The organism is Halalkalibacter oceani (genome assembly GCF_040544555.1).
In the GTDB taxonomy this organism is placed as follows: domain Bacteria; phylum Bacillota; class Bacilli; order Bacillales; family Bacillaceae_D; genus Halalkalibacter; species Halalkalibacter oceani.
Window position 1 is genome coordinate 1 of the sequence record NZ_JBEPKD010000023.1, and the last position, 57671, is coordinate 57671.

A 57671-nucleotide genomic window follows, 5' to 3' on the forward strand; every position below is an offset into this window, starting at 1 on the left:
CACGATTAAACGGCTTAAGTCCAATTGAATTCCGGACTCAAGCCGCCTAACGTCTTTTTCTTATTTCCACTGTCTACTTGACAGGGGGCAGTTCAAAAGCTAGTTTTGTCTCAAGCTCTTTTTTAGTGTATAACGTATTCCAACATCCAGCGGCAAATCATTCAATCCATGTGACGATTTCATCAAGCTGTTTGCGCGTTTTCAGGCGTGGCTCCTTGGCGCGGTAGCCAAAGGCGACCATCGCTGAAATTGCCAAGTGTCCGTCCTCAAGTAAATGTTCCTCCTCGAGTAAAGCTTGGACTTTGTCAAAGTCAAACCCTTCAATCGGACAGGAGTCAATGCCGATAAAGGCGGCCGCTGTCATCATATTGGCAAGGGCGATATAAGTTTGCTTCCCGGCCCAGTCAAGCATCGTCCGCTCGTTTTCAAGCAGCTTGAGATCATGCTCCTGAAAGGCTTTATAGCGGACTTTCGCCTTTTCAAACAGTTCCGGCGGCAGCTTTTTCACATGCAGCATATGGTTCTTCACATAGTCGGAGTCGTATTTAGTATCCTTCGCTGTTCTGGCGAGAATGAGCACAAAATGACTGGCGGTCGGCAGCTGCCCCTGCGCTCCCCATGTGATCTCCTTCAATTTATTGCGTAAGGTCTCGTTCTGAACGACGACAAATTTCCAAGGCTCGTAGCCGACTGAGCTTGGTGATAGTCGGGCCGCTTCTAATATGAAATGAAAATCATCCTCCGCTACCTTTTTAGTCGGGTCGAATTCCTTCGTCGCGTGCCGTTCTTGAAAGGCATGAAGGAGATCGGCTTTTCGCTTCGTTTTATCTTCCATCAAGATCTCTCCTTTTTTTGTTGATTCCAGTTAAGAGTGTAATCGATCCTCCTTCATCATTTCCACTAATTTGCTTTCTTATGAATGATTAAAAAAGGACAAGTTTTTATGAATCATTATAGAAATAGACAATTAGTAATCTGATTTTTAGTTTTTTTCTATAAATTCTATGTTAGATAAACTATCAAACTAGTCATAATTTGTCGAAAAAGCCCCTATAATGACATCTATAAGAACAAGAGAGGATTGGTGAGAGGAATATGCGAAAGAAATATGGCTTTCTCGTTTCAGTTTTCATTTTATTCATTCTATTAGCAGCTTGTGGAGGTGGAGGGAGCGAAACCTCTCAAGGAGATGCGGGAGGTGCTGAAGAGGGAACAGAATCCAATGAGCCGATCGTCATCCGTTATGCTCATAATCAGCATGAATCAACGCCGCAGCATGAGGGGACCGTTTTATTTAAAGAAAAGATTGAGGAACTGTCAGAAGGAAGAATTGAAGTCCAAATTTATCCAAACAATCAATTAGGCAGTTTGCGGGAAACGATTGAATCTGTCCAAGCCGGACAAATTGAGCTTGCCCAGCAGCCGATTGGGATGATTAGTAATTTTGTTCCGGAAATGACGTTGAATGACCTTCCATACTTATTCCCTTCCGAAGAAGTATTATGGGCCGTGTTGGATGGTGAAGGCGGCGAAATGTATGATTCTTACTTGGAAAATCAGGGCTTTGTCGGACTTGGTTATATGAGCGGCGGGCCGAAGCAGTTTTCAGCTCATAAACCACTTCGTACGACTGACGATTTTGCCGGTACTTCGATCCGGGCTATGGAAGCTCCGATTGTCATTTCGACGATGGAGGCCCTTGGCGCCAACCCGGTCCCGATCGCCTTTAGTGAATTGTACAATTCCTTGCAGCAGGGAGTCGTGGACGGGCAGGAGAATCCGAATCAGTCATTTGTGATGCTGAACTTGCATGAAGTACAGGATGTCGTGACGATGACGAATCATTCGTGGATGATTTACAACAATATTATGAATAAAGATTTCTATGAGTCGTTACCTGCCGATTTACAAGAGCTTGTGCGTGAGGCAATGGAATATGCCAACGATGAGCAGCGGTTGCTGATGCAGGCAGAAGAAGAATCATATATTAGCGAGCTTGAAGAATTGGGGACAGAAGTCGTTCAGCTTACAGATGAAGAAGTAGAGGCGCTGCGCCAGGCAACATTGCCGGTTTATGACGAGTTTACGGATGTCATCGGGGAAGATCTGATGCAGAGCATTCTGGATGAAATTGAGCGCTTGGACAACAAGTAATATCAACGGGTGATGGGGGGAGCCAAAGGTCGGAATTCGGCTTTTGCGCTGCCCCCAAGCTGTTTTCAGACTTAAGAATCTGGAGTGGAGGGAGTGAGTATCAGTGCAGTTGTTAAACAGGCTGTTAAATCGATTTGAAGAAGTAGTGATCGGCAGCGCGATTCTGATTGTTTCGCTGTTGATTCTCGTCAATGTGGTGCTGCGTTATTTGTTCGGCACCGGCATTAATTGGACAGAGGAAATGGTGCGGTTTTTAATGATCCTGGTGACCTTTGTCGGGGCGAGCATTTGTGTCCGTCAAGGGTCTCATATTTCCGTCGATTTTCTTTTTAATTTGTTAAAGGGCAAAGCGAAAAAATGGCTGACGCTATGTATCTATCTGATTTGTGTGATCTTTACGGCTTCCATGGCCTGGTATTCGTTAGAAATTATTCAACAAAATATGCGCTTTATTCAGAAGGCGCCGGCCTTGCAAATTCCGATGTACATTCCTTATTTGATTTTACCTTTGGGCCTTTTTCTTTGTACGATCCGTTACATCCAGGAGATATACTACATTTTTCGGCCGGGGAATAAGCCGAGTAAGGAGGAAGCTCTATGATTCTCGCATTATTTGTATTGTTACTCGTCTGTTTGTTCATCGGTGTGCCGATTTTTATCAGTTTAGCTTTTCCGAGTATGATTGCCATCATGTTTTTCACCGATAATTCTCCTTCGATTATCGCCCAGCGCTTATTCGGCGGGCTGGATCAGTTTGGTTTAATGGCGATGCCGCTCTTTATTTTCGCGGCACAAGTCATGCTTGACGGCGGGATGGCAAGGAAGCTTTTGGACTGGTCAAAGGCGCTTGTTTCCTGGATGCCGGGGGGCACCGCTTTCACAACTCACTTTTCTTCGCTCTTCTTTGGTGCTCTTTCCGGCTCCAGTCCGGCGACTGTCGCGGCAATAGGCGGTATTATGTACCCTGAGCTGGAAAAGGAAAAATATGACCGTGGTTTCTCGGTAGGACTGATTAGCAGCAGCAGCTCGGTTGCGATTATCATTCCGCCGAGCGTTACGATGATTTTATACGGCGTCGCCACGGGTGTTTCGATAGGGTCGCTGTTTATTGCCGGGATTGGGGCCGGGATTCTTTATACGATCGTGCTTGGCATTTACGTTTGGTACCGTGTGAAAAAAGATAAGCAGGTCGTTGCCGAGCAGGTTCCTTTTAATCCGAAGCAGTTTATCAGCGTGACAATTAAAGCGATCTGGGCTCTCGGTATTCCGTTTATCATTTTGGGCGGAATCTATATGGGGATCTTTTCACCGACTGAGGCAGCGGGCATTTCCGTTGTTTACTCGATCTTTGTCTCGATGTTTATTTATAAGGAAATGAATGTGAAACAGCTGTACAAATCAAGTGTGAAAGCAGCTGTACTGACAGCGCAAGTGATGATTTTGACAGGGGCTGCCGCGGCGTTCGGCTGGATCTTGTCCTCGGCGCAGCTTCCGCAGATGCTGGCGAATCTCGTCCTGGAAATGAACACATCTCCGGTGATGTTTCTCCTGCTCGTCAATGTTGTGTTTCTCATTGCGGGAATGTTTATGGACGGCTCGGGGGCAATTATGATTTTGGCTCCGCTTGTCTATCCAATCGGCCTGGCGCTAGGCATTGATCCGGTTCATCTTGGCGTAATCGTCGTGACCAATTTAGCGATTGGTATGTTCACTCCTCCGTTAGGCTTGAATTTGTTTGTCGCCAACGGAATAACGGGCGTTCCTTTTTCCAAAATGATCCCTTCGACGCTGCCGTTTTTGGCTGCCAGCCTGATTGCACTCGCGCTCATCACCTATGTCGAAGATGTCTCGATGTTTCTCCCGCGTCTGATCTATCCGTAAAAATTCAACAGAAGGAGTGTTCGTATGATCTTAATTAAACATGGCTATGTGGTCACCATGAACAAGGAGCGGGCGATTTATCAGGATGGAGCGCTTGTGTTGCAGGGTGACCGGATTGTGAAAGTCGGCAAAACGGCAGAGCTGGAGCAGGAAAGGGAATACGATCGCGTCATTGATGCAAAAGGAAAGCTGATTATGCCCGGGCTGATTAACGGGCATACGCATATTTTCCAAACGCTCTTTCGTGGGCTGGGGGATGATCGCCCGCTGTCAGAGTGGCTCGGGGAATGCGTGTTTCCGCTCTCCATGCATGTCGGTTATGAGGAGAGCCATGCTGCGATGAAGCTTTCCGCGGTGGAGATGATTCAAACAGGAACGACGACGTTTGTGGACAGTCACTTTATTCATCACGATAAGAAAGCGATCGATGGGATTGCGAATGCGGCGCTGGAATCAGGCATGCGGGCTGTGTTAGGAAGAACGGCGATCGATCAGGGGCCGGCGCCGGAGCGGTTACACGAAACAGTTGAAGAGGCGGCAAAAGAAGCGGTTCGTGTCATCGAGCTTTATCATGATCATCCGTCGGGCCGGATGAAGGTGCGGGTGGAGCCGTTAAATGAAACAGTAGCAAGTCCTGAAATGATTAAAGCGATGTTCGAGGTGAGCAAGCACTATCGGGTTGGGATGAATATGCATCTCGCCGAAACCGTCCAACGGGTCAAAAGCGTCCAGGACCGCTATCAAATGCGGTCGGTTGAATATTTGCATGATCTTGGCGTACTCGGTCCACATCTGCTGCTCGCCCATTGTGTCTGGATTAATCAAAAAGAGATTCACCTCCTCGCTGAAACAGAGACGAATGTTGCTCATAATGCGGTTTCCAATCAATATTTGGCTGACGGCGTTGCCCCTGTTCCGGCGATGCTCGCTAACCGGGTTACTGTCACGATTGGCCCGGACGGCGCGGCGAGCAATAATAATTTAGATATGTTTGAAGTGATGAAATCAGCCGCCCTTCTTCATAAAGTGAATACGTTAAGCACGACAGCGTTAACCGCCGATAAAGTGCTGGAAATGGCGACGATCGACGCGGCGAAGGCAATCGGCCTTGAAGATGAGATCGGTTCACTTGAAGCGGGGAAGAAGGCAGATCTTATTATGGTGAGCCTGGATGAACCAGAAATGATTCCGGCCTTTTCACCGCTGTCCCATCTCGTTTATTCAGCGAAAGGAAATGTTGTCACAGATGTGATCATCAACGGAGACATCGTTTATGAAAACCGCTTATTTACCATCCTCGATAAGGAAAAAATTATCAATAAAGGAAATGAGGTCATTTTCAGCTTGCTCGATCGCAGCAATGCCTGGGAGTTAACGAAAAAACCCGACTGGCCGGTTTATTAAAAAGCGGGGCGGCAATCAGAAGAGGACGATTTCCTCGTAAAGTCATGTTTTTTCTATGAATTTTTTCACATGAACGTCTTCGACTCTAGTAAACTAAAAGAAATACTAGGAAAAAAAGGATGGCTTACGATGACAACGACCATTAAGGACTTAATGAAGAGCGGAGGACTCCGTGAATGCAAAATCATTGCCGGTCACTCTGGAGTTGAGAGGGAAGTCAAGTATGTGACGATCATGGAGGTTCCCGATATTTTAAATTGGTTAAAAGGCGGGGAGCTTTTGTTAACGAGCCTTTATCCAATCAAAGATAGCGTAGAAAAGCAGAAGGAATTGATTGAGCAGCTCGCTTCAATCGGCACGGCGGCCGTCGCGATAAAGCCGTACCGGTTTGTGGATGACATTCAAGTCATCCTCGTCGAGGCGGAGAAATACGGCATGCCGATTATTGAAATTCCGAAGCATATCAGCTACTTGGATATTCTCTGGCCGGCGGTGAATGAGATATTCGAGAGCAAGGTCATTTTGCAGGAAGATTATGAGCAGGCTGAGCAATTGCTTCAGGAAATTTCGATTGAAGAATATGGGCTTTCTTATTTTATTGATTCCTTGTCGGGGTTAACAAGAAATCCGATTACTGTCGAGAATCAGCCGCTTTATATTGAAACTCCCTTACCGGCGAAAGAGATTGCGCCACTTCTTCCACAACAGATAGAGGAATTGGCGCTGATGAAGCGCTCGCTCCGGATGACGCGAGTGATGAACAACGAAGAGATTGAATGCATCGTCGCGCCGATTGTCGTCGACAAGGAGTGTTTAGGCCACATCACGTGCTGGGGAGTGAATGAGGGGCATCTAAAAGTCGATTTCGCTTTAATGAACAAAGCATCGACGCTTTTATCGATTGAATTTTTAAAGCAAAAAGTGAAGCATGATGTGCAAAAGCAGTACGTGAATAATTTTTTAGTGGAGCTTCTTACGCAGGAGGGGCATAACCAGAAATTTGTGGAGAAATATGCAGCCGAGTTTGCCTTCTCCGCCGACTCCCTGTATGCAGTCGTGTACATCGCCACCGCAGATCAACAGAATGGGGAGCAGCTGGATGAGCTGCTCGCGGCCGTGCATCCGTTTTATAAAGGGAGCATCGTTGGGGAAGTGTCCCGTCAGAGTATTTTGTTATTGCCGATTCAGCATTCCGATTTTGTCAGCCTGCGTGCGGACATCCTCGACTTATATCAACAGTTGGAGCGCCATCCGGAGTTAATGGAAATGGTCTCGCATATCGGCGTCGGCAGCTGCGCAAAAGGAATCACGGAATTGCAGAACAGCTATGTCGAAGCCAAACTCGCCTGCGACCTCGGCCCGAAAGTCCGTCATAAAAAAATGGAAGATCGTAAACTGACATTCTACGATGAGCTTGGAATTTTTAAAGTGATTAATTCACTGTCGAATGAAACAACAATGAAAACATACTGTGAAGAAACAATTGAGCCGATTTTGGCGTTCGATGAACAACGTCAGACGAATTTCTTTGAAACGGTCATAGCGTACTTCGAGGAAAACGAACATTTGCAGCGAACGGCAGAGCGGATGAATGTGCACGTCAATACGCTGAAATACAGATTAACGAAGATCGAAAAGCTGACAGGACTCAATCTGAAGACATCCGAGGGCAAACAAATGCTTTATCTCGGTTTAAATATTTATTATCTTCTTCATGCCGGATAAAAATAGTTTTCAAAAAATACGTTTTATAAGAAGGAAAATCGGGAAAGCTAAAGAAGAGTAGTCTTTATAAGCTTTTCCGAGCTTGTTGTCCGATCATGTAAGGAGCGCTTCGAGCAGCAGGGAACGAAATTTCGCTGTTGACAAATCTCTTATTTCTTGTCATAATGATCGTAATTCAACAGTGGTACCTTTAAGTCAGTCCGCGAGACTGACAAGGGCAGCGGAAATGATGAGTTAGGAGACGTGTGGGTACGTCTATCCTTCTGTTCATTATAATAAAGCAGGCATCCTGTTAGAAATAACAGGGTGCCTGCTTTTTGTTTTTCTTAATCGTACTATTTAATAGAAGGAAAAAAGCGGTAAGAAACGAAAAAAGATATGGTATTAATTTTTTAGGAGATCAGGTGAACGTATGAAGAGCAAGGATCAGCAACGGCTGCGTTTCGTTGTCGTGATTTGTTGTGCAATCGCTATGTACGGGCTGGCTTTTTCGCTTTCCCTTTATCGGAATCACACAGGGGATGAACTACTCATTCACGATGTAAGCCGTCTATTCCCGGAACGGGTCGAAGATATTATTAAAGGGAGAGAAGAAGAGGCGTTGGTCAAAGCGGTTCGGCAGGCGAAGGAGGATCATTTGAAGATTTCGATTGCCGGGGCGAGGCACAGTCAAGGGGGACATGCCTTTTATCGAGACTCCCTCCTGCTTGATATGACGGATTTTGATGAGATTCTTTCGATAGATCCGGAGCGGAAATTGATGACGGTCCAAAGCGGGGTAACGTGGGCGGAAGTACAAAACGCTTTAAACCGGTACGGGCTGGCGGTTAAAGTAATGCAGTCATCCAATATTTTTACCATCGGCGGATCATTGAGCTCAAATGTGCATGGACGTGATCCGCGCTACGGCCCGCTGATTGATACGGTGGAATCCTTCCGTCTCTTGACTGCTGAAGGAGAGATCAAAAATGTCAGTCGAAGCGAAAACAAGGAACTGTTTGAGCTTGTGATCGGCGGCTTCGGCTTATTCGGCGTCATACTTGATGTCACACTCGAAGTAACGGACAATGAGCTGTATGCTGGCACGACAGAAAAGCTGGATTATGAGGAATATCCGGCCTATATCGAGAAGCATATTAAAGACGCCGAGGATGTCGGTCTTCACTTTGCCCGCCTGTCAGCTACGCCTGGTTCGTTATTTGAAGACATGTATGTCACGACGTACCGCACCCTGGCGCCTGATGATGAGCGTTACCCTGACTCAACGCAGCTTGAGGAGCTCTCTTTACTGCAGGAAGAGACACATGTTCGAAGAGACAAATTCTTTTTAGGGTTGGCCCGGAACTTTGACTGGGGGAAACGGCTTGTCTGGGACTTGCAGCAAAGGCTGTATGCCAACGAGGACGCTGTCGAAATTGTGAGCCGGAATAATGCGATGCGTCCGCCGGTGGCGTTTTTGGAGTATGATTCTGACAATAATACGGATATTTTGCAGGAATACTTTGTTCCAACAGCCCAGTTTCCTCGTTTTGTCGGGGAATTAAAAGAAATCATCGAAGAGGAAGAGCTTAATGTGTTAAATGTTACGGTCAGGTATACTCCGAAACATGCAGAAGGTTTTCTTCGTTATTCGAATGAAGACACGTTGGCGCTCGTTCTTCTCATCAATCATTCCCTGTCTGATGAAGGGATTGAACAGGTGAGAGCAGCGACGCAGCGTGTTGTCGAGGCCGTTCTTGCTTGTCAGGGCACTTATTATTTAACGTATCAGTCCTTCCCGACACAGGAGCAGATAAGAGCCGCTTATCCTGAAATCGATGCTTTTTTTGCGGAAAAGCGAAAGTATGATCCTGAGGAACGGTTCATGAATCATTTTTATGAGGAGTATCGTCGGGATGAATCTTAAATGGATCGTCATTTCACAAAGCTGGGTGCTGTTTGCGACGGGGCTGGTGTTTCCGTTTTATGTGATTTTTCTGCGTGAGGTGGGTGGGAATTTCTCCGAATTTGGTTTGGCATACGGCTTGTTTACACTTAGCTCCGCCCTAGTCCACCGCTGGATCGGCACGACATCTGACAAGCGGGGGAGAAAAGGGTTTCTCTTACTTAGCACATGGACGACAGCGGTCATTTTTCTGCTTTTTCCAATTGTCACCGCGATTTGGCAGGTATATGTGCTGCAAGTGCTGCTCGGAATTGTGGGTGCAATGCAAAAAACGAGTGAAAAGGCGATGATCGCCGATGCGACCGATGGCGGCAGGCGTGGCGAGAAGATCGGCTCTTATCATTTTTGGGTATCGCTTTACTCCGGCTTCGCCGTGATTGCCGGTGGTTATCTCATTGACTGGTTAACCGTCGATTTGATTTTTTATATCGGCTCCATGCTGCTCTTCATCAGTGGAATGTTCATTTTGAAGATTGAGGAATAGAGTGGGGAAAGAGCAGCGGCTCCGTCCTGCGCAAAATGAGAGTCAAAGAAACCCGCTTTGACTCTCATTTTTTAAAACCGGCGCAGACTCCGTACGCTGCTTCAGAAAGCGACAGCTTGTCGCTTTCTTTTAGTATCCAACAAACATTTGTGTCCAGTAGTGGCGCATGGAGCCGCCTTCTGCGTAGCCGACGCCGAGATGGGTGTAGTTCGGATTTAAAATGTTCTGGCGGTGGCCCTCGCTGTTCATCCATGCTTCTACGACTTCACTCGGTGTCGTTTGGCCGGCGGCGATATTTTCTCCGGCGAAGCTGTAGTTGATGCCAAACTGGCTCATCATCTCAAAAGGCGAGCCATAGGTTGGTGACGTATGTGAAAAATATTGACGGTCGCGCATGTCCTCGGATTTGAGGCGGGCGACTTTTTGCGTTTCCTCATCAAAAGCCAGTGGATCAAGACCATGCTTGGCCCGTTCCTCATTCGTTCGTTCAAGCACTTCGTGTTCAAATGGATGGACATCCTGATCGTCATCGTCCGTGACCGGTTCCGGAGGGAAGGTGATGGCCCGGAAACTCTCATCTAACGCTCTCGCGATGAAAGTGGCAAACTCATCTCTTCTCATGCTGTTGTCCGGTCTGAATGTTCTGTCGCTGTATCCGTTGGTGATTTGGTTGGCGATAAGTGTCTGAATCTCAGAATAGAAGAGATGAGTTTCTCCTACGTCTGAAAATTGATTGTCAGCTGTACCGGACAGCTCAAAGGCACGTTGCAAAATGGCTGCCATCTGTCCTCTAGTTAAGTCGTCGCGCGGTGAATATCTCCCGTTAAAGCCTTGGATAATGCCGGCTTCCGCTACTGCTGCAATTTCGTCGTAGGCGTAAAATTGCGGGCTGACATCAGAGAAAGGTGAGGATGAGGCTTCATCAATTTCCAATTCGAGTGCTCGGGCTATCATGATCGCCGCATCAGCTCTTGTCACCGTTTGCGCCGGCCTGAACGTTTGATCGTCATAGCCGCGGATAATCTCAAGATCGGCGAGGTAATGTATCGCATCGATTCCCCAGTGGGTGGCCGGGACATCCGAAAAGGGAGTATCGGCTGCAGCAGGGGCAGCAATCAGCAGGACGGCGAGAACGATGCTGATACCAAGTTGTATACATCTCACAACAAATTCCTCCTTTTTCCTAAATAGATAGAATAAGCTTAATTATAGCATGGAATAAATGATCATTTTTCAGATTACAAAGATGACGTTGAAATGTAATAGAAGCGTGTGAGGAGGCTTGTGGCAACGAGATAAGGAAGGCAAAGAAATGTTTTGCAGATTGATAGAAGGGTATAAGAAAAACTGTGCCAATTCGCTCTCATGCCAGCAAAGAACCGCCTACGAGTGATAAGAAGAGGAGCAGAATAATGAAAATGAAACAAAAACCATTGAATGAGCAGGAATTGCTGCTCATCCTCCGAGGTGTTTATTCGAAAGCAGCATATGAAGTTGAGACGATGAACAGAGCAGAAGCTGTAGGGGATATTGCAGCACGGTTACAGCAGTATGTCATGCCGCAGGCTGCGCGTGTGCAGAAGGAAAAGAGAAGCAAGTAAAGGTGATACGGGACAGCGTGGATGGTAATAGTAACTGGGCAGGGAAGCGGAAATATGACAGATATATGAACAATGAATCAGCTGACAAAATTCTACAAAATCCATTAGCCTGCTGCGTTAAGATAATGAAGGTGTTCAAAGCTTCCAAGAGTTTACCTCCTTTGATGTGCACGATGATTTAGTTAGGTGAAGGAGAGAGAACAATGTTCTGTAAAAAGGCCATCTTACTATCGGCTATTACCTTAAAGAAAAGAGAAATGTATATAAAAGCAAGATACTTCGGCATGACTGACTCCAGAGTTGTTTCCTGCAGCCAGCAGCTGGACTCCCTGCTGAACCGTTACCAGGCAATCCATGACTAACAGGAAAATGAACCGGCTTTGCCAGAGGCTGGACGAAAGGTGAAAAAACAACCTTTTGTCCAGCCTTTTTCTGTAGATTCTTTAAAGTTTACGAAGGGTCTTCTCCTAATGGCAGTATATTTTTTGTAGCTCTTCTTACAGGAAAGAAAGGGACTGAGCATAAAGTATCAATTCCCTACAAAAATTTCAAAGTTTCGTAATCTACCTTTTAATTACATAGGAAACCTTGTAAAATTATAGGCGTATATGTTGGAGATTCTCGACAAATGTGTAAGTCATCTATAGTTTGGAGTGAAGAGGTTGAAGAAAATAAATCAAAAACTGGCAGCTTATGTCGTTGGGATTGCGTTAGTCGTCAGCCCGTTTCAGGCCGAAGCATACAGCGGGTTTGGCAATAAGCAATCGTCAACGAAGGACGAAATTTCAACAGGGGTATCGTTAATCCGCGAGCATTATCTTACTTCCGGCGGAACACCCCGCGCGGTGCAAGTACTCGATGTCGCATACCGCAATCCGGCGGTTGATCTTGAGCTTTATCAGCTTTCACCGTTAGGACGGGTACAGACGACTCCGCAGCAGGCGATTGCCAATACATATGAAGGGCATTATGTAGTCGGCGCGGTCAATGCTTCGTTTTATAATTTAGCGAATGGAATTCCTGTTAATATGCTCATCAAGCAAAATGAAATTATTAATTACGGAATCCTCTCCAATGATGATGGGCCGGTTAATGCGCCTTTTGCTTTCGGTGTGAACCGTAACGGAGCGTTGACGATCGCTGATTACGAGCCGCAAATGAGCTTTGAGATCAATGGCCAGACGATCCCGCTGACATCTGTCAACGGGCAGCGGGAAAATGGACAGGCTGTCCTGTTTACAGGCGGTCATCAGGCGGCAACGACCGGGGCGAGTCAGTATGCGACCGAAATCGTTGTGACCAACACGTCGAAAAGCGCCAAAAATTTTGCCTTTGGTGACCGTATTACAGGCACGGTTTCCGAGATTCGCAGATTGGGAGAAGGGGCGAACACCCCGATTCCTGAAGAAGGGTTTGTCATCTCGGCGAATGGGGGAGCCCTTGCCCAATCACTGGCCGGGGTAGCGGTCGGTGATTCCATTACCGTTGAGGCGCAAATCAATGACACATGGAAAGACGCTGAATTCATGATGGCTACAGGGCCGACTCTTGTGCGCAACGGCCAGGTTTCGATTTCGATGAATGAGTCCGGTTCATTTGCGACTTCCCGGCATCCGCGGTCGGCAGTCGGAATTTCCGGAGATGGGACAAAGCTGTTCCTTGTGACGATTGATGGTCGGCAATCAGGCTACAGTCAGGGAGCTACGTTGCGTGAGCTTGCTGAGTATATGCGCTCATTAGGCGCTTATCAGGCTATCAATCTTGATGGCGGAGGCTCGACGACAATGGTGGCGCGTCTGCCATACTATGAGCAGGCGATTACCGTGAACCGGCCTTCAGAATCAAGCCTAAGAGCGGTGCCGAATACCCTTCAGGTCATTTCGAGCGAACCGCCTAAAAGGGTGACGGAGCCGATGCTTGTCGTCGATCCATTTGAGAATCTGAATAACTGGACAGCGAGCAGTGCGCGGGCTGAAGCTTCGATTTCATTGTCGGGTCCATACGATCCGGTTCGGGTCGGCTCAAAATCATTGAAACTCACTTATGATTACTCGAAAGGTGAGAGCGGAATTGCCGCGGCCTATGCGAAAGCAAGAACAGCGATTCCTTTACAGGGACGTCCGCTGGAACTCGGCATGTGGGCTTCCGGTGATGGGGCGGAGCACTGGCTGCGGGCGACGGTTATTGACGGTAATGGACAAAGACATACAATCAATTTCACCGAGGAAAACCAATTTAATTGGACAGGCTGGCGTTATGTGCGGGCGCAGCTGCCTGCTGATGCCCCTCAGCCATTTAAGGTGGAACAAGTTTATACGGCACAAGGAAGCGCAGAGAAGCAAGGGAAGGGCGCCGTCTTCTTTGACCAGCTGGAAGCGATCTATCAATCTTCCTATCAAGTCGAACGGTTTAAGGATGTTTCCTCTTCCTTCTGGGCGCGTCAGTCGATTTTAGCGCTGAATGACCGCAATGTGATTAGCGGCTATAGTGACGGATCATTCCGACCGGGTGAAGCGATCTCGCGTGAGCAGACGGCGATCATGATTGCACGGGCTCTTAACTTGTCCGCGGGGAATCACCGTCCGGCCTTTAATGATGTCACGTCCCAGTCGTTTTACTATGATGCGATTGCCGCGGTTGACCGGGCAGGCATTATGAGCGGAAAATCAGCATCAAGCTTTGACCCGAAAGCAACGTTGACGAGAGCGGAGATGGCGACAATTCTTCAGCGTGCGTACAGCATTACAGGGCAATCGTCCGAGCCGTTCCCTGATGTGGCAAGCACGCATTGGGCCTATGAGGCGATTGATGCGTTAAAAGCGAAAGGAATTGCTCAAGGCCAACCCGGCGGTGGATTTGGTCCTGCCTTACCAACGACAAGAGCTGAATTCTCAGTCTTCCTTGATCGGGTTAGTCAGTAAATTAACAGCAATCTCCAACTATTTTTATCTATCAGTATAATGATAGAATGAGAAAGATTCATAAAAGTCATTATTCTGTGGGAAGGGCTGCTTTGCAGCCCTTAAGAAAGGAGCTTTTTTTTGAAACACTTTCTTGCTATTTTATTCGTTTTAAGTACGGTTTTCTTTCAGGCAGGTGCAAGTGTAGAGGCGGCGGATGATTTAACAGGTCATTCACTCGAAACTGAAATGCGTGAGGCCGTTGCCCGTGGAATTATGGCGGGGTACGGGAATGGACGCTACGGGCCGGATGACGCGGTTACTCGTGCCCAATTCGCGACGTTCCTGGCCAGGGCGCTTGAGCTTCCATCCGGGACAGCCTCTTTCAGTGACGTACCGGCTTCTCATCCGTTAGCGGGAGGAATTGGACGGGCTTCAAAAGCGGGGATCGTTGGCGGGTATCCGGGAAATGTTTTTCGTCCTGAGGAAAATATTTCGCGTGAACAGATGGCCGTGATGATTGATCGGGCGCTGGAATATAAACAGGTGCAGCGTACACCAATCGCCTTAACCTTTACAGACACGGAGCAAATCCATCCGACGTTCCGGACGGCGGTTGCTCATAATGCTTATTTCGGCATTATTCAAGGAATGCCGCAAGGGAACCAGCGCTTTCGTTTTGGTCCAAAAGATGACGCGACCCGCGCTCATGCGGCTGCGTTCATGATTCGGATGCTGAAAGTGGCGGAAACCGGCACAGGAAATACGGAGCTTTACCATGTCGGCACGGTCGATTCCGGCGGTCAAGTACGCCTTCAGCCTCAGCCGTATTTGAGCTATCGTGATGCAGAGCAGGCCGGAGCTGAAGTTATTGTGAAAGGTGAGAAAATTTTAAAAATGCAGGGCGGAATGGTGGCAGCCTCGCCATCAGCCGGAGAATCAACGACGAGAATTTTTGCTTCCAATAAGACGACGCAGCTCACTTATGTCATGGGTGGCGCTGAACTAGAATATATCGGCTCTGATGAAGAGTGGGTTGAAGTACGCTATGCGGATAGCACCGGCTTTGTCCGCCAAAGGGACGCGAAGCTGATTCCGACCGGGATGTTGCAGGGACGCTCTTATTATCAGTCGGTCAACGGCGTCCTGCGGCATTATGTCTATAATCCGCTGACGAATGCGACAGGAATGTATTATTACGGAGACGCACCATCGTTTATGCGGGAAAATGAGCGTTATTACAGCCGCAATGGACGTGATTTCTATAATACGTCCGGTCAAAAGGTTGGCGAAGCTTATCAATACTTTAACTATTTGCCATTGCGTACGAAAACAAATTACACAGCTGAGGACTTGAACCGCTATATTCGTTCCGTAACGACGGAGATTAACGGAAAAGTCGTCGCTCAGGAAAGTCCGCTGCGCAATTTGGGGCACGTTTTTAAGCAGGCTGAAGAGCGATATGGCATCAATGCTCTTTATTTATTCGCCAAGGCGATCCATGAGAGCAGCTACGGGCTAAGTGAAATTGCCAATCAGCGTAAAAATCTATTTGGCTATCAGGCGTATGACCGTGATCCGCTCGGCAACGCCAAACCGTTTGCCAGCTTTGAAGAGTCAATCATGTTTGTCGCTGAAGCGATGGATGAACGCTATTTGACGCCTGACGGGGTGAATTATCGCGGCGCGGTTCTTGGAAATAAAAGCTATGGAATGAATGTCAATTATGCCTCAGATCCATTTTGGGGACAGAAGATCGCAGGCCATATGTATCGAGCCGACACGTATCTCGGTAAAAAAGATTATGGCTACTATACGATCGCCAGAACAACGGAAGCATTGAATGTCAGACCGGAACCAAATACGAGACTGGCTTCACAATATCAATATCCGGGGGCAAACTATTTTGTCGCCTTGCTTGAAAGCACGAATCAATCTGACGGCACATGGCACAGAATCTATTCGGATCATAAGGATCATGAATTTGGCTATGTCCATGGGAATTATGTGCAGCCGGTTTCAATTATGAAGCGTTAAATATGATTTGAGGGTCAGCTTTACTAGTAAGTTAGCAGAACCCTGCGTCAGGTTTCCGATGGCGCAGGGTTTCGCCAGCTTTTCACTCCGATACATGTTTAATGGAAAGGGGAGTAAGTATTGATGAGTGGAAAAAGGATTTTCATCGCAGTCTTCATCATCGCTTGTACACTTTTTTTAGGGGCAACCTATGCGGCAGCAGCTTCGGAAGGGACTGTTACGAGCGGTTCAACGCTAAATGTTCGCGCGGAGCCTTCCACGACAAGTGAACGTATTGGTTCTCTTCAGCCAGGGGCGACGGTGACGATCATCCGCACGTCGGGAGATTGGCATCAAATCCAGCTGCAAGGCCGTAACGGATATGTACATAAGGATTACATCACGGTTAAATCATCGGCTTCAGCGAATAATATCTCCATTTATGTGAATAATCAAAAACTGGAGCCGACGATTTCAAAGGTTCCTATGGAGAATAATCATGTACTCGTCCCGTTTCGGGTGATTGGCGAAGCTTTGGGGATTGATGTCAAATGGCAGCAGCAAACAAAGCAGGTCACCGCCCGCGAAGGGGGAACCGAAGTTATTTTAACGGTGAACAAGGAAGAGGCAAAGGTGAACGGGCAAACGCTGCAAGTTAAGCCCGCCCCTAAAATCATTGAAAACAGCACAGTGATTCCGTTGCGCTTCTTTGCGGAAGCATTTGGGAAAGACGTTTCCTGGAATCAGGCGACAAAGGAAGTCCGGGTCAATAGCAGCACGGCTGCTCCGCCGGTTCAGCAGCCGCCTGAGACAGATGTAAAAGGAGCTTACTCCGGGCAAGTGAGCCGCGCGGATTCCCTTCAAGTACGAACAGGTCCGGGAACTCAGTATGAATCGATCGGCCAGCTTTCAAAAGGAGCCCGTGTTGAGGTTTCCGGCTTTTCCGACCGTTGGGCGAAAATCAGCTTCAATGGCCGGGAGGCCTATGTTCATTCCTATTATCTTGACTTGTATGCCGGTAATCAGCAACAGAAAATGCTCGGCCAGCCGACGATTTCTGAAGTAAGCAATACAACAACTGTCACCTGGCCGAAAATCGGGGGGACGGTCGCCAGCTCCCATAGTCAGTCAGGCAATAAAGTAACAATTCAAACTGACGCTATGGAAGTGGAACAGCTGTCACGCGCAGTGAAAGGCGTAGCCGATTTCGCCATCTCCAACCAGTCCAATGGCAAAACGATTACCTTTACGGTCAGCGACGGCTATCAGGCGGCTGTCAGCCACACGACTGGCGAACTGATTATCAATGTGACGCCGAAAGTAGCTGGAAAGCCATTGTCCGGTAAGAAAATTGTCATCGATCCGGGACATGGAGGCAGTGATCCGGGTGCGACGGCCAATGGCCTTCAGGAAAAAGAGCTTGTCCTCGATGTTGGCCTCCGTACGGAGAAGCTGCTTCGGGAAGCGGGCGCCAATGTTATCATGACCCGTGATGCCGATGTGTATCCATCCTTGTCCGACCGCGTAAAGGTCGCCCATGATGTCAATGCGGAGGTTTTCATCAGCATTCACGCCAATGCGGCCGGTTCTGAAGCGGCAAAGGGAACGGAAACGTATTGGTATGCGACTTATTCCGCTGCGAACAGCGAAAAGCTCGCCAATTCGATCCATAAGCGGCTGATCGCCCACCTTGGGACGACGGACCGTGGCGTGAAGCAAGGGAATTTCCAGGTGATTCGTGAAACGAGAATGCCAAGTGTTCTGCTTGAGCTCGGTTTTATCACCAATCCATCTGAAGCGGAATTGCTGAAAAAGGATTCCTTCCGTCAAAGCTCAGCGCAGGCGATTTATGAAGGATTGTTAGATTACTATAAATAAGAAAAAAAGATGATTTCCGTATCGCGCGGAAATCATCTTTTTTCATGCCCCTTCAAAGAGAGAGGCTTATTTAGTTGGCGAGTAGGCCTTCCATTTGGACAGGTTCAGTTCTTCTTTTGTTACCATCTCTTTCGGGAAAATAAACGTCCACGGCTTGCTCGTATTGGCTTTTACCGTGAAATCATCAAGCTTGAACCCGCCTTTGGCGACTACTTCGCCGCTTGCGTCTTCGACATGAAGAGGCAGCTGCTCAAGGTTAATGTTCTTTTCCGTACCATTCCGGATCAGCATGGTAACGTGAAGGTCACCTTTCTCGTCCTTCTTCGCCTGAAGGCCCATGAAATTGACTTCGCCCGGCTTAGGCGGCTCGATTTTCTCGACCATGGCTTCCAGCTGCTGCTTGCTTTCCTTGGCCAGCGATGACTCCCATGACTTCGCCAAGTCGAGCGAATGCTTGCGCGAAGATGGCTTCAGTTGAAACGCGAGCTTCCAGCCGGTCGATGGCAATTCAGTGGTGAACAAGTCCTTGTCGCTGAACTTGAAGTACCATGGACGGCTGCTTCGTGCCGGGATCTCACCGACTTCTTTTAAATTGAATGCCTTTCTGCCAAGAAGAGTGCCATCCTCATTAAGTAAGACGAGCGTGACATCTTCGAGCGTAATCGCTTTGTCGAGACTGTTGCGAATAAAAGCTGTTACGCGGAAAAGACGCTCATTTTCAGGCAGTAAGCTGATCCCGGAAAGAGAAAGCTGGTTTGGCTTAAGAGGCTCGCATTCCAGGTTGAGAAATTGAAACGCATAAAAATCTTCCTTGGCCAGGTTCCAGGCAGGGTGAATCGACAATTCGGTTTCAATTTCCTCATCACCGCTGGAAGAAGACTCGTTAAGAAGCTCCTCTGAAGAGACCGGACTCTCCTGACCCGCTAATTCAGGTTTTTCATTTTTGTTTTTATTAAAGAATGGTAACATGCTTCGTTCCTCCTCATTTTCTCCTCTAAGCCAATCGTTATCTCGATTGCAGCTCGGCTTCTTTCTCTTTGAATCGCTTAACCACCCGTTGGAATTGAAGGCTGACATCGCGTTGCAGTCCGCTGTACATCATCTTAAAAAGCTCAAACCCTTCGCGCGTATAAATCCGCATCGGGTCTTCCTGGCTGTAACCGCGCAGCCCGATTCCTTCCTTCAGGCGGCTCATCTCTTCAAGATGACGTTGCCAATGAATATCAATATTCATCAAGATCACCTGTCTCGCTGCGATCTGCCCTTCCGGATCCTGACTGAATTCATCGAGGACATCGGTTACTTTTGCTAATGCCGGGGCGATATGGGCTTTTACATCATCCAGATCTTCCGGACGCTTCGTAAATGGCTCCAGATCCGGTAGAAGCAGCTGCCCGTATTTGACCAGGTCATCGAGCTGCCATTCTTCCGGCAAAAGCTCTTCCGCACAGTATCTGGCAATATGATCTTCGACCGTCGCTTCGACCATCGGCTTGATTAGAGCAGGTGTATCCTCCTGTTCGAGCGCGCGGTTGCGCAATGAATAAATGACGCCGCGCTGCTCGTTAATAATATCATCGAGCTTGAGCGTATATTCACGGGCGGCGTAATTATGATCCTCACACATCCGCTGCAGCCGGTCTACTAACGGATAAACATCTTCATTCGTAATCAAACCGTTTTCGTCGCAGTTATTCTGCGGATCGAATTTCTCTATATCCTCACGTCCGAAGCGCTGCAGCATTTCGTCGGCAAGCGAGATGAAAAATTGCGTCTCGCCCGGGTCTCCCTGACGTCCGGAACGACCGCGCAGCTGATTGTCAATCCTCCGGCTTTCATGACGCTCGGTTCCGATGACAAATAGACCGCCAAGCTCAGCTGCTCCTTCTCCGAGCATAATATCCGTTCCACGGCCAGCCATATTCGTCGCGATCGTGACTTGGCCTTTTTGACCGGCGAGGGAAATCAGCTGGACTTCTTTTTCGACGCTTTTGGCGTTTAACAATTCATAAGGAACTTGAATCTCGTCAAGATAGGTCGCCATCGTCTCCGATTGAATAATCGAGGTCGTTCCGATCAAGACAGGCTGTCCCTTTTCATGCCGTGCCTGAACTTCCTTCGCTACTGCCCGGTATTTATCTTCGGCAGTGGCAAAGACGAGCTCCTTATGATCTTGGCGAATTCGCGGTTTGTTCGTCGGAACTTGAACGACATCCATCCCGTAGAGCATTTGGAATTCGCGCTCTTCGGTCTTGGCGGTTCCTGTCATCCCCGACATTGTCGGATACATGCGGAAATAGTTTTGGACGGTAATGGAAGCTCTCGTTTTGTTTTCTTCGGTAATCGTCAGTCCTTCTTTTGCTTCCAGTGCCTGGTGAAGTCCATCGCTAAACGTCCGTCCTTCCATCACCCGTCCGGTGAACATATCGACAAGATGAAGCTCGCCGTCCTTGACGATGTACTCGACGTCCCGTCTGAACATGACGCGTGCCCGAAGTGCCTGAATCATAAAATGATAAAGCGTCTGATGCTCCAGGTCATACAGGTTATCGATTCCGAAGGCCCGTTCGATTTTTGTAATGCCCTGATCGGTTAAGCTCGCCGCTTTTAACAGGCTGTCATACATATAGTCCTCATTTTCTTTAAACCCTCTGGCAACTTTAGCGCCGATATAATAAAGATTTGGACTCACCTGGGTTTTTGAAGCGATAATAAGCGGTGTTTTCGCTTCATCGACAAGAACGCTGTCGATTTCATCGATAATCGCAAAATGATAAGGGCGCTGCACCCGCTGGCTGACATCTGTCACCATATTGTCACGAAGATAATCAAAGCCGAACTCATTTCCGACCCCGTACGTAATATCAGCCTTGTAGGCCACCTTTTTCTCGTCGGGGGTGAGCATCGGCACATTCAGGCCGACTGTCAGCCCGAGAAATTCATGAACCTGACCAATCAGTTCACGGTCACGCTTTGCTAAATATTCATTTACAGTAATGACATGGACCCCTTTGCCTTCTAAGGCGCGCAGGTAACTCGGCAAGGAAGCGACGAGTGTTTTTCCTTCGCCGGTTGGCATTTCGGCAATATCGCCGTCATTTAACACAAGTCCGCCAATTAATTGCACGTCGTAGTGGCGAAGGCCAAGCACGCGCTTGGCGGCCTCCCGCACGACGGCGAAAGCTTCGACTTTTATGGATTCAAGCTCGGCACCATTTTGTAATTGTTCTTTAAAGTAAACCGTTTTATGTTGGAGCTCTTTATCGGAGAGCTTCTCCAATTCTGGTTCAAGATTATTGACTTCCGCTACAACCTTTTCATACTTCTTGATTTTTCGTTGTTGTTCATCGCCAATAAGCTTCTTTATTGAGCGTAGCATTAGCTTCTCTCCTTCATTAGACATCATTTGTAAGTATAACACGACTTTATGAACCATTAATAGAGAAGAAACGACTGGGAATAAGAGGAATTGTCGATCCGCTGTCGAAAAATCAATTCCAAAACCTCCCGATTTTTGATATGATCGGCTAAGGTAGGGCTTATCCCCTTGTGGGATAAGCACGGAGCAATGAGCGTAGTCGCTACAATCCTTAAAAGCATAGAGAGAAGTGGGGTTCTTCTCTCTATGCGAGTAGCGCACGAAGCCATTGCCACACACTTTTCAAAAATCGATAATCGTTGATATTATATTATAGAAGTGAGTTGGTGAAAAACAATGTCAAATCGCACCGTTTCTGTTCTTGGTGTTGACTTTTTACATACGACAATGAACGAGATGATCGCGCGTCTTTCAGATCATTTGGAGCGTGAGGAAAAAGCATTTGTCGTCACAGCTAATCCGGAGATTGTGCTGCATGCGCAGGAGGATGAAGCGTACAGAACGTATCTTGCCAAGGCAAGCTATGTTACCGCGGATGGAATTGGCGTCGTGAAAGCGGCGGGACTGCTTGGTGATCCGCTGCCGGAGCGCGTAACGGGCTTCGATATGTTCCTCTCCTTATTGGAAGTGGCGAATGAGCGGAAATTCAGCGTTTATTTACTGGGCGCGAAAGAAGAAGTGTTAGAGAAAACGATTGCTGCGATCGAGAGACAATTTCCACAGGTCGAGGTGGCTGGTTCCCATCACGGCTATTTTGACTGGGATTCGACGGAAATTGAGGACGAAATCCGTTTGAAAAAACCGGACCTCGTTTTTCTTGCCCTTGGTTTTCCACGTCAGGAGAAGTGGATTGCCGAACGCTATGACCAGTTCGAGAAAGGAATCTTCATGGGGATTGGCGGGAGCTTTGACGTGTTAGCCGGTGAAGTGAAGCGCGCGCCTGTTTTTTGGCAGAAGATTCATCTTGAATGGTTCTACCGTCTTGTCAAACAGCCGTCCCGCTGGCGCCGGATGCTGGCGCTGCCGGTTTTTGCCGGACGGATTCTGCGTGAGAAACGGAAGAAGACATCATGAGCCGTTCTTCCTTTTTAAAGGGGGCGATTTGGCTAACGATCGCCACCTTTATTTCCAAGGTGCTCGGCAGTGCCTTCCGTATTCCTTTGCAAAATATTGCCGGTGATGAAGTACTTGGAATTTTCACCGCCGTTTATCCGGTGTACATGTCTGTCTTGATTATTACAGTGGCGGGCATTCCGCTGGCGATTTCAAAGCTGATTTCTACGGCGCGGGGGGAAGGGCGCACGGATGATATTTACTTCATCTATCGGACGGCGACGATTCTCGGCCTCGTTTTCGGAGTAGTGAGCTTTGCGCTGATGTTCACCTTCGCCGAAACCATTGCGATGCAGCTTGGTGGGCCGCTCGTTACATACTCCGTTATGGTCGTTTCCCTGGCGCTTATTTTCGCGCCGTATATGGCTGTTTACCGCGGCTTTTTCCAAGGGTTTGAGGATATGATGCCGACGGCGATTTCCCAGGTGCTGGAGCAGCTTGTTCGCGTGCTGCTCATTCTGGTCGCAGCCGTCTATTTAACGGCCCAGGCTTATTCGATTGATATTGTCGCCGGGGGCGTGATGATCGGCTCCGCTGTTGGCGTCGTGCTCGCACTTATTTATTTGAAAATCATTTTTGCGAAAAGCAAGCTTCTTCCGAAAAAACGGGCAGCCTATAACTGGAGCCAGTTTAAACGGTGGAGCAAGCGAATTCTGATCGTATCCTTGCCGATTTGCTTCGGGGCGCTGACGATGGCGCTGCTAAACGTCGTCGATTCCTTGACCGTACCGCGGCAGCTGGGAGCGATGGGACATACAAGTGAAGAGATTACAAGGTTATATGGTATTTACGGGCGCGGACAGGCGCTCGTCCAGGTCGCTGTTGTGTTTGCCAGCGCTTTGATCCTGCCGCTTATTCCGGCGATCACGAAAGCCCTGACAGAACAGAGGCAGGCAGATGCTTCAGCGTTGATGACAAAGGCGACGACTTTTACGCATTTGACATCATGGCCTGTAGCGGCCGGGATGACAGCTGTGACAATCCCGATGAATGTGGTGTTATTTGGCGATGCGCTTGGAAGTGAGGTTATTTTCGTCCTTTCGATCAGCGCCCTGTTTACGTCCTTTACCGTGCTTAGCACCGGGATGCTGCAGGGGGCTAACCGCGAGCGTGCCGCGGCCGTCATTGTCCTTATTTTTTCTATAGTAAAAGTAGTCTTGAATCTTCTCCTCGTGACAAGATTCGGGGTTCTCGGTGCGGCGGTTTCCACGCTCGTCACCTATATTTTCATTACGATTGTAAATCTGTTCGTTCTCTATCGGACGATAAGCTATGCCTGGCTGAAGCGGTCGCATGTCGTCTTTGCCGGGGCAAGTCTTGTCATGGCGGGAGTGCTCGGGCTGTTGCACTGGTTCGTTGTTAACGAGGAATGGTCGCGGGGCGTCATGGCGCTTTATTTGACAGGGGCGATCGTGCTGGGAGCGGTGATTTTTGTTGGACTTGTTCTGGCGCTGAAGGGAATCGACCGCTCATTGCTGCAATCATTGCCGGTCGTCTCGAAATTTGTCGCCAAGGAGCGTACATAAAGGTCATCGATAGAAGTGTAAAATCAAAAGCTGAAAGGATGTCATTACGTTGGTAAAAAAAGGTCTTTGGATTGTGGTGATCCTGGCGCTGCTCGTCTCGATTCCATCTTTAATTGAACGAGTACAAGTTGAGCAGCAAAACCGTTCATATGAAGTCGTCATGCCTTATGAGCAATTTGCTCAGTGGCCGGATATGCTGGAGGGATCGCTTGATGCCGGACAAGCCTTGGCTGAATTAAGAGAAAACGGCTTAACCTCGATTAGTATTGAGCCGCTGACGATTTCTGATCTCGTTGAAGACGGGGTGTTTGAACGCATTCAACGAAGTGAGATTGAGCATGAGCATCCAGAGGCACGGGGAGAGCTCCCGGAAAACAACGGGCAATTCGTCAAGCTGCTGGAGAAGGACAGTGAATACATCGATACTGTCGAAGAGGTGTACAACAATCACTATGCGATTATGACAGAGGAAGGGATTCTTCCTAATCGTCTTCATGTTTCTTTTCATGCCTATGACGATGATGCTTACTTGTTTCTTCCTTATGAAGTGAGTTTAAATGCGATGCCTGTCGGCTTTGACCGTGAGGCGCTGCAATTGATTGATGACGCCGGCTTGCATATCATACCGCGTTTACCGAATCATTTTATGAATATCCACAATGAAAATCATTATGTGTATGACATGCTTGACATGCTCGTTGAGGAATACGGGGCTGAGGCTCTTTCCTTTACAGGAAATGATGTCGTCGGCGCTGATAATCCGGAAGAGCTGCGGACCTTCGCCCGGAAGGCAAAAGAGCTCGGCCTGGCGATTGTCACGATTGACTTCAATGACCAACGTGGAATGAGTGCCTTTTTACGCGTTGGCGAGCTGGAGGAAAATGTCGTCCGGCTGTTTAGCATGACGCTTGGAAAAGGAAGAGAAGCTACAACTTATGTTGATGAGGTCGAAAAAGCGTTGCGCGGCTATAAGGAACGCAATATCCGCATGCTCTACGTCAATCCGGTGATGAACTTCCCGACCGGAATGGAGACGTATCACCACCCAGGTGAAGCGTTGACGGGCTACACGTATACGCTTGAAATGCTTGAGTTGTTGACAAACCAGCTTGGAGCAGATCAGGCCGGGACAGCCCAGCCGTTTCAGTCGTTTTCGCAGCCATTTATCATCACCCTGCTAGTCTTGGCAGGAACGGTCGCTTTCCTGAGCTTAACGGGTTTGGCCCTCCATCGCTATCTCGGTGTACTCGCCGCGGTCGGCGCTCTTGGGTTAAGTGCACTGGCGCTGCTTCATGTCGACGTCGCCCTGAAAGGTCTCGCCTTACTAACGGCGATTAGCGGGGCGGTTTATGCCGGCTTAGCTGTTGACCGGATTAAAGATTGGAAGCAGCTAGTCTGGCAATATGCGTTATCAGCAGCAATCGCCTTAACGGGAGCGTGGCTTGTGATCGCGCTGCTTTATGGACCGACCTTTGTCATGAAAGTGGATGAGTTCAGAGGGGTGAAGGTGCTTGCCGCTGTGCCGGTTCTTGTTGTCGGGTTTGTGCTGTTTGCTTCCTTCTTGAAGAAGCTGATGAATGAGCCGGTGCGCTATTGGCATGTCGTGATCATGGGGCTCGTTGTCGGTGTACTTGGTTTCTATGTGTGGCGGACGGGAAATGCCGCGTTGACGCTGCCGTATGAGCTTGAATTTAGATACTGGCTTGAATCAGTGTTATATGTACGTCCGCGCACGTCGGAATTTCTTGTCGGATTTCCACTATTTGTGCTCGGCCTGTACTTGCGGATGAAAAACGAAAAAGCGGCGCCGCTCTTTATTACATTGGGGATGCTCGGCTTCGCTTCGATGGTCGGCACGTTTACTCACTTGCATACCGCTCTGCTTGTTTCCTTAATCAGAACGGGCTACGGCCTTGTATTTGGTTTTTTGATCGGGCTTGTGCTTATTTTCATCTATCGCCTGATCATCCGTTACGTGTACCCTGAAGTAAGAAAGAGGTGGCTTGGATGAGGCTCGTATTATCTGGCTATTACGGCTTTGATAATGTCGGCGATGAAGCGATCTTGTACGCGATTATAAGCGCGTTGCGTGAGGCCGATCCGGCGGTTGAGATTACGGTTCTCTCCAACCAGCCGGAGCAAACCGCCTCCAAGTATCAAGTGAAGGCTGTTAACCGGTGGAAGATAAAAGAGATCATCCGGGCGATCCGTTCCTCTGATGGGGTGATTAGCGGCGGCGGCAGCCTGCTTCAGGATAAGACGGGAAACCGCAGCGTCATTTACTATTCGGCGGTGATGTGGATCGCCAAATGGCTGCGTAAGCCTTATTATGTCTATGCTCAAGGGATCGGCCCCCTGCAAAGCAAACGGAATCAGGCGATTGTCAGACGGACATTGAACGGCAGTCGGCTGCTCACCGTCCGCGATGCAGAATCGAAACAATTGCTCGAACGGATTGGCGTGACGAAGCCGATTGCGCAAGTGCCTGATCCAGTGCTCGGCTTAACTCCGGCTCAGTCTGAGGATCGTTTCGTCGCGGCGCCGTATATTGCCGTTTCAGTGCGCGACTGGCCGAGTGAGCATCATTTTAAGCAAGAGCTGGCCCACAGCCTCGACAGGCTTGCCGCGGAAGGTTATCCGATTGTTTTCGTGCCGATGCACGGTGAGCATGATGCAAAAGCATCGGAGGAAACACGGCAGCTGATGACGGCCGAGGCGACGCTTGCTCCGCATGAAGCAACGATTATGGAAAAAATAAAGTGGATCACAGACAGCGAGCTGCTGATCGGGATGCGGCTTCATGCGCTAATTTTCGCCGCGGTTGGTGATACGCCTTTTGTCGCGCTGTCCTATGATCCGAAGATTGATTCCTTTGCCAAGCTGTGCCGCCAGCCGGTCGCCGCTCATGTCAATGAAAAATGGGAAGCGGAAACGCTTTATGAGCAAGCTGACGTTCAGCTTAGCAAGAGAGAGCAGGCCATCACTGATATGCAGCTTTATACGAAGGAAGCGCGGCAAAAAGCGAGACAGACCGCTTATGATATCCTTCAGGGAAAGAGTAGCATCTAACAAGCGATTTTCCTCTTTTAACATGTTTCAGAACTAGGCGAGCAGGGAAAAGATGGATGACATTTTCGGAAATGTGTGAAATTGTGGCAGCCGTTAGGGATTGTTAAGAAATGACTGTGCCTGGTTGCTTTATTTATGCTATAATCCGAAAAGGTAATAGATTAAAAGAGTGTGAATGACGAAAGAAAATCATAAAAAGAGATAAGTTGGAGAAGGTAGAAATAAGGAGGGTCAGCATGCTTGTTTTAGCATTAGTGATTTGCTTCATCGTGACGGTTTTGATTACTCCGGTTGTGAAGCGTTTTGCGATTAAAATTGGCGCCACAGACAAGCCTAATCATCGTAAAGTTCACCAGAAGGTGATGGCTCGGCTCGGCGGTTTAGCGATATATATTGGTTTTTTAGTTGGATTTTTGATTTTGCAGCCGGAAAGCAGCTATACGATCCCGATTTTAATCGGCGGCTTCATTATTATTGTGACTGGTTTTCTTGATGATATGATTGAGCTGTCGGCGAAATGGAAGCTGCTTGGACAGGTCGCGGCCGCAGCTGTTGTCGTCTATGGCGGTGTCCAGGTGGAGTTTATCAACTTGCCGTTTGAGATGCAGCTGGAGTTTGGCTGGTTCAGCATTCCATTAACGTTGCTCTGGATTATCGGGGTAACGAATGCGATTAATTTAATTGACGGGCTTGATGGGCTTGCGGCTGGTGTATCGTCGATCGTGCTGCTGACGATTACCGGTATTGCGATTATGGATGGCAGCATGTTCGTCGCCGCTTTAGGTGTCATTCTGTTAGGAAGTACGCTCGGCTTTCTCGTTCATAACTTTAACCCGGCGAAAATCTTCATGGGGGATACAGGAGCTTTATTCCTCGGTTTCATGATTTCGGTGATCGCCCTGCTCGGCTTTAAAAATGTCACGGTTTCCTCATTGCTAGTGCCGATTGTCATTTTAGCGATTCCGATTTCGGACACCCTGTTTGCGATTATCCGTCGCCTTGTACAGAAAAAACCGTTATCAGCACCGGATAAATCTCATTTGCACCACTGTCTGTTACGGCTCGGACTGACGCACAGACAGACGGTGCTGACGATTTACGCGATGACGGCGTTCTTCAGCCTCGCCGCGGTCATGATGACGATGGCGACGTTCTGGACATCTGTTCTGATCATTTTCGTCCTGCTCTTTGCCATTGAGTTTCTAGTGGAGCGAGTCGGCCTGATCAGCAAGGATTATCGTCCGATGATGAATTTCTTAAGACGGCTGGCCAATGCCAGACGACCGCTATAAAGCGTATGGAAAAAAATAAAACAAACCTGGTTAGCATGGAGTAGCAATGGCTACACACGCCACAAGCCCGATGTGAGTTGGTTTCTCACATCGGGCTTTAAAAGATCGTGGCGGCTCCGCTCATTGCTTAGTCTGGCCGAAGTTCAAGGATGGCTCTGTCCCGCCTTTGGAGGCACAGGGTGTTGGGAATAAGATTCCGTTATTTTTCTATTTTGACGCTCATCTGTGCAACAATAGGAACGAGATTCCGTTACTAGGCAAAAACAAGCGGTTCAACCACCTTGTCACCGACAATAGCGGAATGAGGTTCCTTGTACCCCAACGAGAAGGGCCCTGAAAGCGAAATAACGGAATGACGTTCCCTCTGCTCCTCATTTACTGGTGCGGACTTCAGGTATCTTCCTGCCAATCGTCAAATGCGAAATAAGAGCTTGAGACAAAACTAGCCTTGGACCTACTGGCAATGGCTTCACACGCCACAAGCCCGATGTGAGTTGGTTTCTCACATCGGGCTTTGGAAAGATCGTGGCGGCTCCGCTCATTGCTTAGAGAGGCTGGGAAAAAGGTAAAAAAACAACCTTTTTCCCAGCCTCTTATTTTAAAATGGTGGCTCCTGTTAGCTCGCTTCATCCTGAGCCGGTTCGATCAGCCCAAGGTGGGTCTGGAAGGTAACGGACAGCTCGCGGACTGAATCCGGGTCAAGCTCGTAATAGTAAACACCGTTAATTCTGGCATCGCGTCCGGCCAAATGCAACGACTCAATCGAATGTAACGAGCCGGCATAGGAATGGAGTGCTAACATGTTACCGAATGTTAAATTCGTTGAAAGATGAGTCTCCACACTTTGTAACACTTCATCGTAATTGTTAATCGAAGAGAGGGAGGCTCCTTTGGCGATGATCGCTTTAATGATCTCCTGCTGGCGCTCACCGCGTCCTAAATCGCCGCGTGGGTCCTGTTTACGCATCCGCGCAAAGGCTAATGCTTCTTCTCCGTTTAACGTCTGTAATCCTTGTTCTAAAGCGATTGCGTCGTGCTGATCGTGACTGTCCATTTCCGTAAAGGCGAATGGCACGTCAACTTCAATTCCGCCAAGCGCATCCACAATCTCAACAAAAGCAACGAAATTCAGCTTCGTATAATAGTCGACTGGAATGTCAAACAGCTGCTCGACTGTCTCCACCGCTAAATCAACTCCGCCAAAAGCATGGGCGTGGTTAATTTTATCCTGATTTCTGCGGCCGGGAATGTCAACAAGGGAGTCGCGGGGGATATTTAACAGTTTGATCGTCCCGAGCTCCTTATTAAAGGTTGCGAGCAGCATGGCATCGGTTCGCCCTCCGAGATCGCCATCGCGGTCATCGACACCAAGAAAGAGAATGGAAATGTTATCCTTGCTCGGTGAAACCGGTTCTTCCCGTTTTTCTGATTTCTCTCCGCGCTGAAGGTCCTGCTGTGTGGCTGAGGATACATCTTGCAGTTTAAGAAAAAAATAACCTATCGTCCCGCCAAGGATCAGGAAGGAGGCAAGGCCAATAATTATAAATGTCCGCATAACTCGTTTCGTTCTTCGCTTGCGCTTGCTTACTCTAGATTGCGTCATCGCAATACCTCACTTCTATCTTGAAAGATACTAATCTCCCCCATAATAGCGAAAAAGAGAGAGAACGTAAAGAAGAAGATTAAGACAGTTTTAGAGATTGATAGAAGGAGGCGCCGCTGACCGGCGATTTCGCAGCAATCCGTCATCAAACCGTGCTTTCTAAATAAAGCTCGTCCCCGCTTTTGACAGTCGCCTGCCCGTTCGTTAAATTTGTGATCCACTCATGGAACGATTCCAGCTGATCCGGTTCGACGTACGCCTGGACATCGACCTGCTCAAGGTAGTCAATCCCTTTCATTTTATAAGGAGATTCCCTTAAAGCATGCTCGACTTTTCCGAGCCAGTGATAGTCGATTTCGGTGTGGACAGTGTGGACGAGTGTCCGTTGGACAACACCGACAGCCTGAAGGCCTTCGCTGACCGCACTTCCATATGCCCGGATCAATCCACCTGCGCCAAGTTTAATGCCGCCAAAGTAACGGGTGACGACGACCGCGGTGTCCTTTAAGCCGCGTTTTTTTAACACTTCAAGCATCGGAACGCCTGCGGTGCCGCTCGGCTCTCCGTCATCATTGGCTTTTTGAATATGGTCGGCTTCGCCAATCAAATAAGCCGAGCAATTATGCGTGGCGTTCCAATGCTCTTTTTTGATTCGTTCGATGAAACGCTGCGCCTCCTCCTCGGTTTCCGCCCTCGTAAAATGGGCGATAAATCTTGATTTCTGGATAACAATTTCATGTGATCCTTCCCCTTTCACGGTTTGATAGGTGGAAAGTGGCATGATAATTCCTCCTTCTTTTTTCATAGTTTTACAAATATCAGTTATCGGGGTGTAATATTGATCTGATACGATGGGATCGTCAGAAAGCGTAGTAATTATGTCGCCTATTATAGGTATAATTCAATGATTCTTTGTGCTTTCATTAGAAGATGATGTAAGATAAGAATAGCGAAAACAGCCTATGGGCGCAAATCTCATGCGCAGGCTGGACGAAGGATGAGGCTGGTGATGACGCTTGACTGACACAACGTTGCTCGACAAGATTATTACAAATACCTTGGAAGCAGTCGGGGAGAGCCGGGAGCAGATTTTTGAAATTGGTGAAAAGTCCCGGGCCGAATATGTAAGTCTTGCAGAAGAGCTAAAACAAGTGCGTTTAAAAGTAGCGGCCATTATTGAAAAAACAGATCAAACGCAACTTCGTGCCCGCTTTGCGCGAAATCGGCTTGTGGAAGTAAGCCGGGCCTTTGACAAATTCAGCGGAGAGGAAGTCCGGGCGGCCTATGAACAGGCGAATGATTACCAGGTTCAATTAGCCGTGCTGGAGCAGGAAGAAATTCAGCTGCGGGAACGAAGAGACCATATTGAACGACGGCTTGTCAACCTGAATGATACGGTGGAGCGGGCCGAGGAACTGGCGGGACAGATGGCGGTCATTTACAACTTTTTGTCAACAGACTTAAAGCAGGTCGGAGATGCGATTGAGGATGCAAGGCAAAAGCAAGCCTTCGGTCTGAAAATTATTCAGGCCCAGGAGGAAGAACGAAAGAAGCTTTCGCGTGAAATTCACGACGGACCTGCGCAAATGATGGCAAATGTTTTACTGCGATCTGAGCTAATTGAACGAATTTATCAAGAAAAAGGAATTGAAGAGGCGTTAAATGAGATTCGAGACTTGCGAAAAATGGTGAAATCCTCACTTGTCGAAGTGAGACGGATTATTTACGACTTACGTCCGATGGCTCTCGATGACCTTGGCCTTGTTCCGACTCTTGCGAAATATTTGAAAACATTTCAGGAGCATAACCAAATCACGACTGTGTTTCGCCAGATCGGCAAGGATAAGCGGCTCCCGCAGGAATTTGAAATTGCCTTATTTCGCCTTGTACAGGAAGCAGTACAAAATGCCTATAAGCACGGTGAAGCCTCTGAAATCCAAGTGAAAATTGAAATCAAAGCGACAAAGGTTATAATAATTATTAAAGATGATGGCAAAGGCTTCGATCCGGCGATAACAGAGAAAGAAGGCTCTTTTGGACTGATCGGGATGAAAGAGCGGGTCAATATGCTCAAAGGCCAGCTCACCATCCAGTCGAAACCGAAAGCCGGTACTGTCATTGTGATCGAGGTGCCCTTTCGCTCTGCCACATAAGAAATGAGATGAAAAGAAAATAAAAGCCCGTATATAACGGAGAGGTGATGACAGTGACAGAAACAAATGAAAAGAAGATAAGTATCGTCCTCATCGACGATCACCAATTATTCAGAGAAGGCGTAAAGCGTATTCTGGCCATGGAGGATGAATTTGAAGTAGTAGCCGATGGCGAAGATGGTTCCGATGCCCTCCAGCTTGTCAAGGAATACCGTCCGGATGTCATCCTGATGGATATTAATATGCCGCAAATGAATGGAATCGAAGCGACGCGGGAGCTGACCAAGGCTTTTCCGAATGTAAAGGTGCTCGTCCTTTCCATTCATGATGACGAATCGTATGTTACCCACGTTCTTAAGACCGGCGCTTCCGGTTATTTATTGAAGGAAATGGATGCGGCAGCTCTTGTGGAAGCTGTTAAGGTTGTAGCCTCCGGTGGTGCTTACATTCATCCGAAGGTAACGCACAATTTAATTAAGGAATATCGCCGTCTGGCGACAGAGGATGAGGAGCATGAGGATTCAATCGGGTACCGCGAAGTGGAATACCGGAAGCCGTTACATATTCTCACCCGGCGCGAGTGCGAGGTTCTTCAGCTGATGACCGACGGACAGAGCAATCGGGCGATTGGCGAATCACTCTATATTAGTGAGAAAACGGTGAAAAACCACGTTAGTAACATCCTTCAGAAAATGAACGTCAATGACCGGACGCAGGCCGTTGTCGAAGCAATTAAAAAGGGCTATGTCATCGTCCGCTAACGGACAGGCTGCCATTGTAAACGAAAAAGCATCTCTAGTCCAAGCAGACAGAAGAGATGCTTTTTCGTCGAGGCGGGCTGGCCCGCCTATCCCCCCTCATCGGAACAGGATTCCGCTATTTCTCTCATTTGCTGCTCCTTTCGGCGACAAGCGGAACGAGTGGACCTCTTAATTCCGGCAAAAGACTATCTTCCGTCTTGCCTCGTTTTCCTTCATCGTCTGCTCTTTTTCAAACATCGTCGTTTGAGACAGCTCCTATCAAAATTTACCTTTTGCCTTTCTGCTATTGAATCGTTGTTTGCCCGGCGTGTACAATAAATAATGAATGAGCATGCGTATTAATGATAAAGTGAGGCTTTTGCTATGAATAAAAACGTTGCGATTGTAACGGACAGTACCGCCTACCTGCCAAAAGAGGAGCGGGAGCGTCTTTCGATTTATATGGTACCATTAAGTGTCATTTTTGCTGAGAAAACGTACAAGGAAGAGCTGGAGCTGACGACGGAGGAGTTCTATAAAAAGCTAGAAGGCGCTGAACAGCTTCCGACGACTTCCCAGCCATCAACGGGCCAGTTTGTTGAGCTGTTTACCGACCTGAAGAAACAAGGCTATCAGCAGGTCGTCACGCTACATCTTTCAAGTGGAATCAGCGGCACCTTTCAAAATGCGCTAACCGCAGGCGAGATGGTCGACGGGCTTGAGGTCCACGGCTTTGATTCGGAGATTGCCTGCTATGCGCTCGGCTTTTTCGTCAGGGAAGCAGCGCAGCTTGCCCTGAAAGGAGCCGGAGTGAGCGAGATTGTAACCCGGCTTGAGGAAATAAAGGCGACGCTGAAGGCGTATTTTATGGTCGCTGATTTGGGCCATCTCCATCGGGGCGGACGGCTGAGCGGCGGTCAGCTTCTCGTCGGTAATTTATTGAAGATCAAGCCGATCCTTCATTTCGTCGACGGAAAAATTGTCCCCTTTGAAAAAGTACGAACCGAAAAAAAGGCGATCGACCGCATCCTCCAGACGCTGGATCAAGATCTTCGTTCCGACGGCCGCTATGAAGTGACAGTCATCCATGCGATGCGTCCGGAAGCAGCCGAGCAGCTGGCTGCCGACATTCGTGAAAACTATGACAATGTCGTCGACGTCGTCATCAGCGTCTTTGGCCCGGTAATCGGCACCCATCTCGGACCGGGCAGCCTTGGCATCTCCTGGTACAAGCAGGCTGAGGCGTAATAGTAAAAAAACAAAGAGGTGAGGACTATGCTGAAATATGCCCCTATTTTTGCAGGGAAGCGATTGCTGCGTTCGGAAATTCCCCTTCCCTCGCATATCCTGGCAGAGCTTGAACAAAAGCAGCTGATCAGACGTGAAGCGGGTCTTGTTACCGAGAAGGGGAGACTGACGTGCCGCCGCTGCAATAACAGGGATCCTTTTTTAATCGGCAGCCACCTTTGCGCGAAATGCGGCGAGCGTTGTCATTATTGCCGGCATTGCCTGACGCTCGGCAAGGTGAGCCAATGTGAGCCGCTGTTCTCCTGGCAGGGCTTGATTCCCCAGCTGCCAGAGGTTGCGGAAAGCCTAAGCTGGAGCGGCGCTCTCTCAGCAGGACAGCAGCGGGCCGCCATTGCGGTGAAAGAAGCGATTAGGCAGCAAAAACGGCTGCTCATCTGGGCGGTTACAGGAGCGGGCAAAACAGAGATCCTTTTCCCTGGGCTGGAGCAAGCTTTTTCAGAAGGGAAGAGAGTCCTTCTCGCCACCCCGCGAGCGGACGTCGTTAAGGAGCTTGAACCGCGTCTGCGCCGCAGCTTTCCACGCATCGCCATTTCTGCCCTCTACGGTGGAAGCCGTGATCGTCACCGTTACAGCCAGCTTGTCATCGCCACGACCCATCAGATTCTCCGCTTTTATCGCACATTTGACGTTGTCATCGTTGACGAGGTCGACGCCTTTCCTTATTCTTACGATCAAAGTCTCGCCTACGCAATCTCCCAGGCTGAAAAAAAGCAGGCAGCACGCATTTACTTGAGCGCCACTCCTAGTCAAGCACTGCGCTCCGAACCGCTAGAAGTGATCAAGATCCCCCGTCGCTTTCACGGCTTTCCTTTGCCCGAACCGCGCTTTAGCTGGTGCGGAAATTGGCAGAAACACTTGAAAAAGGGCAAACTCCCTGCCGTTCTGCTGCGCTGGCTGACAGAACACCTCAATAAACGTAAGCCGATTCTCCTTTTCGTTCCAACCGTTTCCTTTCTCCATCAAGCTACCCGTCTTCTTCAGAACGATTCTTATGACGCCGTCTCTGTGCACGCGAATGATTCCGGGCGCCATCAACGAATAGAAGCCTTTCGCCAGCAGAAAACCGCGATTTTAGTAACGACGACGATTCTTGAACGGGGCGTCACGTTTCCCGGTGTTCAGGTCGCGGTGCTCGGAGCAGACCATCGGATTTTTACCGAGACGGCGCTCGTCCAAATCGCCGGACGTGTCGGGAGATCAGCCGCACAGCCGGATGGCGATGTCATCTTTTTTCATTATGGCATTTCACAGGCGATGCGCGCTGCCAAACGCCATATCCAGCTGATGAATCAGGAGGCGAGTACGAAATGAGCCGCTGTTTGTTTTGCCATCAACCTTTTTTTGAACGGGTGAGCTGGCACGGACTTTTGCTGTTGGAGGAAGAGAGCGCGCTTTGTCCGGAATGCGAGACCCAGCTGATCACGCTTGAAGGGCGCCGCTGTCACATCTGCTCCCGCGCTCTTCGTAATGATGAAAGGATCTGTCATGATTGCCTGCGCTGGCAGCAGCGGCAAGAAACGGCCGACCTGCTTGAACGCAACATGTCACTCTATCAATACAATGCTTTTTTAAAGGAAGTGATCACGATGTTCAAATTCCGCGGCGATGCTGAGCTGGCGCGCTTTTTTGCCGGACGGCTAAAGGCGCTTTATCAAAAAGAATTTCGCGGTTACTTGCCGGTCGAGATCCCGCTCAGTGAAGCGAGACTCAAGGCGAGAGGATTCAATCAATCAGTGCTGCTGATGGAGGGCTGGGCTGAGGAAACAAAGCTACTGCAAAGAGCGAGCGGGGAGAAACAGAGCAAGCGGAGCCGCAGGCAGAGAATTGCCCGGATCAACGAGCAGCCGTTTCATCTCACACAGTTAGCGAAACCGTTGATTGAAGGAAAAAAGCTTGTTTTGATTGATGACATCTATACGACGGGAACGACGGTCCGGCAGGCGGCGCGGATATTGAAGCGCCACGGGGCAGAGCGCATCGCTTCCTTGACAATCGCACGGTAAAAAGAGACTAGAGACTATTGTCATATACGCATCAGGCAGTATAATAAAAGAAAGGAATGGAAAGGGGAATGATTCATGAAAAACGTAGCCAATTGTCCACGTTGCGGCCGGATTTTTGTTAAGGCGTTACGCCCTATTTGCCAGCAGTGTTTTAAAGAGCAAGAGGATAACTATGATAAGGTGTCGAAGTTCATGCGGCGCAAGCAAAACAGAATGGCTTCCATTCAGGAAGTTCATGAAAAGACAGAAGTCTCGTTAGAAGAGATTCATATGTTTGTCCGCGAGGGCAGGTTGCTCACCACTCATTTCCCCAACCTCGGTTATCCGTGCGATTCATGCGGCACAATGATTCAGGAAGGCCGCCTTTGCAGCAGCTGCAAAGACGCGATTACCGGCGATCTTGAAAAGCTTGAAAAAGAAAAAGAGTTCGTTGAGCGGAAAAAGGAAACGGAAAAAGAGAAAAACAGGGTGACGACTTATCATTCTCTTAACAGCCGATTTAATAAAAATGAATAAACATTTTTGAGAAATGTGCCGATATAATGAGTAGGAGATGTTTCAAAAGGGAAAACCCTCTTTGAGACAGCTCTTCGGCACATTTTTTCTTTTGAAAACAATCGTATCACAAGGGGTCAAACAGTGAGGTGAGAGCATGAAAATCAATCCGTATCAATCCGTTCAGCAAAATCCATACCGCAAGCAGCTGGAAAAGCAGGATAAGGCTGCCGAGACGAAAGCGAAAAGCGATAAGCTTGAGATTTCCTTTGAAGCGCTGGAAATGCAAAAGGGGACAGCGATTGAAAAAGAACGTCAGACGAAGGTTGAAGATCTGAAGCAGAAGATCGAGGCCGGAGAATACAAAGTAAATCCACAGGCAGTGGCGAACAAGTTTTATCAATTTTGGAATGAGTAGAGATGAGGCAAAGGAGGAACGGGCATGTCAGTGAAGGCAATAACAGAGCTGCTTGAAGCATTGATTACGATTCATCACGAGTTAAATAAAGCAGCCAGGCAAAAGGTCGAGCTGATCAAAAAAGGTGATATGCCTGCCCTGGAAGAGCTTGTCCGCGCGGAAGCCAAGCTGGTGCGCAAGTCACAGGCGACGGAATCAATGCGGGAGAAGGTTGTCCGCACATTTCTTTTAAGCAAGGGAAAGGTAACAGAAAACGCAACGTTGGCCGAAGTCAAGGAATGGGCAACGACAGAGGAGCGTGAGCAGCTTGATGCCCTTCAGCAGCAATTGGTCACAGAGCTTCATTTATTAAAGCGGCAAAACGAACTAAATCAGCAGCTTATCGAGGAATCGTTGCGGTTTGTCAATCTTTCCCTTGATTTAATGGTGCCGCACCAGGAGGATATCAGCTACAAGCGTCCGAACGAGCGCGATGACCAGCCTTACGATACCGGACACTCCTTGTTCGACTCAAAAGCTTAACTTGAATGGAGGATAATTCAGATGCTATCAACGTTCCACGGTTTAGAAACAGCACGACGGGCGATGATGACCCAGCAATACGCTCTACATACAGTCGGTCATAATATCGCCAACGCCAACACGCCGGGCTATACGAGACAGCGTGTTAACTTTGCGCAAACGGAGCCTTACCCGTCCAGCGGCATGAACAGCCCCCGCATCCCCGGTCATCTCGGTACCGGCGTCAAGGCCGGCTCGGTTCAACGCGTGCGCGAAGCATTTCTTGATGTGCAGTACCGCAATGAATCGAACAAGGTTGGCTATTGGGATGCCCGCTACAACGCGCTGATGAAAATGGAGGATATTTTAAATGAGCCTTCAGAAAATGGACTGAACCACCAGATTGACCTTTTCTGGCGATCGTTTCAGGACTTGGCCGGCAGCTCCGATGATTCCGGCGCCCGCTCCGTCGTTCGCGAGCGCGGCCGTTTCATCGCCGAAAGCTTCAACTACATGCACGATTCATTATCTGAAATCCGCAATGATTACAAAAGCGAAATTGAAGTGACGGAAAAGGAAGTCAACGCGCTTCTCCGCCAAATCGACAACGTCAATGAACAAATCCGCAAAGTCGAACCGCACGGCTACGTTACCAACGACCTTTACGACGAACAGGACCGCCTAATTGACCAGCTTTCCCGGATCGTCAACATCAAAGTCGAGCGCGAACAAAGCGGAGGTAAGCCGAGCGAAGTCGCCGAAGGAGCGGTAACGGTCTATTTGGTGAATGAGAATGGACAGGCTTATACGAAGCCGGTTTTGAATGATGCAGGTGAACAAGCAACGGGTGATGATGGTGAGCCGCTCTTTGAACCGATTAAGCTTGTGGATGGGACAGGGGCGCAAAGTTATTTGAAAATGAAGATTAACTTTGATGATACAAACAAAGCAGTAACCGGCTACTCCTTTATGAATCAAGTCAATGATGAGGAAACAGATGTAGCTTATGCAATAGATGACCTCCATACCGATATGCCACGTGGGGAAATGAAAGCCTTAATTGAGGCGTATGGCTACGAGACAACGGTCGGCGGGGAAACTCAGATTGTCGGCACCTATCCCGATATGCTCGCGGAGATTGACTTAATGGCTTATAAGTTCGCTACCGAGATTAACAATATTCATAAGCTCGGCTTTACGCTTGGAACAGAAAGTGAGGCTGCGACAAATGGTGACGACTTTTTTGACTTAGGCGGCCTTACTGGTCCGGCGGGCGCAGCGAAGGCGATCAAGATCGACGCCGCTATTGAAGCAAGCCGCAATAACATCGCCGCAGCTGGGGTGAATCTGGATGCGTTGACTAGCGGTGCAAGAGAGTCTTATGAGACCTTAATGAGTGCCTCTCCTAGAGATTATGAGGCTCTCCATGCATTATTAGGAAATAATGATAATTTCATTGAAGGCATGCCAAAAGCCTATGCCGGAAGCGGAACGAATGCGCTTGAATTAGCGAATATGAAGGACATTATTATGGAATTCAGCTCGGGCAATTCAGGCACGATCAGCAGCTATTATCAAAGCGTGATCGGCGATATGGCTGTTGAGGCCCAGGAATCGGCGCGGATGGCGGACAGCTCATTATCGCTGCGAGACAGTGTTGAATTTCGCCGCCAGTCCGTCAGCAATGTTTCGGCGGATGAGGAATTTACATTAATGATTCAATTTCAGCACGCCTATAATGCGGCGGCGCGAAACATCACGATGGTCGATGAGATGCTTGACCGGATTATTAATAATATGGGGATAGTCGGAAGATAAGGATAGGTGAGAAACGATGCGTGTAACACAAATGATGCTATCAACAAATTCATTACGGCATATCAATCAGGGCTATAACCGCCTTGCCTCGTTGCAGGATCAGCTTGCCACCGGCAAAAAGATTACTCGCCCGTCGCAGGACCCAGTTGTGGCAATGAAGGGAATGCGCTACCGCACCCAGGTTACGGAAGTGGACCAGTTCAAGCGCAACCTCAGTGAAGCCTATAACTGGCTGGATACGGCGGATGCTGCATTGGATCAGGCGACGGAAACATTGCGGCGGATTCGCGAGCTGGCGACCCAGGGGGCCAATGATTCCTACAATGCCGAGGAGCGGGCAAACATTGCCAAGGAAATCCAGCAGCTGCGGGAGCATTTGCAGTCCCTCGCCAATACAAAAAGCAGTCACCGCTATATTTTTAATGGGACGGACACGACGAATGCGCCGATTATTGATATGGAGAAGATCGATATCGGGCTGGAAACGTTGTTTGATCCAAACACGGAGCTTGATAAGATTGAGCTCAGCTACGATGGGAAGATTTTTAAGGAAGTTTCAAATGAGAACGGCCAAATAGTTTTTCAGGCGGCAGGGCAGGAAGATGTGCGTCTTATTATAGAAGAGAACGGGAACAAAGCGACGTTCAGCAGACCAAATCCAAATTATAATGAAAGTGATCCGACAAGCGAAGAAACGATCACCGAAACTCTGCGCCCAGCTGATGTCATCGCCTCATACAATGATGCTGTTTCGATTAACACGCAAACGGTTGAAATCGAATTGCTGAAGGGTGTCACGATTCCTGTGAATGTCGATCCGGCGAACATTTTCAACAATGCGCTTTTCGGCGATATTATCAGGCTGGAGCATGCCCTCAATGATCCGGGAATTTCCGGCAATGATTTGACCGGGTATATCGACAATGTTTTTGGTCATATTGACCAGTTTGTCGCCGAGCGTGCTGAGCTCGGTGCCCGTGTGAACCGGGTGGAGATGATGGAAAGCCGCTTAATGGAGCAGGAGGTCAGCGCGAAAAACATTATGTCCAACAATGAGGATGCCGATATTGAGCAGGTGATTATCGACCTGACGATTCAGGAAAGCGTTCATCGTGCCGCTCTTGCCGTTGGCGCGAGAATCATTCAGCCGACATTACTCGATTTCCTCAGATAATTGAGCAAAGGAGGAAGCTCGCTTGCAGCTGCCTACGCTTGAGATTCATTCAACAGACGCCTATATCGGCATGAGCTCTCATCGCCCCGGCCCGCGTATCTCGCAGCCGTCCGCCGATCTGCAAATTCGTCAGCAGCATGTCGGCATGATCGAAATTAGTCAAACCGCCGCGAAGCTGTTTATTGACCAGAGACAGGCTTTTGCCGAGGCGAATTTAAAGACCCCGTTGCGGATGGCAAATGACTACTGGAACAAAACGACGAGCGTCGTTCACCAGTATCTTGCGAAAAAAGCCCAGCAAGGGGATCAAATGATGAAAATCGAAAACGGCGCGCGGGGCGGGGCCGCTTTTGCCCAAATCGCCAAAGTGAACGGCGAGCGGGCGCCACAGAAAGCGGTCTATACGACAATGCCGCGTTCGGCTTTCAGCATCTCATTTGATTATCAGCCCGGGCAGCTGTCGATGAAAGCTCCGTATAAGGAACCCGATATTACCGTAACCCCCCGTCCGCCGCAAATCGAAATGCCGAAATGGCAGCTCGATGTCTATCTAAGACAGAAAAACAACATTTCCTTTCAAGCGGTCGGGACAGAAGTGAATATGGGATTGTGAGCAAAAAAGTCGCGATGGCGGCTTTTTTCTATGAAGAAAAAAGCGGGGAGAAAAGCCGAACAACCTCTTCCCTTATGATACAATGAGAAAAAATGCGGATAAGGTAAAGGTGATTGAAAATGAAAATTGAAACGAAATATCAAGGGATTGTGGAGGTCGCCGAAGACCGCTTCATTACATTTGAAAAAGGTCTTCCCGCTTTCGAAGAGGAAACTTCTTTTGTCCTCCTCCCTTTTGAAGAGAATACACCGTTTTATGTGCTGCAGTCGACGAAAAGCGCCAATGTCGCTTTTATTGTCGTCAATCCGTTTGACTATGTCGCCCAGTATGAAGTGAAGCTCACTGATTCGACGATTGAACAGCTTGAGATCGAGAAGCAGGAGGATGTCGCGATTTTTGTCATGCTGACGATTCGCGAGCCGTTCGCAGAAACGACAGCCAATCTTCAAGGGCCTGTTGTCATCAACGCCGCCAAGCAAAAAGGCAAACAAATTTTAATGAACGAAACGAGTTACCAGACGAAGCATGCGATTTTCGCTGCGGCAAAGGGGGCGAAGTAAATGCTCGTGCTCTCACGCAAGCTGAAGGAAGCGATTCAAATCGGCGATGACATCGAAATCACAATCTTGGCGATTGATGGCGACCAGGTCAAACTCGGCATCCAGGCGCCGAGACATGTCGACATCCACCGAAAAGAGATTTATGTCGCGATCCAAACCGAAAACAGCGAAGCCGCCAAAACCGTCTCGATCGACGGCTTGAAAGGTTTCTTAAAGGAACACCCGAACAATTGAGAAGGGCTGGGCAAACAGCCGTGTTTGAAAAACACCATGATGAATGAACACTAGTGTAAGGGGAGGGCAGAGAGGGGCAGAAGGAACGTCATTCCGTTATGTCGCTTTCAGGGCCCTTCTCGTTGGTGTACAAGGAACCTCATTCCGCTATTGTCGGTTACAAGGTGGTGGAACTGCTGGTTTTTGCCTAGTAACGGAATCTCGTTCCTCTCGATAGCTTCTCCAAGAAGGGAGTCTAGGCGGTGCAGAGCCATCCTTGAACTTCGGCCTTACTCTAGTAAGCATTGCTACTGGTTGAAAAAGATCCTTATTACCGTGATGAAGTAAAAAAGTTTGCACAGAAACTACGGCTTGATTTTTTCGGTAACCAGGAAATCGTCTATATTCCAAAAGGGAATTACAGGGAACATGTGCAGATGGAAAAGTTTTTTTCCGGGGTCGTAAATGATCTTTTTAATGAACAAGAGGCAACTCCACAAATGAAGAGGTATGTAAAAGAGAAAATGAAAACTGTTAATTTCCAGCAGCTGGTTGGAAAGGACAAATAAAAACAAGCCAAGATCAGAGTAAAGGGAGTGTTTATGATAAAATACGAACAAGATAACTTATTACTTGACTTAAAAAGATTAGTAGAATTAACTGAGCAAGCAGAATCAAAATTAGAAGGATATTTAAAAACAACTTACGAAAAACCAAACTTATATCGCGAACTAATGACTATATTATACATTAGCGATAATATAGTTGAATTATTTAATCCATCAATGACGACGGGTGAAATTTTTGGGTTACCAAAAGCACACTCAGGAGGGTCAAAGTATCCAGTTAAAGTGATAAAAGAAAATGGATGGGATTTTTCACAATGGTACAATGAAAAGGTTGGAAATATTAAAGGCGGTATCAAAAGAGCTATATATTATTATGAGATTGAGTATGATAAGTTGAATTTCAATGAAGATGCTTCTTTAGGTAAAGAGGATTTCATTCTTTCTGGTATCAAGAATGGTCTAAATCAAGTTAAGATATACGCTCAAACAGTATTAGAAATGACAGAAAAAGAGTAAATTTAAGAAGCAGCCGAAGAAGTAATTAGAAAAAAGAAACCAATCAAAACTTAAGCTAAATAAAGAGGGAAACGATGAACCTTCAAAAAGTAAGATTGTATATTGAAGCATTGGGAGTTAGCTTTATTATTACGAGCATTTTCTATGTGATTCCATTAGAAATCTATCTAGCTGGAGAGCCCAGATTAATGACGGTTTTTACTACATTATTTTTAAGTTATGTAACCTATAATTACAATCAATTATTCCATGAGTTATGGGATAGATGGTTTGGGAAGAAGTGATAGATTTATTCCAATCAATCCCCTGTTAGCAGGCCGTGGTGTCCCTGTTCAGTTAACATTCTTCCCAATGATGCCTGTTCGCCTTTACAGGAACAGACATTCGATATAGACTTAACCTAAAGGAGGTGAAAGCAAATGGAAAGCGAACTTTTCACGTTAGTCAAGCAAATGAACAAGCAGCTTCAAAATCTCGACAAGCGCTTTGATGAACAGGAGCGTTCCTTCAAACAGGCAATTGAGGAAAGTGAACAGCGCACAAATGTTAAATTCGAGCAACTGATCAAGATGACGGCGAAAAACTCGGAAGACATCGTTGCCCTGCGCCTCGAAATGAAAGAACGAACGGACAAGCTGGAGCTAGCCAGTTACCGCCACAAAACCGACATTGACCTCCTCTTTCAAGAAACCCTGTCAAACAAACGCGACATCGCCCAATTGAAAAACTAATCATAAAACTCCCCGTTTAGTCTTCTGTCGAATCGAAAATGGGGAGTTTTGTACGTAAGAAAAACCTCCTACATAACCGCCAACTGTTATCCAGACATAAATCAGACAAAAAAAGATAAAAAAATCCGAAAAACCATTTAACATTAGAGCCAACCTGTCGATATAACGAGTGTAAGCATCCTTTTGGCTCGGGCGGCCGACCAAACCAGAAGGAGTTGCTGACTAATCTATCTGGCCTACAAGGACGTGGGCGACACTTCAAGGAGGAAGTATATTATGATTATTAACAACAACATCCCAGCTTTAAACACGTACCGTCAAATGGGTATCAACCAAGGCGGCGCACAAAAGGCAATGGAAAAACTATCTTCAGGTCTTCGCATTAACCGTGCAGGAGATGACGCTGCAGGTCTAGCAATCTCTGAAAAAATGCGTGCACAAATCCGCGGCTTGGATCAAGCATCTCGTAACTCTCAAGATGGTATCTCTATGATCCAAACAGCTGAAGGTGCTCTTCAAGAAACACAAAACATCCTTCAACGTATGCGTGAACTTGCGACTCAAGCCTCAAACGATACAAATGTTGAAGTTGACCGTAACGAAATTCAGAAGGAAATCAATCAGCTAACCTCTGAAATCAACCGTATCGGTAACACAACTGAGTTCAACACTCGCAGACTATTAAATGGTGACTTGTCTTCTTCATATGAAGTAGCTCCTGAATCAACAACAGATGCAATTACAGTAGATGTAACGAAGGCAATTACTCAAACTGTTATTGTTGGCGAAGAGCCGGTGTCTTGGTCTGATGCTGATTCTCAAGTTGATTTTGATATTTCTTTTACAGGACCTGCGGCGAACGGGTTTGATTGGTCAACTTTAAATACTGACGAAACAAATGAACTATCAATTACAAGAACAGCTGACGGTTTCACACTATCTTTTGCGGGTCAAGATAGCGCTGCAGAAACTTTAGTAATTAATGCTGAAGCACTTGCCTACGATGCTGAGAATGACACATATACATTTGATAACCATGGAATTTCATTCTCGTTTACAGGTGAAGATGTTGAAAATTGGGCAGAAGGTGAATCTGTTACAATTGATTTAAATAAAGTTGACAATGCAAGTGGTGATGTTACTGGGGGAGTTAACACCATTGCCGAAGCGCAAGACTGGACAACGAATACAATTGCTGACCCTACTACAGAAACTGGTGCAGCTTTGACTAACTTTGAAGTTAATGGTGATTCTGCGGAATTACTTGCAGATGTTGCACAAGTCCATGTGGCGTGGGATAGTGCTGGTGGTGAGCTTTTGGTTGATTTCCGAGATGTTGACGGTAATTCTATTTCATCAAACACACTTTCTTGGGATGGAACCACAGCAATTTCATATAGCTCAAATGGAGTCTCATTTGACTTAGATGCCAATGACGCTACTGCTATCGAAGGGACATTCTCATTAGAAACAGCTACGACAACAGTGACAGTTACTCCAGAGGAAACTACAGCTGCCCAATTTGAAGATCGTTCACTATCTTTCCAAATTGGTGCGAATCAAAACCAGGCACTTAAACTAGCAATTAATGATATGCGTTCAGAATCTCTTGGAGTCAGTTCGACTGGAGCTGCAACTCAATGGGTTGAGATTTCTAGAGGTCATGAGTCATTAATTGAGGCTGGCACAATGATTACTGGTGATGATGCTGTTGCAGAAGGCTTAGATGCAGATAAATTTTATGTTCAAGCAACTTTCACATCTGGTAATGATGTGACAGACGGTACGAATGCTGCAGGAGTGGAACGTGGTTTATCCATGGAGAGCCACGAATCAGCTGCAGCTGCAGTTACAATTATAAATGATGCAATTGAACGTGTATCAGCAGAACGCTCTATGCTTGGGGCAACTCAAAATCGTCTAGAGCATACAATTTCTAACTTGAACAACTCTGCAGAGAACCTGCAAGCTGCTGAATCTCGTATTCGTGACGTGGATATGGCGCGTGAGATTATGAACATGACGAAGAACAACATCTTGGCTCAAGCTTCTCAAGCGATGCTTGCGCAAGCGAACCAAGCGCCGCAAGCGGTTCTTCAATTACTTGGATAATAGCATTTTCTTTTCAAAAGACTCTGGCGATGCCAGGGTCTTTTTTCTCGTGCTCAAGGGTGAAAAAAGATCGGGAGGTCTGGTCTATTTTCCTAGTTCGACAGGGTGAGTGGAACATTATCCCTAGTGCTCATTATTCAATTTTCTCGGACAGTAGGCAGAAATGTAATAATAGTTTGAATAGTTGTGGAGGTGGTGGTAAATTAGGATTTGGTTGTAAAGGATGGGAACGGGAGGATGAGGAGATGGAGAGGATACTGAGGTGGAAAGGGTGGTTGCTGCCGTTTTTTAGTTTGGCACTTTTACTTGGCTGTTCGGCAAATGATGAGGTGGAAGGCGAAGCGGATACGGAAGGGGAATTGGTCGAAGCAACGGCTGAAGAGGAAAGGGAGTTGGAGCCTGTGCCGGTTGCGGCGAATGTTGAACGTTTCCAGCATTCTGAGCCAGACATGCTCATGCGGGCTGAGCCGGGTATGTATCATGGCGACCAGTATGACGAGGAAATCGTGCTGGACGCTTTGAAGGCTGCGGTAGAAGAAGGGATTGAGGGGGAGGAGCTTTTTTATGTTCTCCTCGATTTAGTGGCGGAGGATTATCGAAAGTATCAGGATTATTTTGATCAAGTTGAAATTACGAGGCTGGACGTGACAGACCGCCCTGGTGAAATGGAGCTGGATGTTGAAGAGGGGGAAGCGCGTATCCCGCAAGCGAATGTTCAGGTGCTGTTTGATTCGAGTAGAAGTATGACGGGAACGGTCGATGGCGCTGTGAAAATGGAATTGGCGAAGGAAGCGGTGGAAGATTTTCTGGCGCAGATGCCGGACAACACGCATGTTTCCCTGCGTGTATACGGCCATAAAGGAGATAATACAGCGGAAGGGTATGCGGAGTCTTGCGCGGGTACGGAGCTGATGTATCCATTCAGTCCGTTTGAAGAAGACGCATTTTTAGAGGCGCTCGATCAGTTTGCGCCAACCGGATTTACCCCGATCGCCGCTTCGATTGAAGCGGCGAAAGAAGATTTGTTGGCCGCGGGCGGGGAACAGATTGAAAGTATTATTTATATTGTCAGTGACGGAGAAGAAACATGTGAAGGTGATCCGGTTCAGGCGGCGAGAGAGTTGCATGAAAGTGAGATAAACGCAGTTGTGAACATTATCGGTTTTGATGTGGCGAATGAAGAGCAGGAAGCGCTAATGGAGATAGCCGAGGCGGGTGGTGGTGAATATTTTTCAGCTGATTCAGCAAATCAATTAAAAGAAATTCTCCGCCAGCGTCGAAATGAGCTGATTAGCGAATGGCGCGAGTGGCAAAATGAAAATCTCTCCGAAAGTAGAGTGAGGCAGCAAGAGATAGTCGGAGAGTCGAGGGAACTGCAGATGGAGATGACCGAACTGACGAGAACAGAACAAGAAAGAATGGTTACGCTCTCTCGGCAATTAGAGGATGAGCTTGATATGAATATGCTGCAGCTGCGCAATGCCGCGAACAGCCGCGCTCTTGCTTTGCGAAATTACATGACGAGCACGTCGCTGCAAATCAGAAACGAAGCCGTGTCGACCGGCCTGTCGGAAAGAAATGAAGTGCTGCAAGAGGGATTAAACGAAAGACATAAGCTGTATAGAGGAGAGGAGTGAATAAAATAAAGGAGTGAACGGACATTTTTTAGTTAGGCTATCTTAAAGGGAACGAGACCCTTTTACGATAGCCTATTTTTTTAATCTAAAATTCTCCTTTTTGTAAAAAGTGAACGGGAAAAAGCCGATAAATACAAAAAAGAGGTGTCAGGCCTGTTGAAAGGAGAATCCGAACGATGATCATTCGCCACAATGGAATGGCGTTAACCGCCTATCGTCATTATCAGCAAAACAGCTTTTTGCTGCAGCGTTCAATGGAGCGCCTTTCTTCAGGTCAGCGGATCAATCGGGCGGCCGATGATCCGGCGGGTCTGGCCATTTCAGAAAAAATGCGCGCGCAAATCCGTGGTTTGGAGCAGGCGGCCCGAAATGCGCGCGACGGAATTTCCGTTTTGCAAACAGCGGAGGGGGCGCTAGCCGAGACGCAGGCGATTTTGCAGCGGATGCGGGAGTTGGCTGTGCAGGCGGCAAATGACACGAACACAGACAGTGAGCGCGAGGCGATTGCAAAAGAGCTTCAACAGCTGCGTGAGGCGATTGATTCGATTGGGAACTCGACGGAGTTTAATACGAGAAAGCTGCTTGATGGCTCTGGCGATGGCGAGAAGGTCTCACTTTCTTTGCAAATTGGCGCCAATAGCGGTCAAAGCATGCAGATCGAGTTTAACGATATGCGGGCGGGTGCTCTCGGGCTGGATGAAGAAGATGCCCTGGACGTGTCGACGCATGAAAAAGCGGAAGCGGTGATCGGGAGGCTGGAGAGCGCCTTGCGTCAAGTTTCATCAGAGCGTTCCCGAATCGGCGCCTATCAAAATCGGCTTGAGCATACGATTTCCAATTTGACGAATACGGCGGAGAATCTGCAGGCCGCTGAATCACGCATTCGCGATGTTGACATTGCCAAAGAGATGATGGAATATACGAAGCGGTCGCTTCTTGCCCAAGTCTCGCTGGCGATGATGGCCCAGGCCAATCAGCAGGCGCAAATGGTGTTGCGCTTGCTTCAGTAGACGTAAAGGAATGTTCAATGAAGAAAGAGGTCGTCTGAAAAAGGGCTCCCATTTCCCTTTAGACGACCTTTTTCTCATTTTACGCATTGATAGAGACCGTTTCTAAACGGGTATATAGTAATAAGGGGAGTTTATTACAAGGGAGGCGAGTATGAATAAACGAAATGAAGAACAACTAAGTTTTTTGAAAGAACAGTTGGAATGGAGTAAGCGCCAAACCTGGTTATTGGAAGAAATAGAGATGAAACTGCGCGCGATGAAAAAAATCGCAGAATATGCGTTGGAAGCCGATTTATCGGAGGAAGAGGCAAATCTGCTTAACCGGGAAATTACGGAATGCCAGCAGGAAGTGAAAGCGTTGCAGAAACAGCTTTCTCCTGATTATGTGCATTAATAGCCGCTCATTAAACAAAAGGGGATCGATTGCCGATATAATGGAAGAGGAACTTTGATGAAATGGGTGATCGGATGGAGCGCTATATCGATGTAATGAAGCAGGCACTGGCTGTCATGGAAACAATGGAGGAAGGGTTGGCTCATATTGCGACACAATTGCATGAAGGGCGTGTTGAGCAGTCCCTCCCTTTATTTGAAGATGTCATGACGGCTTATGCTGTGCTGGAGCGGTCGCTTTTCCCTGTATTTACTGAATTAAAGAGCGACGCGGAAAAAGGTGAGCTGATCAAGCTGCGCCAAAGCTTGGAAATGATCCTGACCGGCTACGAAGAGCAGGAATACGGACGGGTAAAAGAGGTGATTCAGTTCACCGCCCTGCCGAAAGTGAAGCAAGTGAAGAGTGGGCTGGAGCAATTGTTCTCTCCGTTTTTAGTTTCTTAAAATAGATAGAATGAATAGGAGGGGCGCCTGGATGGAGGAGCGCTTTTGTCCTGAGTGTGGACATGTCAAGGAGGAGTGGACGCTTCCTTTTTGTCATGCCTGTTACAAGCAGTTTCGCCTGGAGATTAATCAGGTGAAGGAGCTGCTGAAGAAGCAGCCGACACTTTCTGTTATGGACATTGCACGGGAAACCGGGTTGAGCGTGCGGCGCCTGAAACAGATGCTGGAATTTGGTTCTTTTCAGCGTCCTGATTATTGAACAAAAGGAGGTGTTACAATGGATATTGCTTTACTGTCTATGGCGATGAGTCAAGGACAAGTACAGCAGCAGGCCAGCATGGCGGTGATGAAGAAGGCGCTCGGTAATGCGGAGCAGCAGGGAGAGGCGTTGCAGAAGCTGATGGGTTCGGCCGATGCCGCTGCGATCCAGCATGCCGCCCAGCCGCATCTTGGTGGTTCAATTGATCTGAAATTATAGCAAAGCGACCTTCAAAGGGGGATGTCAACCTTTGGAGGTCTTTTTTATGGAGAAATGGTGAATCACTGCTAAACGAATGTGGTACACCCGCCGATATAAAAGATAACAGAATCTGCGGAGGTGCCACGTATGGACGTGAAAAGTGCTTCATCTCAAGGGTTGTCGAATGTCTTTCAGTCAAGTAAAAGTGATTCAGCTTCAAAGGAATCACCTTCCACGATCATTGAAAAAGGAATTGCATTTGCGAAAGAACAGTTTAAGGAAGAGGTCACAAAAGATCGGCTTCAAAAGCAGGCGGACAGCATGAATCAGCTTCTGGAAACGAATATGACAGCATTGAAATTTAACATACATGAAGATTTGAACCGGACTTATGTCCAGGTGGTGAATAGGGAGACTGATGAAATCGTGAAAGAAATCCCGCCGGAGAAGTTCCTTGATATGGTCGCCTCCATGCTGAAACAGGCCGGCCTAATTGTTGATGAACGAGTTTAATAAAGAAAGAAGTATGGAAAGGAGAGCGAAACAGTGAGAATTTCAGGTATGGCAACAGGAATGGATATTGAACAGATCGTAAAGGATCTAATGAGAGCGGAACGGATGCCGGTTAACAAAATGATGCAGGACCGCCAGACGATCCAATGGAAAATGGAGGACTACCGTGAAATCAACCGAAAGCTCGATACATTCCGAAACAACACGTTTGACTCGGTTATCCGTCAATCGAACATGCTGGCGAAAATCGTCACCAGCTCAAACGAAAGCAAAGTAACCGCGACCGCCGCAGCGAATCCGGGAAATGTTTCGTTGCGAATTAGTAACATCCAACAACTGGCAAAAGCAGCGTCTTATAACAGTACAGATAAAATTTCTGGAGGTGAGTCTAAGGTTAACCCGACAGCCACATTAGGCTCACAAACGTTTGCAGGTGAAGCGGCAGAAGGAGAAGCAAAGTTTGAGTGGCAGTCAGGGATTGTCCATCGTGAGAATGTTCGTCAGTCCACAGCCTCTGATACGGTTGACCTAGGGAAAGAAAATATTGTAAACCCAGAGGATATGGTTGTTAAAGTCAATGGAAAGGTCTATGATGTTGTGCTTAATGGAGAGGACCTAAATGAGAATTCTGTGCTGCTTGATGCAGAGAGTGGAACTTTACGGTTTGAGGAGCCTTTAGCTGCTGGAACGACCGTGCAAACAGTTTATATGACAGATAATGAAACTGAGGAATTCACTCTGGAAACAGGAAGAGCGACTTTTCAGGTTCAAAAGGGCGGGCTTGATGCAGCTTCTCTTTCCATTACAGCTGGTTCTACAACATATTCTGGTGCAGATATTATTACTGACCCTGAAGAATGGGGCGATGGACAAGAAGGTAAGGTGTTTGTCAACCTTGATACAGGGCAGATCAGGTTTAATGAAGAGCAGACGGATGTTTCAGTCACCTATGCGCAAAGCTATGCTACTGCAGGGATTTCTGCCTATAATGAAAAAGGTGAAGAAGTACGCGATAAATTTGTCTTTACAGCAAATCAGTCATTAAATACCGTCTTTACCGAACTTAGTCGTTCTCAAGTCGGAGTAAATGGGTTTTACGACGAGCATTCTGATAAAGTAAACATGACCCGGACGGAGACGGGGGTGTTTAACGAAAACGGAGATGAGATGACTTTTACTGGTTTTTTTGCTAGTGCTCTAAAGCTGGATGGTACACAGGAGAGCGGCGCGCAAAATGCAGTATTTGAACTCAATGGCTTAGAAACGGAACGACGCTCCAACACGTTTACTGTTTCCGGAATGACGATTACGTTAAAAGATACAGCGCCTGATGAAGAAATTACGCTTGGCGTTTCAACCGATACGGATAAAGTGTTTGATACGATCAAAGGCTTTATCGACGAATACAATGAGCTGATTGATTTTGTAAATGGCAAGATGACGGAGGAGCGCTATCGTGATTATAAGCCATTGACGGATGAAGAAAAAGAAGCGCTGTCCGAGAAGGAAATCGAACAGTGGGAAGAGCGTGCCCGCAGCGGTTTGCTTCGTAATGATCAGGCATTGCGCACGCCGTTTGATCAAATGCGTGTCGATATGTACAGCTCGGTTTCGGGGGAGCTGGCTACCCAATTTAACCATTTGTCGGCGATCGGGATTACGACGACCAATGATTATATGGCCAGAGGAAAGCTGGAAATTGATGAAGACAAGCTTCGTGCTGCGATTGAAAGCGACGCAGAAGGGGTTTTCCAGCTGTTTGCGGCGGACGGAGACAGCTTTGAAGAAAAAGGGATTGCCAGACGTGTGCGTGACACGCTCGATGGGGCGATTTCCTCGTTGGCCGAGCGTGCCGGTGGCTTCCGCGGGTTAGTACAGAACCATCAGTTTACGCTTGGACGTAATTTGAATGATATTAATGATCGGATTTCAAATTTTGAACGTCGCCTGCAGCAGGTGGAAGAGCGTTACTGGCGGCAATTTAACGCCATGGAAGCAGCGGTTCAACGAGCGAACCAGCAGGCAGAATCGCTCTTTGCCCAGCTATATGGAAATCAGGGACAATAATAAGGAATTATTTGCATCAATAGACTGTTATCGGCAATTATTTATAGTATAATAGTCTTAGAGTATGAGCCAAAAGGAAGGGTGACATGATGGCTGCAACACATATGCAAGCTGCTTACAAACAAAACGCAATGAAGACTGCATCTCCTGGCGAGCTGACATTAATGCTTTATAACGGCTGCTTAAAGTTTATCAAGCAGGCGAAACAGGCAATGGAAGCGCAAGAGATTGAGAAGCGCAATGAAGCGATGACAAAGGCCCAGAACATTATCCGTGAGTTGATGGTAACGTTAAAGACAGACTCCGAACTAGGTCAGAATATGATGAGAATGTATGATTTCATTCTCAATCGTATGGTCGAAGCCAATATTAAAAACGATGTTGTCATGTTGGAAGAAGCGGAGGAGCTTGTAATCGAGTTTCGCGATACGTGGAAGCAGGTTATTGCGGCTGACCGTCAGCAGCGTCACGGTGCGGGTGGTCAAGCCTAATGTCTGTCATCAAGACGTTATATCTCCAGACAGAGGCACTTTTTTCCTTTGTGAACGACCCTTTTCCGAAAAAAGATGAGGAGCGCGAAGCCTTTTTAGCCGAGCTTGATCAAAGGCTGGACGAACGAGAGAAGCTGATCGCGCAGGTCGACCGGTCGAGCTTAAATGAAGCAGAGCAGAAGCTTGGCGCCGAACTGATTAAATTAAATAAACGTTTAATGAATCGGCTGGAGCAGCTAAAACAGGAGATTCGCATGAATCTAACCGAGCTGCAAACGAAAAAAGCAACCAACCGAAAATACGAAAACCCATACGAAGGCCCCGGCTCAGACGGCATCTTCTTCGACAAACGTGGAGTGTAAGAACAGAATCCCCAGGCCCGGTGTTGGCCTGGGGATTCTGTTCGAAACAGACGCGGAACCGACGCCGGGTTTTGAAAATCAGGATGAAGTGGTTTTCTTCATCCTGATTGGCGTCGAGAGAAGCGGCTGTAAGAGAGTGAAAATCAAATCCCCAGGCCCGGTGTTGGCCTGGGGATTCTGTTCGAAACAGGCGCGGAACCGACGCCGGGTTTTGAAAATCAGGATGAAGTGGTTTTCTTCATCCTGATTGGCGTCGAGAGAAGCGGCTGTAAGGGAGTAAAAATCAAATCCCCAGGCCCGGTGTTGGCCTGGGGATTCTGTTCGAAACAGACGCGTTACGCGGCCGGCTGAAAGAAGCCTGTTTTCAAGCATAAAAAAACAAGGCAGTGGCTCCGTTCTGCGCAACTCCCATCCCGAACTCGGTATCGGAGTTTAAAACCATGCGCTGAACTCGCACACTGCTTTGAGCGTAAGCAAAAAAGGGAAAAACAACCGTTTTGCTTAAGCTCTATCCCACTTCCTCAAATTCTGTGTATTCGAGGTTGAATTCTTCGGCGGCATCGAGCACTTCGGCTGGAATGTCGATGCTTTCTATTTCATTGAAGCGGCTGAAGCTGGCCGAAGTTGTTGTTTGCATGGGGAGAGCTTCTCCTTCCAATGTAAGGGAGAAGTCCATTGACATGTCCATTTGTGTCTGGTAGAACGTTTCTTTATCAATAAGAAGCGTGTAATCAAGCGCTTCAATTGTAGCCAGGTTAGCCATTGAATCAAGCGTATTGGCAAATTCTTCATTGACCAGGCCGTTTAATTCCTCGGCGAAGCTCGGTAAAGCCGAGGCCGCTCCTTCGACATGGATGCGGTAATGCTTCGCTTCCTCTTCTATGGTGAGATGATCGGCGTATTTCAGTAACAGTTCAAGCTGCTCGGTTGGCTCGATTTTTCTTGTTTGCAGCTCTGATACGTTTTGCGCTAATTCGTCGGGATATGTAAACCAGGCATTTTCCATCGCATCACGGAAGTAAATTTCATTGTCCACGAGATACATTTCGGTTTCAATTTCCCCCATTTCAGGCACGTCCACAATCATCTTCTGGTAAGTGGCTAACGGTTTCTGAATGAAGTCCATGACCATTTCTGAGTCAGAAGTAAAGGTTTCTCCGTCGGGGAATTGCATCGTCTGCTGCATTTGCAATTCGGAGCTGATGCTCTTAACTGCCGTCATCACATCAACCGACCGAAGCAGAACCTCTTCAACAGAAAGAGCGGTTTCCTCTTCCTCTTCATGTATCTCCTGCTCGGGATTCGCCGGGGCATCGGAATCAGTATCGGCCGGTTCGCCGCACGCTGTCAAGAGCAGAACAGCAGAAACCCCGATACATACTCTTTTCCAAGCTATCATTCCAGTGGCCTCCCTTCTTATTCCATCATCTCTCTTACTTTACCAAACTTTTACGAATGATTATAGTAGGCAAAAGCTACGAAATCCAAAAAGGCACCCCTCCTGCTTTCTGGCGCCAAAGAGAGTGTGCCTTTTTCTTATTATGCGTGAAGGCGGGGAAAAAAGCCCTCATGGGGAACGAGGGGCTTCACACATTATAAAACCAGCCATGCTAATATGGGTGAGGAAAGGGTAAGTATTATGAGCATGGACTAGTGGAAGGGGCCATCCTAAACTCTATTGCATATTGCAAATTTGTCTATATATGTAAACCTTTATTACCATTCTAATGGGAAAAATGTCAGAAAACAAGGAAAAATTTAGATTATTCCAAAAAATAATCATTTTTGATAAGAAAGTAGGATATTCAAGGCGGAAAGTGAAGCGTTTTCAATTTTTTTTAATCCATTCGTCAAAATATTTCAATTTCTCCTGAAAGTTCGACAGGATAAGCGTTTGACATTGATTATAAGCACTGCTATAGTAAAAGTGTGGAAATTATCCACAGTATTTTAGTTACGAAGGGAATGTGAAAGCATGCAAGGAAAAGTAAAATGGTTTAACGCAGAAAAAGGTTTCGGTTTTATCGAGCGCGAAGATGGGGACGACGTATTCGTTCACTTCTCTGCTATCAATGCTGAAGGATTCAAGTCTTTAGACGAAGGTCAAGATGTTGAATTTGAAATTGTTGAAGGTGCTCGCGGACCTCAAGCTGCGAACGTTGTTAAGCTTTAATTCACATTCCTGGGTAGGAAAATGAATCATAGCTATAACTATTCAAACCCGCTTCTTTCTTAAATAGGAAGAAGCGGGTTTTTCATTTGAAGGATAACAAAAGCGGATATCTTTACGGAAAATCAACAAATTTAATCTGAGCTACATAATATGTTTAAGAAGGGTTTATAATGGGGTATATAGAAATAAGTACATAGAAAAGGAGGAGTTCTTAATGAAATACAATATTCGTGGTGAAAACATTGAAGTAACTCCAGCTTTACGAGACTATGTTGAGAAAAAAATCGGCAAATTAGAGCGTTATTTTGATACAACGCCTGTAGCGGATGTCAACGTAAGAATGCAAGTGTTAAACAATCAACATATAATGGAAATTACGATCCCGATGCCTCAGTTGCTATTGCGGGCAGAGGAAGTTCATACAGACATGTATGCGGCGATAGACAATGTGGTGGAAAAGTTAGAACGTCAGATTCGTAAGCATAAGACGAAAGTGAACCGGAAGTTTCGTCAAGAAGGCAGCTTGAAGTATATGTTTAAAAATGATCTTGAGCCGCTTGAAGAGGAAGAACCGGTTTCAGATGAATTAGAGGTCGTGCGTACGAAGCGGTTTAATTTAAAGCCGATGGACGCGGAAGAAGCGATTTTGCAAATGGATATGCTCGGACATAACTTTTTCGTCTTCTCAGATGCCGTCAATGGCAATACAAATATCGTATACCGCCGAAAAGATGGAAAGTACGGTTTGATTGAGCCGGAAGCATAAGAAAATCACGAGATGTTTCAAAAGCTGGATGAGGATCCCTTTTGAAACATCTCTTTTTTAGGTTGCCTCAAGGAAAAGCGTCGGCTTCGCGCGGCTTTTCTTAGCCCAATGTTTCATAGAGCTGCTGCTGCATGAGAACCGTGTCAATCGGGCAGGAGCTTGCGTCGCGGCCGTATTGCCAGGCCCAGACATTTGCTTCACAATCAGGCCCGCTTGGCGCATAAGGTGGAAAGCGCCGCTTCGTCGTGACGCCGGGCCCAGGCTCGGCGCTCCAGATGACAGCCTGCTCGCCGACGAGCGGGGTTGCTTCCGCCGCCTGACAAAAAGCTTCATTAAAAGGTCCTTCATCCGGGTCGGCATAAAAGCCGGGACGGAACGGGCTTTCATAGAAGGTCTCGACCCAGGCGGCGAGCCATGCGGCATCAACGTCAAAAAATTTTTCCACATTGGCAAAGATAAAGCTGCCTTCCGCCAAGCCTAAGCTTCGCGCCTTGAAAATCGCGTTACGCGCCGCGACAGAACCGGCCCGTTCGCCGACTGCTGCTGAAAAATTGTTGTAAATCGGCAAAAGCTTCATTCCTTTATCGCGGATGAAATGAGCTTCATCCACCGTTAACCCATCGCTCATTCCTGCAATATCTGATAAGTATCGCCCCCAGAAATCGGGCTGACCGAATTCCTGGACTACACATTGATAGAAATCCTCTGTCACACGGGCCGCTGAATCAACGCCCCAGTTTAAAATCGCCATGTCATCCCTCCTCATGCCCAGTGTATGCAGCGGGGACGATCTGGGCGAATACTTATTTCAGAAAAACTTGACGGACAAAGGAACTTATTGGTGCGGGAAGAACGGCCTTCCATCGCCGGACGCGAGAAGGGGAAGTCCTTGTAAGCTCCGATTTTACCTGCTAAAATTATCGTAGTGTGAAAATGCTTCATGCCCGCTTGTCGGGTGGGCTGAAAGAAGAGAGGACGAATTCGATGTTAGGTCTATTAAAGAAAGTAATCGGCGATCCAAGTCAACGTCAATTAAAAAAGAACGAAAAAATCGTTGAACAAATTGAAGCGTTGGCGCCTGAGATGAAAAAGCTGTCAGATGATGGTCTTCGCCAGAAAACAGAAGAATTCAAGCAACGTCATCAGCAAGGAGAATCACTTGATGACTTATTAGTAGAAGCGTTTGCGGTCGTACGCGAAGCGGCGACACGCGTCTTGCATATGACACCGTATCCGGTGCAACTTCTTGGGGCGATTGCCCTTCACCAGGGAAATATTGCCGAAATGAAAACTGGGGAAGGGAAAACCCTTGTCGGTACGATGCCTGTTTATTTGAATGCCTTAACGGAAAAAGGCGTTCATGTCGTGACTGTGAATGATTATTTGGCTCGCCGTGACTGCGAAATTATGGGTGAGCTTTATCGTTTCCTCGGGTTAACGGTCGGACTAAATGAATCCGGA

The 57671-nt window shown here is 47.6% G+C and carries 54 protein-coding genes (1 of these 54 running past the window's edge); 46 read left to right on the plus strand and 8 right to left on the minus strand.

The window, feature by feature from the left end; genetic code table 11:
* Nucleotides 1-157: 157 nt before the first annotated feature.
* Complete coding sequence (locus ABMB67_RS18545) at nt 158-835, minus strand: NAD(P)H-dependent oxidoreductase (RefSeq protein ID WP_354572986.1); 678 nt, start codon at nt 833-835, stop codon at nt 158-160.
* 260 nt (nt 836-1095) lie between these two features.
* Between ABMB67_RS18545 and ABMB67_RS18550 the strand changes: the two genes are divergently transcribed.
* From ABMB67_RS18550 to ABMB67_RS18580, 7 genes are all read left to right on the plus strand, one after another.
* Complete coding sequence (locus ABMB67_RS18550) at nt 1096-2154, plus strand: TRAP transporter substrate-binding protein (protein WP_251225104.1); 1059 nt, start codon at nt 1096-1098, stop codon at nt 2152-2154.
* Nucleotides 2155-2257: 103 nt separating this feature from the next.
* Nucleotides 2258-2755 carry a TRAP transporter small permease gene (locus ABMB67_RS18555; protein WP_251225105.1) on the plus strand — a complete coding sequence of 166 codons (498 nt, stop codon included), beginning with the start codon at nt 2258-2260 and terminating at the stop codon, nt 2753-2755.
* A complete protein-coding gene (locus tag ABMB67_RS18560; RefSeq protein ID WP_251225106.1) occupies nt 2752-4035 on the plus strand; it encodes a TRAP transporter large permease in 1284 nt (427 codons plus the stop codon). Before ABMB67_RS18555 ends, ABMB67_RS18560 begins: the two co-directional genes overlap by 4 nt.
* A 24-nt stretch (nt 4036-4059) precedes the next feature.
* The gene (locus ABMB67_RS18565) at nt 4060-5439 is read left to right on the plus strand and encodes an amidohydrolase family protein (protein ID WP_354572987.1); all 1380 of its coding nucleotides are present in this window, start codon (nt 4060-4062) and stop codon (nt 5437-5439) included.
* Between the two features lie 129 nt (nt 5440-5568).
* Entirely contained in the window at nt 5569-7164 is a 1596-nt protein-coding gene (locus tag ABMB67_RS18570) for a PucR family transcriptional regulator (RefSeq protein WP_354572988.1), read from the plus strand.
* Between the two features lie 412 nt (nt 7165-7576).
* Entirely contained in the window at nt 7577-9070 is a 1494-nt protein-coding gene (locus tag ABMB67_RS18575; protein WP_251224830.1) for an FAD-binding oxidoreductase, read from the plus strand.
* Nucleotides 9060-9593 (plus strand): MFS transporter, encoded by a 534-nt coding sequence (locus tag ABMB67_RS18580; protein WP_251224829.1) that lies wholly within the window; start codon nt 9060-9062, stop codon nt 9591-9593. The genes ABMB67_RS18575 and ABMB67_RS18580 overlap by 11 nt, the downstream gene beginning before the upstream one ends.
* Before the next feature lie 129 nt (nt 9594-9722).
* On the opposite strand, the gene ABMB67_RS18585 is transcribed toward ABMB67_RS18580, so the two are convergent.
* Complete coding sequence (locus ABMB67_RS18585) at nt 9723-10757, minus strand: S-layer homology domain-containing protein (protein ID WP_251224828.1); 1035 nt, start codon at nt 10755-10757, stop codon at nt 9723-9725.
* A 248-nt stretch (nt 10758-11005) separates the two neighbouring features.
* Between ABMB67_RS18585 and ABMB67_RS18590 the strand changes: the two genes are divergently transcribed.
* The 5 genes from ABMB67_RS18590 to ABMB67_RS18610 all read left to right on the plus strand — a co-directional run bounded on the left by ABMB67_RS18590 (nt 11006) and on the right by ABMB67_RS18610 (nt 17988).
* Nucleotides 11006-11194 carry a hypothetical protein gene (locus tag ABMB67_RS18590; RefSeq protein ID WP_354572989.1) on the plus strand — a complete coding sequence of 63 codons (189 nt, stop codon included), beginning with the start codon at nt 11006-11008 and terminating at the stop codon, nt 11192-11194.
* A 203-nt stretch (nt 11195-11397) separates the two neighbouring features.
* Nucleotides 11398-11556 carry an aspartyl-phosphate phosphatase Spo0E family protein gene (locus ABMB67_RS18595; RefSeq protein WP_251224826.1) on the plus strand — a complete coding sequence of 53 codons (159 nt, stop codon included), beginning with the start codon at nt 11398-11400 and terminating at the stop codon, nt 11554-11556.
* A 300-nt stretch (nt 11557-11856) separates the two neighbouring features.
* Nucleotides 11857-14115, plus strand: a complete 2259-nt coding sequence (locus tag ABMB67_RS18600) for a phosphodiester glycosidase family protein (RefSeq protein WP_354572990.1) — start codon at nt 11857-11859, stop codon at nt 14113-14115.
* A 120-nt stretch (nt 14116-14235) separates the two neighbouring features.
* Entirely contained in the window at nt 14236-16131 is a 1896-nt protein-coding gene (locus ABMB67_RS18605) for an S-layer homology domain-containing protein (RefSeq protein WP_354572991.1), read from the plus strand.
* 123 nt (nt 16132-16254) lie between these two features.
* Nucleotides 16255-17988 carry an N-acetylmuramoyl-L-alanine amidase gene (locus tag ABMB67_RS18610; protein ID WP_354572992.1) on the plus strand — a complete coding sequence of 578 codons (1734 nt, stop codon included), beginning with the start codon at nt 16255-16257 and terminating at the stop codon, nt 17986-17988.
* 66 nt (nt 17989-18054) lie between these two features.
* Here the strand turns inward: ABMB67_RS18610 and ABMB67_RS18615 are convergent, their stop codons facing one another.
* Nucleotides 18055-18957: an accessory Sec system S-layer assembly protein gene (locus ABMB67_RS18615; RefSeq protein ID WP_354572993.1), complete on the minus strand. Its 903-nt coding sequence runs from the start codon at nt 18955-18957 to the stop codon at nt 18055-18057.
* A gap of 37 nt (nt 18958-18994) precedes the next feature.
* Nucleotides 18995-21367 carry an accessory Sec system translocase SecA2 gene (gene secA2, locus ABMB67_RS18620; RefSeq protein ID WP_354572994.1) on the minus strand — a complete coding sequence of 791 codons (2373 nt, stop codon included), beginning with the start codon at nt 21365-21367 and terminating at the stop codon, nt 18995-18997.
* Nucleotides 21368-21703: 336 nt separating this feature from the next.
* Between secA2 and ABMB67_RS18625 the strand changes: the two genes are divergently transcribed.
* The 5 genes from ABMB67_RS18625 (at nt 21704) to ABMB67_RS18645 (ending at nt 28367) form a co-directional block, all read left to right on the plus strand.
* Complete coding sequence (locus tag ABMB67_RS18625) at nt 21704-22441, plus strand: WecB/TagA/CpsF family glycosyltransferase (protein ID WP_354572995.1); 738 nt, start codon at nt 21704-21706, stop codon at nt 22439-22441.
* Nucleotides 22438-24006: a putative polysaccharide biosynthesis protein gene (locus ABMB67_RS18630; protein WP_354572996.1), complete on the plus strand. Its 1569-nt coding sequence runs from the start codon at nt 22438-22440 to the stop codon at nt 24004-24006. The genes ABMB67_RS18625 and ABMB67_RS18630 overlap by 4 nt, the downstream gene beginning before the upstream one ends.
* A gap of 49 nt (nt 24007-24055) precedes the next feature.
* Nucleotides 24056-26017 carry a DUF5693 family protein gene (locus ABMB67_RS18635; protein WP_354572997.1) on the plus strand — a complete coding sequence of 654 codons (1962 nt, stop codon included), beginning with the start codon at nt 24056-24058 and terminating at the stop codon, nt 26015-26017.
* Nucleotides 26014-27075 carry a polysaccharide pyruvyl transferase CsaB gene (gene csaB / locus ABMB67_RS18640; protein WP_354572998.1) on the plus strand — a complete coding sequence of 354 codons (1062 nt, stop codon included), beginning with the start codon at nt 26014-26016 and terminating at the stop codon, nt 27073-27075. The genes ABMB67_RS18635 and csaB overlap by 4 nt, the downstream gene beginning before the upstream one ends.
* A 236-nt stretch (nt 27076-27311) precedes the next feature.
* Nucleotides 27312-28367 carry a glycosyltransferase family 4 protein gene (locus ABMB67_RS18645; protein WP_251224816.1) on the plus strand — a complete coding sequence of 352 codons (1056 nt, stop codon included), beginning with the start codon at nt 27312-27314 and terminating at the stop codon, nt 28365-28367.
* 616 nt (nt 28368-28983) lie between these two features.
* Here ABMB67_RS18645 and ABMB67_RS18650 read toward each other — a convergent pair.
* Nucleotides 28984-29970, minus strand: coding sequence for an LCP family glycopolymer transferase (locus tag ABMB67_RS18650; RefSeq protein ID WP_251224815.1), 987 nt, complete (start codon nt 29968-29970; stop codon nt 28984-28986).
* A gap of 145 nt (nt 29971-30115) precedes the next feature.
* Nucleotides 30116-30751, minus strand: coding sequence for a YigZ family protein (locus tag ABMB67_RS18655; protein ID WP_251224814.1), 636 nt, complete (start codon nt 30749-30751; stop codon nt 30116-30118).
* A gap of 235 nt (nt 30752-30986) precedes the next feature.
* On the opposite strand from ABMB67_RS18655, the gene ABMB67_RS18660 reads away from it, so the two are divergent.
* The 26 genes from ABMB67_RS18660 to fliT all read left to right on the plus strand — a co-directional run bounded on the left by ABMB67_RS18660 (nt 30987) and on the right by fliT (nt 53271).
* Nucleotides 30987-32123, plus strand: a complete 1137-nt coding sequence (locus tag ABMB67_RS18660; RefSeq protein ID WP_251193636.1) for a sensor histidine kinase — start codon at nt 30987-30989, stop codon at nt 32121-32123.
* A 47-nt stretch (nt 32124-32170) separates the two neighbouring features.
* Nucleotides 32171-32884 (plus strand): response regulator, encoded by a 714-nt coding sequence (locus tag ABMB67_RS18665; protein WP_354572999.1) that lies wholly within the window; start codon nt 32171-32173, stop codon nt 32882-32884.
* Nucleotides 32885-33247: 363 nt separating this feature from the next.
* On the plus strand, nt 33248-34111 hold the full coding sequence (locus ABMB67_RS18670; protein ID WP_354573000.1) for a DegV family protein: 864 nt from the start codon (nt 33248-33250) through the stop codon (nt 34109-34111).
* Nucleotides 34112-34138: 27 nt separating this feature from the next.
* A complete protein-coding gene (locus ABMB67_RS18675) occupies nt 34139-35482 on the plus strand; it encodes an ATP-dependent helicase ComFA (protein ID WP_354573001.1) in 1344 nt (447 codons plus the stop codon).
* Complete coding sequence (locus tag ABMB67_RS18680) at nt 35479-36174, plus strand: ComFC family protein (RefSeq protein WP_354573002.1); 696 nt, start codon at nt 35479-35481, stop codon at nt 36172-36174. Before ABMB67_RS18675 ends, ABMB67_RS18680 begins: the two co-directional genes overlap by 4 nt.
* A 75-nt stretch (nt 36175-36249) precedes the next feature.
* On the plus strand, nt 36250-36690 hold the full coding sequence (locus tag ABMB67_RS18685; RefSeq protein ID WP_251193631.1) for a TIGR03826 family flagellar region protein: 441 nt from the start codon (nt 36250-36252) through the stop codon (nt 36688-36690).
* A gap of 136 nt (nt 36691-36826) precedes the next feature.
* The gene (gene flgM, locus ABMB67_RS18690; RefSeq protein ID WP_251193630.1) at nt 36827-37087 is read left to right on the plus strand and encodes a flagellar biosynthesis anti-sigma factor FlgM; all 261 of its coding nucleotides are present in this window, start codon (nt 36827-36829) and stop codon (nt 37085-37087) included.
* Nucleotides 37088-37111: 24 nt separating this feature from the next.
* Nucleotides 37112-37609, plus strand: coding sequence for a flagellar protein FlgN (locus ABMB67_RS18695; RefSeq protein WP_354573003.1), 498 nt, complete (start codon nt 37112-37114; stop codon nt 37607-37609).
* A 21-nt stretch (nt 37610-37630) separates the two neighbouring features.
* Nucleotides 37631-39406, plus strand: a complete 1776-nt coding sequence (flgK, locus tag ABMB67_RS18700; protein ID WP_354573004.1) for a flagellar hook-associated protein FlgK — start codon at nt 37631-37633, stop codon at nt 39404-39406.
* Nucleotides 39407-39422: 16 nt separating this feature from the next.
* Nucleotides 39423-40580 carry a flagellar hook-associated protein FlgL gene (gene flgL / locus ABMB67_RS18705; protein ID WP_354573005.1) on the plus strand — a complete coding sequence of 386 codons (1158 nt, stop codon included), beginning with the start codon at nt 39423-39425 and terminating at the stop codon, nt 40578-40580.
* A 22-nt stretch (nt 40581-40602) separates the two neighbouring features.
* A complete protein-coding gene (locus tag ABMB67_RS18710; RefSeq protein ID WP_251224804.1) occupies nt 40603-41193 on the plus strand; it encodes a DUF6470 family protein in 591 nt (196 codons plus the stop codon).
* 119 nt (nt 41194-41312) lie between these two features.
* Complete coding sequence (gene fliW, locus ABMB67_RS18715) at nt 41313-41753, plus strand: flagellar assembly protein FliW (RefSeq protein WP_354573006.1); 441 nt, start codon at nt 41313-41315, stop codon at nt 41751-41753.
* The gene (csrA, locus tag ABMB67_RS18720) at nt 41754-41987 is read left to right on the plus strand and encodes a carbon storage regulator CsrA (RefSeq protein ID WP_251223426.1); all 234 of its coding nucleotides are present in this window, start codon (nt 41754-41756) and stop codon (nt 41985-41987) included.
* Between the two features lie 581 nt (nt 41988-42568).
* A complete protein-coding gene (locus ABMB67_RS18725) occupies nt 42569-43051 on the plus strand; it encodes a hypothetical protein (RefSeq protein ID WP_354573007.1) in 483 nt (160 codons plus the stop codon).
* 419 nt (nt 43052-43470) lie between these two features.
* Nucleotides 43471-43782, plus strand: a complete 312-nt coding sequence (locus tag ABMB67_RS18730; RefSeq protein WP_251223424.1) for a hypothetical protein — start codon at nt 43471-43473, stop codon at nt 43780-43782.
* Between the two features lie 276 nt (nt 43783-44058).
* Complete coding sequence (locus ABMB67_RS18735) at nt 44059-45894, plus strand: flagellin N-terminal helical domain-containing protein (protein WP_285890409.1); 1836 nt, start codon at nt 44059-44061, stop codon at nt 45892-45894.
* Between the two features lie 245 nt (nt 45895-46139).
* Entirely contained in the window at nt 46140-47531 is a 1392-nt protein-coding gene (locus ABMB67_RS18740; protein ID WP_354573008.1) for a VWA domain-containing protein, read from the plus strand.
* A gap of 176 nt (nt 47532-47707) precedes the next feature.
* The gene (locus ABMB67_RS18745) at nt 47708-48541 is read left to right on the plus strand and encodes a flagellin N-terminal helical domain-containing protein (RefSeq protein WP_354573009.1); all 834 of its coding nucleotides are present in this window, start codon (nt 47708-47710) and stop codon (nt 48539-48541) included.
* Nucleotides 48542-48692: 151 nt separating this feature from the next.
* Nucleotides 48693-48935, plus strand: coding sequence for a hypothetical protein (locus ABMB67_RS18750; protein ID WP_251223421.1), 243 nt, complete (start codon nt 48693-48695; stop codon nt 48933-48935).
* A gap of 62 nt (nt 48936-48997) precedes the next feature.
* Complete coding sequence (locus ABMB67_RS18755; protein ID WP_251223420.1) at nt 48998-49378, plus strand: DUF8042 domain-containing protein; 381 nt, start codon at nt 48998-49000, stop codon at nt 49376-49378.
* 31 nt (nt 49379-49409) lie between these two features.
* On the plus strand, nt 49410-49637 hold the full coding sequence (locus ABMB67_RS18760) for a hypothetical protein (RefSeq protein ID WP_251223419.1): 228 nt from the start codon (nt 49410-49412) through the stop codon (nt 49635-49637).
* 18 nt (nt 49638-49655) lie between these two features.
* Entirely contained in the window at nt 49656-49856 is a 201-nt protein-coding gene (locus ABMB67_RS18765) for a YjfB family protein (RefSeq protein ID WP_251223418.1), read from the plus strand.
* A gap of 129 nt (nt 49857-49985) precedes the next feature.
* Nucleotides 49986-50351 carry a flagellar protein FlaG gene (locus ABMB67_RS18770; RefSeq protein ID WP_251223417.1) on the plus strand — a complete coding sequence of 122 codons (366 nt, stop codon included), beginning with the start codon at nt 49986-49988 and terminating at the stop codon, nt 50349-50351.
* A gap of 33 nt (nt 50352-50384) precedes the next feature.
* Entirely contained in the window at nt 50385-52418 is a 2034-nt protein-coding gene (gene fliD / locus ABMB67_RS18775; protein ID WP_251223416.1) for a flagellar filament capping protein FliD, read from the plus strand.
* A gap of 89 nt (nt 52419-52507) precedes the next feature.
* Entirely contained in the window at nt 52508-52909 is a 402-nt protein-coding gene (gene fliS, locus ABMB67_RS18780; RefSeq protein WP_251223435.1) for a flagellar export chaperone FliS, read from the plus strand.
* Complete coding sequence (fliT, locus tag ABMB67_RS18785) at nt 52909-53271, plus strand: flagellar protein FliT (RefSeq protein WP_251223415.1); 363 nt, start codon at nt 52909-52911, stop codon at nt 53269-53271. Before fliS ends, fliT begins: the two co-directional genes overlap by 1 nt.
* Nucleotides 53272-53779: 508 nt before the next feature.
* Here the strand turns inward: fliT and ABMB67_RS18790 are convergent.
* The gene (locus tag ABMB67_RS18790; RefSeq protein WP_251223414.1) at nt 53780-54670 is read right to left on the minus strand and encodes a DUF6612 family protein; all 891 of its coding nucleotides are present in this window, start codon (nt 54668-54670) and stop codon (nt 53780-53782) included.
* Between the two features lie 576 nt (nt 54671-55246).
* Between ABMB67_RS18790 and ABMB67_RS18795 the strand changes: the two genes are divergently transcribed.
* Nucleotides 55247-55444 (plus strand): cold shock domain-containing protein, encoded by a 198-nt coding sequence (locus ABMB67_RS18795; RefSeq protein WP_035345405.1) that lies wholly within the window; start codon nt 55247-55249, stop codon nt 55442-55444.
* A 214-nt stretch (nt 55445-55658) separates the two neighbouring features.
* Nucleotides 55659-56210 (plus strand): ribosome hibernation-promoting factor, HPF/YfiA family, encoded by a 552-nt coding sequence (gene hpf / locus ABMB67_RS18800; RefSeq protein WP_251223413.1) that lies wholly within the window; start codon nt 55659-55661, stop codon nt 56208-56210.
* A 100-nt stretch (nt 56211-56310) separates the two neighbouring features.
* On the opposite strand, the gene ABMB67_RS18805 is transcribed toward hpf, so the two are convergent.
* Nucleotides 56311-56961 (minus strand): glycoside hydrolase domain-containing protein, encoded by a 651-nt coding sequence (locus ABMB67_RS18805; RefSeq protein ID WP_354573010.1) that lies wholly within the window; start codon nt 56959-56961, stop codon nt 56311-56313.
* A gap of 233 nt (nt 56962-57194) precedes the next feature.
* On the opposite strand from ABMB67_RS18805, the gene secA reads away from it, so the two are divergent.
* Nucleotides 57195-57671, plus strand: partial view of a preprotein translocase subunit SecA gene (secA, locus tag ABMB67_RS18810; RefSeq protein WP_354573011.1) — the beginning only. Its footprint extends 2034 nt past the window's final position; only the first 477 of its 2511 coding nucleotides appear in the window; its start codon is at nt 57195-57197; the stop codon falls past the right edge of the window.

Excerpts from the sequence above, each read along its gene's own strand:
- ABMB67_RS18545 (WP_354572986.1), bottom strand. The coding sequence starts at position 835 with ATGGAAGATAAAACGAAGCGAAAAGCCGATCTCCTTCATGCCTTTCAA.
- ABMB67_RS18550 (WP_251225104.1), top strand. The coding sequence starts at position 1,096 with ATGCGAAAGAAATATGGCTTTCTCGTTTCAGTTTTCATTTTATTCATT.
- ABMB67_RS18560 (WP_251225106.1), top strand. The coding sequence starts at position 2,752 with ATGATTCTCGCATTATTTGTATTGTTACTCGTCTGTTTGTTCATCGGT.
- ABMB67_RS18565 (WP_354572987.1), top strand. The coding sequence starts at position 4,060 with ATGATCTTAATTAAACATGGCTATGTGGTCACCATGAACAAGGAGCGG.
- ABMB67_RS18570 (WP_354572988.1), top strand. The coding sequence starts at position 5,569 with ATGACAACGACCATTAAGGACTTAATGAAGAGCGGAGGACTCCGTGAA.
- ABMB67_RS18575 (WP_251224830.1), top strand. The coding sequence starts at position 7,577 with ATGAAGAGCAAGGATCAGCAACGGCTGCGTTTCGTTGTCGTGATTTGT.
- ABMB67_RS18580 (WP_251224829.1), top strand. The coding sequence starts at position 9,060 with ATGAATCTTAAATGGATCGTCATTTCACAAAGCTGGGTGCTGTTTGCG.
- ABMB67_RS18590 (WP_354572989.1), top strand. The coding sequence starts at position 11,006 with ATGAAAATGAAACAAAAACCATTGAATGAGCAGGAATTGCTGCTCATC.
- ABMB67_RS18595 (WP_251224826.1), top strand. The coding sequence starts at position 11,398 with ATGTTCTGTAAAAAGGCCATCTTACTATCGGCTATTACCTTAAAGAAA.
- ABMB67_RS18610 (WP_354572992.1), top strand. The coding sequence starts at position 16,255 with ATGAGTGGAAAAAGGATTTTCATCGCAGTCTTCATCATCGCTTGTACA.
- ABMB67_RS18615 (WP_354572993.1), bottom strand. The coding sequence starts at position 18,957 with ATGTTACCATTCTTTAATAAAAACAAAAATGAAAAACCTGAATTAGCG.
- secA2 (WP_354572994.1), bottom strand. The coding sequence starts at position 21,367 with ATGCTACGCTCAATAAAGAAGCTTATTGGCGATGAACAACAACGAAAA.
- ABMB67_RS18625 (WP_354572995.1), top strand. The coding sequence starts at position 21,704 with ATGTCAAATCGCACCGTTTCTGTTCTTGGTGTTGACTTTTTACATACG.
- ABMB67_RS18630 (WP_354572996.1), top strand. The coding sequence starts at position 22,438 with ATGAGCCGTTCTTCCTTTTTAAAGGGGGCGATTTGGCTAACGATCGCC.
- csaB (WP_354572998.1), top strand. The coding sequence starts at position 26,014 with ATGAGGCTCGTATTATCTGGCTATTACGGCTTTGATAATGTCGGCGAT.
- ABMB67_RS18645 (WP_251224816.1), top strand. The coding sequence starts at position 27,312 with ATGCTTGTTTTAGCATTAGTGATTTGCTTCATCGTGACGGTTTTGATT.
- ABMB67_RS18650 (WP_251224815.1), bottom strand. The coding sequence starts at position 29,970 with ATGACGCAATCTAGAGTAAGCAAGCGCAAGCGAAGAACGAAACGAGTT.
- ABMB67_RS18655 (WP_251224814.1), bottom strand. The coding sequence starts at position 30,751 with ATGCCACTTTCCACCTATCAAACCGTGAAAGGGGAAGGATCACATGAA.
- ABMB67_RS18665 (WP_354572999.1), top strand. The coding sequence starts at position 32,171 with ATGACAGTGACAGAAACAAATGAAAAGAAGATAAGTATCGTCCTCATC.
- ABMB67_RS18670 (WP_354573000.1), top strand. The coding sequence starts at position 33,248 with ATGAATAAAAACGTTGCGATTGTAACGGACAGTACCGCCTACCTGCCA.
- ABMB67_RS18675 (WP_354573001.1), top strand. The coding sequence starts at position 34,139 with ATGCTGAAATATGCCCCTATTTTTGCAGGGAAGCGATTGCTGCGTTCG.
- ABMB67_RS18680 (WP_354573002.1), top strand. The coding sequence starts at position 35,479 with ATGAGCCGCTGTTTGTTTTGCCATCAACCTTTTTTTGAACGGGTGAGC.
- ABMB67_RS18685 (WP_251193631.1), top strand. The coding sequence starts at position 36,250 with ATGAAAAACGTAGCCAATTGTCCACGTTGCGGCCGGATTTTTGTTAAG.
- flgM (WP_251193630.1), top strand. The coding sequence starts at position 36,827 with ATGAAAATCAATCCGTATCAATCCGTTCAGCAAAATCCATACCGCAAG.
- ABMB67_RS18695 (WP_354573003.1), top strand. The coding sequence starts at position 37,112 with ATGTCAGTGAAGGCAATAACAGAGCTGCTTGAAGCATTGATTACGATT.
- flgK (WP_354573004.1), top strand. The coding sequence starts at position 37,631 with ATGCTATCAACGTTCCACGGTTTAGAAACAGCACGACGGGCGATGATG.
- flgL (WP_354573005.1), top strand. The coding sequence starts at position 39,423 with ATGCGTGTAACACAAATGATGCTATCAACAAATTCATTACGGCATATC.
- fliW (WP_354573006.1), top strand. The coding sequence starts at position 41,313 with ATGAAAATTGAAACGAAATATCAAGGGATTGTGGAGGTCGCCGAAGAC.
- csrA (WP_251223426.1), top strand. The coding sequence starts at position 41,754 with ATGCTCGTGCTCTCACGCAAGCTGAAGGAAGCGATTCAAATCGGCGAT.
- ABMB67_RS18725 (WP_354573007.1), top strand. The coding sequence starts at position 42,569 with ATGATAAAATACGAACAAGATAACTTATTACTTGACTTAAAAAGATTA.
- ABMB67_RS18730 (WP_251223424.1), top strand. The coding sequence starts at position 43,471 with ATGGAAAGCGAACTTTTCACGTTAGTCAAGCAAATGAACAAGCAGCTT.
- ABMB67_RS18735 (WP_285890409.1), top strand. The coding sequence starts at position 44,059 with ATGATTATTAACAACAACATCCCAGCTTTAAACACGTACCGTCAAATG.
- ABMB67_RS18740 (WP_354573008.1), top strand. The coding sequence starts at position 46,140 with ATGGAGAGGATACTGAGGTGGAAAGGGTGGTTGCTGCCGTTTTTTAGT.
- ABMB67_RS18745 (WP_354573009.1), top strand. The coding sequence starts at position 47,708 with ATGATCATTCGCCACAATGGAATGGCGTTAACCGCCTATCGTCATTAT.
- ABMB67_RS18750 (WP_251223421.1), top strand. The coding sequence starts at position 48,693 with ATGAATAAACGAAATGAAGAACAACTAAGTTTTTTGAAAGAACAGTTG.
- ABMB67_RS18755 (WP_251223420.1), top strand. The coding sequence starts at position 48,998 with ATGGGTGATCGGATGGAGCGCTATATCGATGTAATGAAGCAGGCACTG.
- ABMB67_RS18760 (WP_251223419.1), top strand. The coding sequence starts at position 49,410 with ATGGAGGAGCGCTTTTGTCCTGAGTGTGGACATGTCAAGGAGGAGTGG.
- ABMB67_RS18765 (WP_251223418.1), top strand. The coding sequence starts at position 49,656 with ATGGATATTGCTTTACTGTCTATGGCGATGAGTCAAGGACAAGTACAG.
- ABMB67_RS18770 (WP_251223417.1), top strand. The coding sequence starts at position 49,986 with ATGGACGTGAAAAGTGCTTCATCTCAAGGGTTGTCGAATGTCTTTCAG.
- fliS (WP_251223435.1), top strand. The coding sequence starts at position 52,508 with ATGGCTGCAACACATATGCAAGCTGCTTACAAACAAAACGCAATGAAG.
- fliT (WP_251223415.1), top strand. The coding sequence starts at position 52,909 with ATGTCTGTCATCAAGACGTTATATCTCCAGACAGAGGCACTTTTTTCC.
- ABMB67_RS18790 (WP_251223414.1), bottom strand. The coding sequence starts at position 54,670 with ATGATAGCTTGGAAAAGAGTATGTATCGGGGTTTCTGCTGTTCTGCTC.
- ABMB67_RS18795 (WP_035345405.1), top strand. The coding sequence starts at position 55,247 with ATGCAAGGAAAAGTAAAATGGTTTAACGCAGAAAAAGGTTTCGGTTTT.
- hpf (WP_251223413.1), top strand. The coding sequence starts at position 55,659 with ATGAAATACAATATTCGTGGTGAAAACATTGAAGTAACTCCAGCTTTA.
- ABMB67_RS18805 (WP_354573010.1), bottom strand. The coding sequence starts at position 56,961 with ATGGCGATTTTAAACTGGGGCGTTGATTCAGCGGCCCGTGTGACAGAG.